The organism is Acidobacteriota bacterium (genome assembly GCA_020845575.1).
Lineage (GTDB): Bacteria > Acidobacteriota > Vicinamibacteria > Vicinamibacterales > Vicinamibacteraceae > Luteitalea.
Window position 1 is genome coordinate 57,672 of record JADLFL010000054.1, and the last position, 57,671, is coordinate 115,342.

The window sequence follows — 57,671 nt, forward strand, 5'->3', positions numbered from 1 at the left end:
CGCCGGTGGTCTCGCCTGCGCTCCGTGCCCGGCTCGGTGCGGCGGCCGTTGCGGCAGCCACAGCGTCGGGATACGTCAACGCGGGCACCATCGAGTTCCTGCTCGACGGCGATGGCGACGATGCGGCGTTCTACTTCCTGGAGATGAACACGCGCCTGCAGGTCGAACACCCGGTGACCGAGTGGGTCACCGGACTCGATCTCGTCCAGTTGCAGTTCGACGTGGCCGAAGGCCTTCCGCTGACGCTCGACCAGGCGTCACTCGGTCCCCGTGGCCACGCCATCGAATGCCGCATCTATGCCGAGTCTCCGGAACAGGGCTTCCTCCCGCAGGCAGGTCCTGTCCGTCGCTATGTCGAGCCGCAGGGCCCCGGCATCCGCGTTGACAGCGGGATCAGGGAAGGCGACACCGTCACGCCCGACTTCGATCCGCTGCTCGCCAAGCTTGCCGTCCACGCGCCGAGTCGACGGCAGGCAGTGGCGCGTCTGTCGCAGGCGCTGCGCGGCTACGTGGTCCTCGGTCTCCGGACGAACATCGCGTGGCTGCAGCGTGTGCTGGCGCATCCCGACGTTGCCAGCGGTGCGCTGCACACGGGCTGGCTCGATGACCATCACGCCGCGCTCGACGAACCAACGGACGGGCCGGCCGACGTCGGCCCCTCCCCCTACGGTACGGGAGAGGCCGACGTCATCGCCGCTGCGCACGCGGTGGCCGCCCAGGAGCGGCTCCGACTGACATCGTCTCGTGCGCACGGCGACGCGCGCGTGCGCTCGCCATGGGAGACGCTGGAGGGCTGGCGTGGCTGAGTGGCGCGCCGAGCCCAAGGGCGACGGCCGATGGGCGCTGTCTCGCGACGGTCGTCCGCGAGGTATCGCCTGGGCCGCCACCGATGCGGCGGGCCGCATCTGGGTTCACGTCGACGGTCAGGTCGCCCTCGTCGACGAGGACCGCGGCGAGCGCGTGCGCTCGCATGCCGCCGGGGTCGCCCCGCCCGAGGCGCCGATGCCCGCGCAGGTGGTCACCGTGCTGGTGGGGCCGGGCACGCTCGTCGCTGCCGGCGACACGCTCGTGGTCCTCGAAGCCATGAAGATGGAGTTGCCGATCAGGGCCGGCCAGGCTGGACGGGTTACCGCCGTGCATTGTGCCGCCGGCGACCGCGTGGCGCCGGGCCGCGCGCTGGTGGACATCGCTCCCATCGAGGCTGTCCCATGAACGTCACCATCGTCGAACTCGGTCCTCGCGACGGCCTGCAGAACGAGCCGATCGTGCTCCCGCCCGCCGAGCGCGTGGCGTTCGTGCGGCAACTCGCCGAGGCGGGGCTCACGCGCATCGAAGCCGGCGCGTTCGTGCATCCCACGCGCGTGCCGCAGATGGCCGGCAGCGACCAGGTGTGCGCCACACTCACGCGAGACGCGCACCTGACGCAGCGAGGCGTGCGGCTGTCGGCGCTCGTCCCGAACGAGAAGGGCCTCGAGCGAGCGCTCGCCGCCGGGCTGCGCGAAGTGGCCGTGTTCCCCGCCGCGTCCGAGACATTCAGTCTCCGCAATCTGAATCAGACCATCGCGCAGGCCCTGCACGCCTCCGGTGAGATGTGCGCGATGGCCAGGGCACAGGGCATCACCGTCCGCGGGTACGTCTCGACGGCATTCGGGTGTCCGTACGAAGGCGACGTGCCGATCGCCCGCGTCATCGCTGTCTGCGAGTCGCTGCTGGCGTCTGGCGTCGAGGAGCTTGCGATCAGCGACACGATTGGCGTGGCGCATCCCGGGCAGGTGCGCGCGGTGCTCGCGGAGCTTCGGCGGGCGATCCCGCTCGATCGCACGGCGCTGCACTTCCACGACACGCGCGGAACGGCGCTGGCCAACGTGCTGGCCGCGCTCGATGCGGGCGTCGCCACGTTCGACGCGTGCGCGGGGGGGCTCGGCGGATGTCCGTTCGCACCCGGCGCGTCGGGCAACCTCGCCACCGAGGATCTCGTGTACATGCTGCAAGGCCTCGGTCTGGCGCGTGAGGTCGATCTCGACGCCCTCGTGCGCGCGTCGCGCGACATCGAGATGGCGGTCGATCATCCCTTGCCGTCGAAGTACTACCGCGCCGCCCGCATCACCGCCAGGGGTTGATCATTCCGCGGCGTCGAGCGCCAGGCCCAGGCGGGTGCGTTCGAGCGTGGGGGCCGGACGTCCGGCGTGCGGCCGCCACGGGCCGTCGACAGTCGTGCCGACGCCAACGGCGTACACGACCGGCTGCGTTTCGCCATCGAGGTGCAGGTCGGCCTCGATGGTGCTGTCTGCGAGGGCTGCCGTACAGAACGGCGCGAGGCCGAGCGCGGCCGCCGTCAGACAGAACGTCTGCCCGAGATGACCGGCCTCGATCAGCAGCACGCGGTAGGCGCGCGCGTGTGCGTACCGCCACGCCACGCGCTCCAGCACCGAGGCCATGACGACCACGACGGAGGCCTCGTCATAGCCCGTCTGCGTCGGCAGCCAGCGAGTGACCGGCGCACGTCGCGCCGGCTCTCCGGGCGGCACGGCCGGCTCTCCGAGCCCGGCCCTCTCCGCCGGAACATCAGCGACGTGCGCGAGCACGTGGTCGTCAGGCCGATAGTGGTACAGCGCGGAGGGCACGCCCTCCACGCGACGCACCCAGACGTAGGCTTCAAGACTGTGGCGTGCGCCGCCTGACGGCGACGTCTTGAGGTGCAGCGACCCCTCGTCGGCGTGCGCCACCGCCTGTACGCCGAACGTCACGCCGAGCAGCGTGGCCAACGCATCGTGTCCGATCGCCTCGGGGCCGAAGCGCCGATGTGTCCGCCTCTCGCGAAGTGCACGCGCGAGCGACACGTCGTCGAGCGTCGGAAGTCGCAGCGCGATGGCCGGTCCATCGGTGGCCGGTAGTGCGATGGCAGGACGCGGCTGGTCGGGCGGACGTGGTGGCGTCCCCGGACGCGTGCCAAACGGGACGTCGCGCGTGGCCTCGTGAAACCATCGCGCAACCGGTGACCATCGCGTCCACGCAGAGGATGATGCCGGTGCCGCGTCAGGACCGATGTGCGCGTGCTCGCGTGCTGGCGGTACGACACCCGCCGGTGCCGTTTCGATCAATCCATGCGCGTCGAGACCGTCGAGGAGCATCTCGAGTGCAGCGGGCGGCAGTTCGAGATCGGCCGCCAGATCGGCGACCGCCACCCACGTGTCGAGGCGATCGAGCACATCCAGCATCAGTGCCGACGCAGGCACGCGCGTCCCGCGCCCGACAGCCATCACATGTCGCGCGCCACGTCCCCACGTCGCGATCACGTGCGCCGACCGCCGTACGTGGCGCGAAGAGCTGTTGGTCATGCGTGGGGCCTCACGGCCCACTCCCGAAGGGGTCAGGACGGGAATTCGTACACCGAATCGTTGGCGCCGTCGCTCCAGCACTCGGCGCGCAGCATCAGGGACGCGCCCTGCAACGTGGCTTTCAGCGCCTTGGTGCGATGGCGGCCCTTCGCGTCGGCTGGTTCGTCAGCGGCGTCCAGTTCCTTCAGCAGTTTCTCGATCTCCTCCACGACGGGACGGAGCGACACCTTCGGCTTCTTGACCATGCTCGGACTCCTTCACGCGGCGTCATGCCGCGACTCGACATGAGGATACGCCTCGTGCGCGTGTCCTCAGGGACGGGACTCGTACGTGGTGAGGATCTGCGCCCAGCGCGGATCCGATCGCGCCACCGCGAAACGCGGGTCCACGCGGAGATAGGCCAGGCGTGAACTGCCTCCACGGGCGGCCACTTCGAGCCACGGGAACACCTGGTCGACCTGCTCGAGGCCGGCGTACGCGGTGGCCAGGAAGAACGCGAGGTTCGGGCGTTCGTTGTCTGGCGCGGCGTCGTACGCGCCCCGCAGCAGCGCGAGTTGGCGCGCCGATTCCGGATGCCGGTCGAGGCGGCCGAGTGCCGCCGCGAGTTGCGCCTCCGAGAACGCGTCATGACCGCCGCGTCGCGTGAGCAACTGTCGACACGTGGAGAGCGCTTCCTCGAACTTGCCGACCACCACGAAGATGCGGCACTGTCCCACGAGCGCCGACTCCAGCGACATGTCCACGCCGCGCAACTGCTGGAACATGTCGAGCGCCTCCTCGTCGCGTCCGGCGTAGTGCAGGCTCATCGCCCGGTAGCCCTTCACCGTGGACGACAGAGGCGACGCGCGAAGCGCCTCGGTGAGTTGCTCCACCGATTCGGCCGTGCGGCCACGGCCGGCCAGGAGCATCGCGTAGCGCGATCGCGCGTAGACGTTGCTGCTGTCGCGCGCGAGTGCCTCGTGGAACTCGCTCTCGGCACGGACCCAGTCGTGCTCTTCCGCGTGCAGATCCGCGAGCACGGCACGCGCGTCGGCGCTGTCGGCATCGCGCGCCAGCGCCATCGACGCCGCCGTGCGCGCGTACTCGAACGCCGATCGCGCGGGCAGCACGCCGAAGCGGTACTGAGTGAGCAGGCACTGGGCCCACCGCGCGTGCGCGCCGGCGAACTCCGGATCGGCCGTCATCGCGGCCTTGAACGACTGACACGCCTGCGCCGTGCCGCCGGGACTCTCGGTGGCGCTCTGGCGCAGCCCGCGCGCGTAGAGTTCCAGCGCTTCGGGATTGGCGCGCGTGGACGCCGGCGACGCACCGTGCAAGGTCTCGGCATTGAGCCGCAGCGGCGCGGCCAGCGCACTGGCGAGCGCGTCGCTGAGCCCGTCGAGCGTGGCCGTGGGGCCGATGGTCGGCAGTGACACGGGCAGCGCGCCGGCCATGATCAGCCTGGCATTGGCCTGGTATCCGCCCGACACCTGACGCACCGGCAGCAACTCGATGAGCGCATCGCTCTGGAGCGTGGCCATGATCGACGCGCTGGCGGTGTCGGCGTCGTTCAGCGCGGCCACAGCGTCGGCGCTGGTGACGCGCACCTCGGGAGAGGCGCTCAGTCGCGCACCGAGGCTCGACGCCACGGCGAACGTGAGCGGATCGAAGGCTCCGCCAGCCGACACGAAGGGCCTGACGGCCACGATGGGCTTCACGGCCGTTGCCCGCTGGAGTATCGGGGCCGCCTCTCGCGGCAACAGCCACGCGAGCAACGCCACGAGCACGGCCCCGAGCGCAACGCCGACAAACGCCACGTGCCACCACCGGAACGTCCACCGCGCCGGCGCGTTCGCGACCGCGGGCACGGGCGCCTCCGCCGCCGACGCGGCCAGGGCCGCCGCGATGGCATCGCGATCCACGGTGATGGTGCTGTCGAGACCGAGCGAACGGGCCAGCGCCTCCTGGAGGGCACCGGCGCTCATGTGGCGGCGATCGGGATCCGGGTGGCACGCGCGCTCCACCACCCGCGCGAAGTCGTCGGCCAGATCGGGTCGCGCATCGTGCAGCCGGAGCCGGCGGCCCTCCCGGTGCGCCTGGCGCAAATCGTCGAGCGACGAGGCGCTGACCGGATACTGCGTCGTCACGAGGTGGAACAGCAGGACGCCGAGACCGTACATGTCCGAGCGCACCGTCGCCTCGCCGCCGCGCAGCAGTTCAGGGGCGAGATACAACGGCGTGCCCGTGAGCCGCCCCGTCGGCGCGGTCCCGCCGGCCTGGACGTACTCCCCCGCGCCGAAGTCCATCAGCACGAGACGCCCGCCCTCTTCGCGCATCACGTTCTGCGTCTTGATGTCGCGATGGACGAGGCCGGCCTTGTGCACCGCCGCAAGCGCCCGGCACAACTCCTGTCCGATCAGGGCCGCTTCGCGCGCGCCGAAAGGGCCCGTCGACCGCAGGAGCTGCTCGAGCGTCCGCCCGCGGATGTACTCCATCCACAGGCCGATACGTCCCTCCTGCTCCTCCACGCCGAACACGGTGACGACGTTGCGATGACGGACGCGCGCGAGGATCCGCCCTTCGTGCAACACCTTCTCGGCGAGCTCAGCGGTCTGCCGGCCCTTGCGCAGCAACTTGAGCGCCACGTCGCGGTCCAGGCGTGTGTCGCGGGCGCGATACACGTTGCCGAACGACCCCTGCCCGATCTGCTCGATCAGATCGAGGTGGCCCCACCGGCCCATCGGCGACAAGGACGGCGGCGGCAACACGCGCTCTTCCACGGTCGGCGCATCGGTGTCGGTGAGCACCGGCCCAATCCTGCCGACCACACGGCCACGCACGGTCCGTGATTCAGTGAGTCCTGACGCCGCAGCGGGATCCGAGCGGTGCAATTGCGCGACACCAGCCAGAACCCGCAGATCCTCCAGGAGCTGCCGATCCTCCTCGTCCTGTACCGAGGCATCGAGTTGCGTCCAGTCGATGTCCACCGTGCCGTCGGCAACGGAAGCAGCCAGTTCGAGGAGTCGAGTGCGTTGCGCGCTCATGGTACGAGGATGGCCAGCGTCACGCGACCGGCTCTGACAGGACAACGTCCGGCACTTCCGGAGCGAACCTCACGACCATCGCCGAGCCGCCGACGCGCAGACGAGCATGCCTTGACTTCGACGGACAAAGGATTCATTTTTGAGGAGTCAAAAAACGCGAACGATCGTTCCGATGCTCCCCTTCCATATCACCGAGACCCCGCTGGTGCCAACTGTCGGGCGGCGTGGCCAGCGCGGCGACATCCGACGGCAGAGGTTGCGATGAGCGCCTGGACCCACGACCTTCTCGCGCGCCTGCGCCGCAGGCGCGTCAAGCGCGAGCAGGAGCATGGCGACAACGCCCTCAAGCACCTGCTGAAGGAGTCGCACGCGGGTCGGGCGGGCACGCTGGCCTCTCTCAAGGGCACGCTGCGTCTCGGCGATCGCGCCGTGCTTCGTGTGCTCGATCGCTTACGCGTATCAGGACTGGCGGCCATGGAGGGTGACACGCACCGGTTGACGGCCGACGGCGAACAACGGGCTCGACACTTGATCCGCGCGCACCGGCTGCTCGAGCGCTACCTCGCAGACGAGGCGCGCATGCCCGTGACGGCCGTCCACGGCATGGCCGAACGCCTCGAACACCAGATGAGCGAGGCGGAGACGGATCGACTCTCTGCCGCACTCGGCCATCCGGAACGCGATCCGCACGGCGATCCCATTCCCTCGGCTGGTGAGGCCCCCGACGATCTCGGCGAACCGCTGGCCTCGCTCACGCCGGGAGAGGTCGCGTGCATCTCGCACCTCGAGGACGAGCCCGCGACGATCTTCCGCGCCCTCGTCGCGCACGGCCTCCGTCCCGGGCTGAGCGTCACCGTCGCACGGGCGTCCACCGAGTCACTCGAACTGCTCGCGGACGGTCGCAGCCTGACACTCCCCGTCGCACTGGCTGGCAACGTGTTCGTGACGCGCGAGCACGACGTGCTGGCCGGCGAGGATGACACCGTGCGGCTCTCCGACGTGGCGCACGAGGAAGAGGCGTCAGTCGTATCGCTGTCGCCCGCGTGTCAGGGCTTCACGCGGCGGCGGCTGCTCGACCTCGGGTTCACGCCGGGCACGCGCGTCAGGCCGGTGCTCGAGAGCTTCGCGGGCGATCCCCGCGCTTACCGCGTCCGCGGGACGACCGTCGCCCTCCGACACGACCAGGCGCGACACGTGACGGTCAGGAGTGCGGGCGCACACGGACACAGGACCGCAGGAACGCAGGACGTCGGGAATGCAGGCGCGGGAGTGTTCGGATCATGAGTCACGGCTCGGCGCACGACTGCGAGACGTGTCCGGTGGCCGTCGAACTGGCGCCGATGGGGTTCGACGTCGCCGCGACGGATCGGGTGATCGCGCTGGCGGGGAATCCGAACACCGGCAAGAGCACGCTGTTCAACGCGCTGACCGGACTGCGACAGCACACGGGGAACTGGCCCGGCAAGACGGTGACGCGTGCGGAAGGCGCGTTCTCCTACGGCGGCGTGCGCTACAAGATCGTCGATCTCCCGGGCACGTATTCCCTGCTCTCTGCGTCGCAGGACGAAGAAGTCGCGCGCGATTTCATCCTCTTCGGCCAGCCGCACTGCACCGTCGTGGTCACCGACGCGAGCGCACTCGAGCGCAACCTGAATCTCGTCCTCCAGGTGCTGGAGATCACCGATCGCGTGGTGGTGGCCGTGAACCTGATGGACGAGGCGCGCCGGAAGGGCATCGCGGTGGACACCCGCAGCCTGGCCCGCGACCTCGGCGTGCCCGCCATCCCCATCGTCGCGCGGACGGGTGAAGGGATGCACGCGCTGCTGACGGCGGTGGATGGCGTGGCAGGCGGTACGATCGCCACGACACCCCTGCGCGTGGTGGGTACTCCCGAGTTCGAGCACGCCGTCACCGAGTTGATGGCGCAGGTGGAGGCCGCGGCACCTGGCGTGCCCAACAGTCGGTGGCTCGCCATCCGTCTGCTCGATGGCGATGCGCGCGTGGAGGAGGCGCTGCGCAGCGGTGAACTGGTGCGCATGGTGGCGCGGCAGCAGCAGCGTGACGTGCGTTTCAGCCGACAGATCGCGCTGGAGGGTGCGCAGTGACCGCGTCGCACCACCCGACGGCCGACGAGGTGCTCGCACGCGCGCGAGACCTGCGACGTCAGCTCGGAGGCGGCTTCCGCGAGGAAGCGGTGAAGTCGCTCTACGCCGAGGCCGAGCGTGTGGCGCGCCGCGCTGTGGACGATGACAACGACGCGCGCGCGTTCCGCCTCGACGCACGTATCGATCGGCTGGTCACCTCACCGGTGCTGGGCCTGCCGATCATGCTCGTCCTCCTGTCGGTGGTGTTCTGGCTGACGATTGCCGGCGCCAACGTCCCGTCGGCGATGCTTGCGAGCGGCCTGTTCTGGATCGAGGACCAGGCGGTGGCGCTCTTCGACGCGCTGGGCGTGCCGTGGTGGATCACGGGCTTCGTGTGGCGCGGCGTGTATCGCGGGCTCGCGTGGGTGGTGAGCGTGATGCTGCCGCCGATGGCGATCTTCTTCCCGCTCTTCACGATCTTCGAGGATCTCGGCTACCTGCCGCGCGTGGCGTTCAACCTGGACTTCCTCTTCAGGCGCGCCGGCGCGCACGGCAAGCAGGCGCTGACGATGGCGATGGGGTTCGGCTGCAACGCGGCAGGCGTGATCGCCACGCGCATCATCGACTCGCCGCGCGAGCGGCTCGTGGCCATCCTCACCAACAACTTCGTGCCGTGCAACGGGCGCTTCCCCACGCTCATCATGCTCGGCACGATCTTCGTGGGCGCGTCCTTCTCGCCAGCCTTCGCGTCGATCGCCGCCGCGGCCTCGGTCGTCGGCGTCGTCGTGCTCGGCATCGGCTTCACGCTCCTCATGTCGTGGATCCTCTCGCGCACGATCCTGCGCGGCGAGGCGTCCACGTTCACGCTGGAATTGCCGCCGTATCGGCGGCCGAACGTCGGCCGCATCATCTACACGTCGATCATCGACAGGACGCTGTTCGTGCTGTGGCGTGCGATGTGGACCGCCGCGCCAGCCGGTGCGGTGATCTGGTTACTCGCGAACATCCACTGGGGCGATCGCACGCTCGTCGCGGTGATTGCCGGCTGGCTGGATCCGCTCGGTCACGCAATCGGACTCGACGGCGTGATCATGCTCACGTACATCATCGCCATCCCGGCCAACGAGATCGTCGTGCCCACGATGGTGATGGCGTACCTCGGCACGGGGATGATGACCGACATGACGAGCCTCGACGATCTGCGCCGCCTGCTCGTCGATCAGCAGGGCTGGACGCTGCTCACGGGCGTCAACCTGATGCTGTTCTCGCTGCTGCACAACCCGTGCGGCACGACCATCATCACGATCTACAAGGAGACCCTCAGCGCCCGCTGGGCCACCATCGGCGCCCTGATGCCTCTCAGCGTCGCCTTCCTCGTCTGCTTCCTCACCGCGACGATCGCGCGGTGGCTCTACTACTGAACGGCCTTGGGCCATCCGCCATCGGTCTTCGGTTCACGCTCCCGCGAAGGCGTGGACGAAGACGCGGCTGGGGTCGTCTTCCGGCATGAGGAGGAGCGTCTGGCCTGAGACGGTCATCCCTTCGTGGCTCAGCACCACGCCGCGATCCGTCGCGCCGACGACGATGCGTTCGAGGAGGTCGAGGGTGGGCCACTCCAGTCGATCGACAACGCCCTGATCACCGAGAAGTCCACCGGCCAGCAGGTGCTCGCCGGTCCAGTGCAGGTCCTGATAGCGCGCGGCGCCGTCGTGCTCCACGCGACGTGACTCGCGCCCCTCGAGCGTCCACTCGTAGAACACGCGCGCATCCCAGTTGCAGCCCACGAGCGTCCCCGTCGTGGCCGCAACCGCCCCGATGTGGTCCTGCACGGGGAAGCTGGAGCGCAACGCGAGCGTCGCGGCGTCGCGGCACTGGATCGCGCTGGTGGAGGCACGCCGATACTCCGCAACAGGCAGCCAGAGCGCGTCGCCGAATCGGCTCAGCCCGCCCGGGTGGTATCGCTCCCCTTCCTGCACCTCCACACGCTGCAGCATCCCCCCGTCGGAGGCGCGAAACGCCACGAGCAGCCCCTTCTTCTCCGTCCGCAACACCGACGACACGAACCACACCGCCCCGTCGGCGCTCGCCGCAATCCCCTGCGGATGGTCGAGCACCGCGTTGAGCGACACCACCCGCTGCCGGGCCCCGAGCCCCGCCGATCGCACCGACTGTTGCCGCGCCAACGCCGGCATCGGCGCCGCCAGGGCGGCAACTCCCAGAGCAAACGCCGAGAGAAACGCGCGACGAGATGCGTCTCCCGTATGAGTGCTTTTCGCGCTGAGGACGGGTGGGGCTCCGCCTTCGCCAAAGGCTCCGGCGTGACAGGTCGTCCGGTGACAGGACCCGCGCCCGAGGTGCAGTTCGTACCCTTGAGGCATGGGGAGATTTCACCCCTCGCGGCGACTTGACGCAAGCCCCTCGGATCGCCTTGCGCAACCCGCTGGCCGATGGCAGACTCACCGAACGTTGTCCTCCGCCAACCGGCCACGCACGGGGCGGGCGTCGCGTCAGCCAGAAGTCCCGGTGCCCTTCCGGTACCAGTTCAGCGAGGCCGACTGCGTCCCCACCACATTCCTGAACGGCATCGCCCGGCTCTTCGGCCGCGGCGAGATCCCGCCGCTCGTGATCCAGCGTGTCTACACGTACACCCTCAACGGCGTGAGCCGCAGCAACACGCTCGGCGACGGCACCGACGAATGGGGCATCCGTGTCACGGCGGAGTGGCTTGGCGCCTATCGCGAAGGCAGGTTCGCGCTGAAGACCGAGTACCTCCGCGGCGCGGAAGTGCACGTGAAGCGCGGCAACCAGCTCGTGGCGTGCCTCAACACAGGCGGCGTCGGGCTCTGCAACCTCCATATCGGTGGCAGCACCTGGCACTACGTCCTGGCGCTCAAGGCCGATCCCGAAGGCCTGTCGTTCTTCGATCCCTACTTCCAGCGCACGGTGAAGGGCCTCGGCGGCGCGGCGCAGCGGCTGCACGACGATCCCGACGGTGCCAATCTCTGGATCGAACGTGACTGGCTCGACACGTACAGCAACCGGAAGCGGTACTGCTTCGGCACGATTCGCAATCGCGAAGCGGTCCTCCTGTGGCGCGTGAAGCGCTAGCCCCCTCGCGCTTCGCGCAGCTCAGTGGCGTGACCCGCGACGAGCGGGCCGCGCTGGCGTGGAGCTTCGTCTATTTCTTCGCGCTCCTCTGCGCGTACGGCCTGCTCCGGCCGCTGCGTGAGGAGATGGGCGTTCGCCACGGCGTCGACAAACTCCAGTGGCTCTTCAGCGGCACGTTCGTCTGCATGCTGCTGGCGCAGCCGCTCTACGGCGCGATCGTCTCGCGGTATCAGCGCCGCATCTTCCTGCCCGCCGTCTACGGCTTCTTCGTCGCATGCCTGGTCGGCTTCTATCTGGTCTTCCGGGCCGACGTGGGCATGACCGTCGCCGTGCCCGCGTTCTTCATCTGGGTGAGCGTCTTCAACCTGTTCGTCGTGTCGGTGTTCTGGAGCTTCATGTCCGACATCTTCACGAGCGATCAGGCCAAGCGCCTCTACGGCATCATCGCCGCAGGCGGCACGTGCGGCGCGCTGGCGGGGCCAGGTCTCACGGCACTGCTCGTCGAGCGCGTGGGTGTGCCGCAACTCATGCTGATCTCCGCGCTGGTGCTCTCCGGCGCGCTCGTCGCCATCCTGCGCCTGCTGCCGTGGGCCACGGAGCGGCGCGGCGTCGATCGCCCCATCGGCGGGACCGTACTCGCGGGCGCGCGCCTGATGCTCGGCTCGCCGTTCCTGCGTCTGCTCGCCGGCCTCCTGCTCCTCTACGTCACCGTCAACACCATCCTCTACTACCAGCAGGCTGCCGTCGTGTCGCGCGCGTTCACGGATCCGGGCGCCCGGGCGGCCTACTTCGCACGCATCGACTTCTCAGTGAACGCGCTGACAGTGATCACGCAGGTGTGCGTGACGCGTGTGCTGCTGACGCGTGCCGGCGTGACGCCGCTCCTGATGCTGTCTCCGCTGCTCGTGGCGGCGGGCTTCGCGTGGCTGGCCGTCTCTCCGACACCGCTGCTGCTCGCGGCCATCCAGGTCGTGCACCGCGCGGGGAACTTCGCGCTGATCGCGCCGGCGCGCGAGAGCCTGTTCACACGCGTGGATCGCGAGACGCGCTACAAGGCCAAGGCGTTCATCGACACGGCCATCTATCGCGGTGGCGATCTCGTGAACGGCTGGATCATGGCCGGCATCGTCGCGATGCAGATGCCGCTCGCGGAGGTCGCCCTGATCGGCCTGGTCGTGGCCGGGACGTGGGCCCTCTTCGGCTGGCGTATCGGCCGTACGCACGACGCGCACCTGGCGGCGGCCGGGAGTCCCTCGTCTGGCCTTTCCTCCACCTCGTGACGCGCTGGCGGCGTCCGGTCACTGGCCTGTTGCCGATCGCCCCATTGCCGTGACAGCGTACACGCCGCGCGCATGCCGCGCGCGGCACGTCTCCCGGGAGTCGACAGTGTCCATCACGCGACGTACGTTCCTCGGTACCAGCCTTGCCACAGCGGCCGCTGTGACGCTGCCCGTGCGCTCGGCCTCGGCCGCGCCGCTGAAGGTCCTCGTCATCGGCGGGACGGGATTCCTCGGTCCGCACACCGTGCGCCGGCTGCGCGAGCGCGGCCACACGGTCACGCTGTTCAATCGCGGACGGACGAACCCCGGGCTCTTCCCCGACATCGAACAACTGCGCGGCGATCGCAAGACCGATCTCTCGGCGCTCGAAGGACGCAAGTGGGACGCGGTCATCGATCCGTCGGCCTACATTCCGGCGGACGTGACGCGCAGCGCCACGCTGCTCGCGCCCAACGTGGGGCACTACCTGCTCATCTCGACCATCTCCGTGTACGCGGCCATCGACACGCCGGGCATGGACGAAGGGGCTCCCCTCGCCACACTGAAGGATCCCACAGTGACCGAGGTGACGGGCGGGTCGTACGGTGGACTGAAGGTGCTGTGCGAGCAGGCGGCCGAGAAGGCGATGCCCGGCAAGACCACCGTCATCCGCCCCGGCCTCATCGTCGGGCCGGGCGATACGACGGACCGCTTCACGTACTGGCCCATGCGTGTGGCGCGCGGCGGTGAGGTGCTTGCGCCACATGCCGCGAGCGACTACGTGCAGTGCATCGACGTGCGCGACCTCGCGAACTTCATCGTGACGTGCGTGGAGAATCGCACGACGGGAATCTACAACGCCGACGCGCCCCAGGCGAGCCTCACGATGGGGCGCCTGCTGGAGACGTGCCGGGACGTGACGCGCGCGCAGGCCACGTTCGTCTGGCTTCCGCTCGATTTCATGGAGGCTCAGGAAGTACGCGCGTGGAGCGACATGCCCGTGTGGCTGCCGCCGCAGGGCGAGTACGCCGGGGCGGGTCAGATCAGCGTCAAGGCCGCGATGGCCAAGGGGCTGACGCACCGCCCTCTGGCCGAAACCGTACGCGACACGTTCGCGTACGTCGAGACGTGGCCCGCGGAGCGCAAGGCCGCGCTCAAGGCAGGCTTGTCACCCGACCGCGAGAAGGCCGTCCTCGCCGCCTGGAAAGCCAGAACACGCTGACTCCTCCGGGCGTAGGGGCCTGGCTTGCCCGGCCCGCCCACCGCGGCAAAAACCCCTTCGTCAGTGGCCAGGTGCGGTGAGGACGAGCGCGCCGTCTTTCATGACGACGATCGTGTGCTCCCAGTGCGCGGTCCATCCACCGTCGCGCGTGGCGATGGTCCAGCGATCCTTCAGCGTGCGAATCCGGCCCGAGTGCTCGGCGACGAGCGGCTCGACGGCCAGCACCAGCCCCTCGGTGAGCAGCGGCGAGCGACCGCCCGGATCGAAGTTCGGCACCTCGGGCGGCTCGTGGATGCTCCGGCCAACACCGTGTCCGGTGAGGTCGCGCACCACCGAGAACCCCTCGCGCCTGACATGGCCGTCGATGGCCGCGCCGAGTGCGTGGACCGGCAGTCCGGGACGCACGATCGCAAGCGCGGCGGCCAGCGCACGTTCCGCGGCCCGCGCGAGTCGCCTCCCCCGTGACGTGGATGGCTCGACGGCCACCGTGATGGCGCCATCGGCCACGTAACCATCGACCAGTGGCGTCACGTCGATCTTGACGAGATCGCCCGCGCGCAGCGGCGTGCGCGTCGGCAGGCCGTGGACAACGGCGTCGTTCACGCTCACGAATGCTGCGCACGGCGCGCCGTAGATGACGACCGGCGCGGCCTGCGCACCCTCCTGACGCAGGATCTCCGCACCGACGGCTTCGACGTCGGCGGGCGTCGCACCAGGCACCACTGCGTCACGCATGGCCGCCAGCGCCCGCGCCACGACCCGCCCCGCGCGCGCCATGCCCTGCAGTTCCTCGTCGCTCGTGATCGACATCCGTGGATCTTAGCGCGTGCCATGAGCGACCGGTGGCTTGCCATGAGCGAGCGTGGCGCCGCGCCGAAAGGCGTGGCGCCACGCGAGTCGAATGGGGTATATCGTGTCAGCCGTTCCCCGCGCGACGGCCAAGGAGAGAGCGTCAGTGCAAGGTGTGTATTCCGTGCTCGCCACGCCGTTCAGGCAGGGTGGCGATGTCGATGTCAAAAGCCTGCGTCGCTACGTCGAGCACTTCATCGGCGCAGGCGTGTCCGGATTCACCGCGCTCGGCGTCCTCGGTGAAGCCGCACGTCTTACCGAGCGCGAACGCGCGCTCGTGCTCGACACGGTGCTGACGCAGGTCGCTGGTCGTGTGCCTGTCGTGGTCGGCACGACCACCGAAGGCCTGCACACCTGCCTCGAGCTGAGTCGCGCCGCGCAGTCGGCAGGCGCTGCTGCCGTGATGGTGAGCCCGCCGCGCGCGCCGAAGCTCAATTCCGGCAGCGTGAAGGCCCACTTCGCCGCGCTCGCCGACGCGCTCACCATCCCCATCGTCATCCAGGATTTCCCTCCGGTTTCCGGCTTCGCGATGGAACCGTCGCTGCTCGTGCAGATCGCGCGCGACGTGCCTGCGGCACGCGTCATCAAGCTCGAAGACCCACCGACGCCGCTCAAGACCGCACGACTGCTCGACGCGGCAGGCGACATGCCGCTGACCATCTTCGGCGGCCTCGGCGGCGTCTACCTGCTCGAGGAACTGATGGCGGGTTCGGCAGGCGCCATGACGGGGTTCGCGTTCCCGGAAATCCTCGTCGACATCGTGGGCCGGTGGCACGCCGGCGATCGGGAAGGCGCCGCTGACGTGTTCTACAGGACCGTCCCGCTGATGCGCCTGGAGTTCCAGGAGGGCATCGGCATGGCCGTGCGCAAGGAGGTGCTCCGGCGGCGTGGACTCATCGCCGACGCGTCCACGCGCGCGCCAGGCGCCACGCTGGACGCCGGCACGAAGGCGGCACTCGACAGCCTCATCGCATGGACGGCAGCACAGGAAGGCTTCGCATGGATCTCGGCCTGACAGGCAAGGTAGCGATGGTGGGCGGGGCGAGCCGCGGGCTCGGCTTCGCCGTGGCGCGCGCGCTCGTGGCCGAAGGCGCGCAGGTGTCGATCGCCTCACGCGACGCGGTGCGCGTAGACGCAGCGGCACAGGCACTGCGCGAGGCCACGCCCGGTGCGCAGGTCCTCGCGGTGCCTGCCGACCTCCGCACCGCTGACGACATCGCCACGTGGCACCAGGCGACGATGGACCGGTTCGGCGGTGTAGACCTGCTGTTTGCCAACACCGGTGGTCCGCCGCCAGGCCCCGCGCTCGCGTTCGACGACCAGGCGTGGCAACAGGCAGTCGACCTGCTGCTGCTCAGCACCATCCGCATGGTGCGTCTGGCGGTCCCGGTCATGGCTGCGCGCGGCGGCGGCAGCATCCTGATGACGACATCGTCTGCGGTGCTGGAACCGATCCCGAACCTCGCGCTCTCGAACGTGGTGCGCGCGAGCGTGGCGGCGCTGGTCAAGACGCTGTCCAACGAACTGGCCGGCCAGAAGATCAGGGTCAACAATCTCGTCCCCGGCCGGATCGACACCGATCGCGTGCGCGAACTGGACGAAGGGCGGGCGCAGGCGTCCAACGTGACGCTGGACGAGCAGCGCCGGCGCATGGAGGCCACGATCCCGCTCGGGCGGTACGGGGCTCCCGACGAGTTCGGCAGGGCCGCGGCGTTCCTGCTCTCTGACGCCTCGGCCTACACGACCGGTGCATTCCTCCAGATCGACGGGGGTATGCTGAAGGGCGTCTGGTAACCGGAGACTCACGCATGAATCCCGTCCGCAGCCTGTTGCTCGCCGCCTCGGAGAACCGCTGGATGCGGGAGCACGCCACGAGCCTGCCCGTCTTCAGGCGGGCGGTGAAGCGCTTCATGCCAGGCGAACGCCTGGAGGATGCCCTCGATGCGGCGGCGGCACTGCGCGCCGAGGACGGCACACCCGTCCTTCTCACGCGTCTCGGCGAGAACGTCACGGACATGGCGGAAGCCGATGCCGTGGCCGCGCACTACCTCGACGCGTGCGACCAGATCGAACGACGGGGCATCGACGGGCAAGTCTCCATCAAGCTCACACAGCTCGGGCTCGATATCGATCCCGTGCGCTGCCGTGAGCACGTCAGGCAACTCGCCGCGCGCGCCGCACGACAGCACACGCTGCTCTGGATCGACATGGAGCAGCACACGTACGTGGACGCCACGCTCGCGATGTACCACGAGGTGCTCACCGAGTCCCGCAACGTGGGCGTGGCGCTGCAGTCGTACCTGTTCCGTACGCCGAAGGATCTCGACGCGATCATCGCGGCGGGTGGCGCGGTCCGTCTCGTGAAGGGGGCGTACAAGGAACCGGAGTCGGTGGCGTACCCGAAGAAACCCGACGTGGATGCCGCGTATCTCGCCCTTGCGCGCACGATGATTGGCGAGGAGGCGCGTGCGCGTGGATTCCGCGCCATCTTCGGTACGCACGACGTCACGATCATCGACGCCATCCAGCAGCACGCGAAGGCCACCGGCGTGGCGCCGAGCGAGTACGAGTTCGCGCTGCTCTACGGCATCCAGCGTGGTGTGCAGCGACAGCTCGCACGCGATGGCTACGTGCTGCGCGTGCTCATCAGCTACGGTGAGTACTGGTTCCCGTGGTACATGCGTCGCCTCGCCGAGCGCCCCGCGAACGTGTGGTTCGTGGCGCGGAGCATCTTCGCGAAGTGACGGACATCAGCGGCCCAGGGCTTACGGCTCAGGGCTTACGGAACAACCGTCTCGCACATCGCGCATCGTGATGGCTGGCATCGACGCGCATTGTCATCTCTGGCGGTTCGACGCCCGTGAATACGACTGGATTCCCGACGAGCCTGCCGTGCTGCGGCAGGATCATCTCGCTGCGGATCTCGTGCGCGAACTCGATGCGGCAGGCATAGATGGGGCGATAGCGGTACAGGCGCGTCAGTCGCTCGCGGAGAACGATTTCCTGCTCGAGCAGGCACGCGCCGGCGGCGGCCGGATCCGTGGAGTTGTCGGCTGGGTCGATCTGGCGGCAGACGATGTGAGCGACGTGCTGTCGTCGTACGCGTCGCGGCCCGGATTCGTTGGCGTGCGACACATCGTCCAGGCCGAACCGGATCCCGGCTTCCTCGCACGGCCTGCGTTCAATCGCGGCATCGCATTGCTGCGCGGTCACGGCCTCGTGTACGACGTTCTCGTCTACGCGCCGCAACTGCCCGCAGCAATTGCCTTCGTGGATGCGCATCCCGATCAGCCGTTCGTGCTCGATCACGTCGCCAAGCCGGCCATCGCGGCAGCCAGCTTCGACGACACATGGCTGCGCGATTTCCGTGAGATCGCACGCCGGCCGCACGTCACGTGCAAGCTCTCAGGCCTCGTCACCGAGGTGCGCGATGAGTCCTGGGACGCCGACCTGCTCCGCCGCTATCTCGACGCCGCGCTCGAGGCCTTCGGACCTGCGAGGCTCATGTTCGGCAGCGACTGGCCCGTGTGTCGCCTGCGCGCCGAGTACGGCGAGTGGGTGTCCGTCCTGCGCGCGTACACGGATGCGCTGAGTCCCGACGAACGCGCCGCCGTCTGGGGCACGACCGCCACGACCGTGTACGGGCTGCCGAAGGCCTAGGGTCCTGGGCCCAAGGCCTTCGTCCCAGTGCTATAAAGCGTCATGCCCCTGCTGACCCTGCCCCGTGCCACCCGTCGTCAGTTCCTTGCCGCTGCCGGTGCAACGGCGGCCAGCCTGACGTTCACTCGCTCGCTGACGGCGTCCGCGCAGGACGAGCCGCGCGTCCTGCGTGTGGCGCTGCTGTCGGACACGCACATCCCTGCCGATGCGTCGGAGCGTTATCGGGGGTTCTCACCTGTCGAGAACCTCGCGAAGGTCGTTCCCGCCGTCACCGGGTCCACCGTCGAGGGCACGCTGATCTGCGGCGACATCGCGCGGCTGCAGGGCCTGCCGGAGGACTACGCACGCGTGGCCGGATTGTTGGCGCCCATCACCGCGAAGATGCCGCTCGGCATGGTGCTCGGCAACCACGACCACCGCGCGAACTTCCTCGAGGCGTTCCCGCAGCAACGGGCAGCAGCGGCAGGCGTGGCCAACAGGCACACGCTGTCTCGCGAAGCGCGAGGTCTGCGCTTCATCCTCCTGGACTCGCTGCTGTCGCCAAACGTCACGCCCGGACAGCTTGGCAACGCACAGCGCACCTGGCTGGCGACGGAACTCGCCGCGTCATCGACGCCGACGATCGCCGTGGTCCACCACTCGCTCGGCACGAACGACGGCGAGCTCGTCGACGCCGATCGACTGTTCGACGTCCTCCGTCCGCATCGTCACGTGAAAGCGATTCTTTACGGACACTCGCACGAGTACAAGGTGACCGAACGCGACGGCATTCAGCTGATCAACATCCCCGCCGTCGGCTACAACTTCTCCGACAAGGAGCCCATCGGCTGGCTCGAATCGACGTGGACCACGGAAGGCGTCGACCTCACGCTGCACGCCATCGGCGGCAATCAGGCCGCAGACGGCCAGACGACGAACGTCCACTGGGCACGCTGACGAAGGGGCCACGTGTAGCTGCCGGCCTCCATTCGAGGAGCTGCCGGTACCACCAAGGTGTCGCTGCCGGACTTGTCCGGCAGTCAGCGATGCCGGTCCGCCGGATGAAATCCGGCGGCTACACCTTGGCTGAGTGCCGACGCCTTCCCGTCATCGATCCGCGCGGGCGAACCTGACGTGGCCTTGCTGGCCGACGACTCCCATCACGACGAATGGCCGGCGTTCGGCGATGCTGGTTGGCGCCGGTGCGCCGGGCGCCACGCGCCAGTGGACGACGACGCCGCCGGGTTCGGTTTCGACGCGCGTGATCTCGGGTGCACCCGCACGATCGTGCGTCTCGTCGAGCACGATTGCGAGCAGCGTCACGCGCGAGAAGTCGATGTCCGGCACCGGTTGTTTCGTGGGGAGCGCCGCCCAGAACGCTTCCCACTCCGGCTCAGCGCGAATCGCACGGGGACCCACCGCCGCATCGCGTGCAAGCGGTCCGTGCGCGACAGGCAGCGGACGCAGGGCCGCCTGTCGAGCGGCCGGCGCACTCGCGACGGCGGGAATTGCTTCCTCCAGCGTCACGGGGATCGCATGTGCCACCGGTCGCGCATCGGCGTTCGCACGCGCCTCGATCACGAGCGTGTATGCGCCGGGAACCAGCGCCTCGGTGCTCACGAGTCCTGTGGCGCGCAGGTGTGACGTCGCAGCGCCGTCTGCCTCGGTCGTCAGCGGCTGCACGCGTACTTCACGCCCCTGTGCGTCGAGCAGGCGCGCCTGCATCGTTGCCTTCCCCGCCGCGACAGCCGACCCGCCCAGTTCCACCTGAAATGCTAATGGGTGCCCCGACGGGAACGCGCGCGCCAGCGTCGGACGCACGCCCGTCTCGTCCTCGCCCAGCAGCGTGGGCACGCCCAGGACGAGGGCACCGGATGGCGGGCGCATGTCGAACGCATGCAGCAGCAGGCCGCTCTGCATCCCGTCAGGTGTCGCGGCCGCCACGCGCAGCTGATACGGCCCGCGCGGCAGCTCCAGCGTCACGCTGCCCTCCCAGAGACGCCCGGCCGGTGGACGCCGCATCGTGAGCCGCTGCACGGCTGCCGTCGCGCCCATGTCGTCGGCCGCGAGCAGGAGCACATCGACGGATTCCGCATCCGTCGTCTCTTCGTCCACCTGCACCGTGACGAGCGCGCGCGCTGGTCCCTCGCCGGTCAACTGCGGCGCCACATGTGCCTGCAGCGCCAGCGTGCCGGACGGCACGCCGCCCATGATGACCTCACGTAAGCGTTCAGTGACGTCATCATCGGACCGCGCAACGGCCGCGTTCGCCGACTCCGGCAACACGTGGAACGCCCGTCGTGCCGAGATGCGCGCCCCGCGCCGACGTACCTTCACTTCGATCGTGTGGCGTCCATCGGTCTCCGACGCCGCGGACTCGTAGGCGAGCACGTACGACGACAGGTTCTGCCTCACGATCTCGGCCCCGATCTTCTCCACGTTGTTGGCGTTCTGGACCCATCGACCGCCCGTCTCCCGTGTGAGCTGGCTCAACGGGACCGCCACCATGTCGTCAGCGTCGAGCACCATCGCCGAACCGCCTTGTCCCATGAATGTGGCGTCCGCGGGACCCACGCGATAGCGGCCACCAGTCCGGCGCGCGTTGTAGACCGGGTTGCCATCGTTCGGCGCAACGTTCTCGCGCGGATCGATCGCGTACACCGTCACGTCGCCACCGAGGAGACGCTGAAGGCCTGCAAACTGCGCCGCCTGGTTGCCTTTCGGATCGAGCGGAGACACCCCCATGTCCGTCACGAACCAGAACAGCACCTTGCGACGGGAACCCGTGCGCGAGAACAGATCGCCAACGGCGCGCAGCGCACCAGCCCTGCGACCAGCCCGGGTCGGATCGACGCAGTCTGGCGACGCACCGTCGGAACAGGGGGCGTCCCAACTGCTACTGATGCCGTGTGAGGGTCCCACGATGACGTACTGTCCGCGAAAGGCCTTGACCCGCTCGGAGTGATCCTGATTCGGGCGCGTCAACGTCAGCAGGCCACCGCCCGTCCCACTCGTATTCACGACGCTCACGAGGGCGTCGGCGGGGATCGTCTCCAGGACGCCGAGGGCCGCACGTATCGCACGATACGAATCGAGCGCGGCCACGTTCAAGTCGTCGAGCAGCAGCACGAACGCCGGCGCGTCGGCGAGATCGCGATTGGTCGCCACCTCGTCGAGGCGCGCGTCACCGATGAACGCTGGCGGTGCAGGCCGTGGCGCCGACGCGCGCGGCGCCAGGAATCGCGCCGACACGACGGGCCGGCGCTGGCCATCCTCGAGCACCTCGAAGTCAGCGGCGGTGAGATCCGTGATCGGCTTGTCGCCATCACCCGTGACCACGGCCGACACCTCGACGATGGAGATCCCGGAGCGGAAGGTCGGGACGTCCGTGCGCGTTTGCGCATCTGACGGCGCCGGCGCTTGAGCGTGTGTGACCGACGCCGCGACCATCAACAGCGCCGCGGCCAAACCAAGGTGTAGCTGCCGGACTTCCACCTTCGCCCTTCGGGCTACGGTGGACAGGTGTCCGGCAGTCAGTAGTCGCCGTCCGCCGGATGAAATCCGGCGGCTACACCTCCACACCTCGCGCCCGCCGGACAAAGTCCGGCGGCTACACCATGGCGATGCGAATTGCGCCCTGAGCCTCGAGCCGTAGGCCGTAAGCCACCACTTTCTCGTCACTGCGAGCCGGCCTCCATCAACGTCTTCACGTGCGGATCGATGAACGCCGTCGGGCGTGGCGTGGCGGCGAGCGCTCTCAGCGCACCTGTCGCGAGCGGGCGTCCCGCTTCCACAGCAACGTCGAGATACATCGACCCGCCGCGCCCAGACTGGCGATGCACGGTGGCGAGCCGAATCTGGTGCGACCCCGGCGTGAGCTCGACGCTCCAGATGGTGCGGACGCCAAGCTGGCCGAGCGTGCCGACCAGCGCCGGGCCGACCTTCAGTTCCACGTTCTTCTGTGTGGCATTCGCGATCTTCCCGTTCGCGTCCATGCTCAGAATCGCTTGCTCGATACCGACCGTGTCGCCGTCCAGGCCCGTCACCAGCGGTCCACCCGCCGTCTCGCTGACCACGGCATACCGGACCTTGCCGCCATGCTCGCCAATCGGGAACATCTGCACCACCATCGGCAACGCGTCGGCAGGCAGCACACCCGTCAATAGCGTGCGCATCTCCGGCGACAGCCCCGACGGCGCCGGTGCGCGCTCGGGATCGACAGGCGGCGGCATGTATCCACGACGCGCGTGCACGGTCACGCCCGGTCGTGTCACGCGCACGGAGATCGGACGGACGCGCCCGCCCTTCACTTCCTTGTCCGGCTCATATGCGAGCACGTAGTAGTCACTCGCGTCGCGCAGCACGCGTCCTACGGCCGACGCCAGATCGTTGTGATCGATGAGCGACGTCCCTCCCGTGAGGCTCGCCAGATCGCGCAGCTGGTTCTTCGACTGCATGTACTGCGTGATGACGTTCCCGAGATCCTCGTGCAGGATGTCCCGCCCGGTCCCGTGTACCTGCCGTGTGAAGCCTTCGATCAGGCGATCGGTCGGCAGATCGAGGCCCACGGGGTTCATCGGATAGACGGCGAGATCGGCAACGGAGGCCGCCGCGAGCGCGTTCACCATGGACGCGGCCGTGTCTCCCGTGAGCGCGCCCGCCGCTGCCGTCGACGACCCGATCGGCGACCCCTCCGTCAGGAAGATGAGCGACTTGCGCCGCCCCGTGACGCCGCGCACCGCGTGCGCGATGCGGCCGATGGCGTCGTAGGCGCTCTGGAGGCGCATGCTGCGCTGCTGCTCTGACGCGGCCAGCCCCGGCGTCATGTACGCGTCGAGCGCCGAGTCGGTGAAGACCTGCGGCGACTGCCGCATCTCGAGCGTCGGGTCGGGCAGACGCAGGCCGCCGAACGACGCCACGATCTCCGCGGCGCGACGCCTGTCGCGCACGAAGCCCACCGTGGAGATGGCAGGCGTACTGGTGAGACCGACGAACAGCAGGTCCGACGGAGACAGCCGGGCGAGCAGATGGCCAGCCACCTGACGCGCGCGCTCCGCATTCCGCGCGTCGATGTGCAGGTCGTCGATGAGCAACCCGATCACGCGCGACGAGGACGTCCACGCGTTGGTGACGAGCGCCGCCGCGGCTTCGGGATCGGTCGACGAGGCGATCGCGTCGAGGGGGATCGCGCCCCCATGGTAGGTGTACGCCGCGAACGACTGGATCGTCTGCGGCCTTCCATCGTCCAGAATCTCGAAGTCGCTCGCCGCGAGGTCGCGCACCGGCTGGCCGTTGGTGTCCAGCACGAGGGCACTCACCTCGACCCGCGTGACTTTCAGGCGGAAGGTCGGACGCTGCCCGCTCGACACGTTGGTATCGAGCGGGATCGTCTGAATCTCGCGTGGCGACGGCCGATTGCGCAGGCCGCTGAGGATCTGCGCGGACGACACTTCCGGCGCTCCCAGCAGGGCGCAGATCAGGAGCGGCACGACGCGAGCAGTCATCGGTGCGACCTCGTCACAGGGAATGGCAGGTCGCTCGATTATGCGCCCGAATCGACGCCGGCGCTACGACTCGCGCGGCAGGTACTCGCGCCGCGCGGGCAGGCGCGTGAGGATCCGTCGTGACGCCGGGTCGTAGCCGAGCGCGCGGCCTTCCTTGTAGGACTGCACCCCCAACTGGATCGCCACGGTGGCCTGATAGCCCTTGCGCACGTCGTAGATCGGTGTCTGTCGCGACCGCATGGCGTTGAGCCAGTTGTCGATCAGGTCTTCGGTCGGCTCGTCGGTGGAGATCTCCACCTCGGTCTTGCCCTCGTTGGCCTCCTTGAACTGATCCTGGAACGGCCGCTCGGCCTTGATGACGGCCTTTGCCAGCGGGCGTGGCATGTTCGGCATCGGTCTGCCGCCCGGGACGATCTCCAGCGTGCCCCAGTTGCCGTACACCGTGATCGGCGCGGATGCGGCGTTGGCCATCACCGACACCAGGTTGAAGCAGTATTCCTTCGGATACTCGATCGTCGTCATGTAGACGTCGGGCACTTCACGGTTCTTCTGCACGTAGATGCCGCCCGCACCGACCACGCGCGACGGGAAGTCCCAGCCGACGATCGCGTTGAGGGCGCCGAGGCGATGGAACAGGAGATCGGTGGCGTTGCCCCCGGAGTAGTCCCAGAACTTGCGCCAACGGAAGTAGCGCTCCTTGCTGAACGGACGCTTGGGCGCGTGTCCGAGCCACGCCTTCCAATCGAGGTTCTCGGTGGTGACCGGGGCGTCTGGCCAGGGCGTGCCTCCGATCCCGGGAATCGGGTAGTCCCACATGCCGGTCGACGTGTTGCGGTTGTAGCTGATGAGGCCCCAGACGACCTTGCCCATCCGCCCCGCCGCAACGTACTCGGCCGCTTTCTGGTGCAGCCGTTCGTTGAGTCCTGAACCGCCAACCTGCAGCACGCGCCCCGTCTGCTCCACAAGCGCGTCCAGCTTGGCCGCCTCGTCGATCGTGTACGTCATCGGCTTCTCGAGGTACACGTCCTTGCCCGCCAGCAGCGCCGCGCGCGCGATCGGATAGTGCAGGTGATCGGGCACGACGATGACCACGCCGTCGATGTCGGGGCGCGCCAGGAGCGCCGCATAGTCGCGTCCGCTGCGTTCGGCGCCCGTCTGCTTCTGCGCGTTGTCCACGCGCGGCTGCCACACGTCGCAGACCTCGACGAACTCGACGTCGTTGAGGCGATCGCGGCGCGGGAAGAAGCCGCGCCGGAGCAACACCTCGAACTGCATGCCACACCCGATGAACCCCAGGCGGATGCGGTCGTTGGCGCCGAGCACGCGCGCGGCCGATCGCGCCGGTTGTGCCGCGAACAGGTGGTCGGCCCTGCCCACGAGAGACGCGCCGGCGACGGTGGCCGCCGTCTGCCCGAGGAACTGCCGCCGGGTGGTAACGCTACGGGAATCGGAACTCACAGGTCGTGCTCCTCGGGGAGGCCCACGCCTCCCGATCGTCGGCGAACCGCACCCCACGTGGCGGTCGCTCCTTCGACCTATACGGTGCGGCAGGCGCCCGCGTGTACCCGGCGCGGTATGCTGAAGCCGCCCATGGCTCCCTATCAGGATCTCGTCGCGCAGTTGCGGACGGCGTTCCCGGCGCCGGTGTCCGACCGCCTGCACGACGCCTACTTCGTCTTCTCGTTCCTGCGGGCGCTCGATCAGGTCGACGCGCTGAAGTCGGCCGCGCCCATGCTCGGCACGCCCGTGACGCTCGACTACGCCGCCGCACGACGGCAGCGACTCGACGGGGCGCCGCGCACGCTCGAATCCGTGACCAGTGACCTGGTCGGCTACCTCTCCGGCATGTTCCTGTGGGGCCATCCGCGCGCGCAGATCAACGTGGTGCCCGCGCCGACGATTCCGAGCATCATCGGCGGCCTGCTGCCGTCCATCTACAACCCGAACCTCGTGAGCGAGGAGTCGTCGCGACAGGTCGGACGCGCCGAGGTCGAGGCCGTGGCCATGACGGCGGCGCTCGTCGGCTACGACGCGGAACGGGCCGATGGCGTGTTCACGTTCGGCGGAACAGGCACGCTGCTCTACGCGGCCAAGATCGGACTCGAGAAGGCCATCCCCGGTGCGCGACGCGAGGGCGTGCGCGATCGTCCGGTGATTGTGTGCAGCGACAGCGCGCACTACGCCTGCCAAACGGTGACCAACTGGCTCGGGCTCGGCGAGAACAATCTCGTCGAAGTGCCCACGACGGACGACAACCAGATCCGGCTCGATGCCTTCGAGCAGACGCTGACCCAACTCCTCGACGAGCGTCGTCCCATCGCCTGCATCGTTGCCACGATGGGGACGACGGATGCGTTCGGCCTCGACGATCTCGAAGGCATGGTGCGCGTGCGGGATCGACTGGTGCGAGAGCGCGGGCTCGACTACGTGCCGCACATCCACGCCGACGCGGTGATCGGATGGGCGTGGAGCGTGTTCACCGACTACGACTGGAACGCCAACCCGCTCGGCTTCCGCCATCGCACCGTGCGCGCGCTCGCAGGCACGTCACGGCGCATCAGGCATCTCGGGCTCGCCGACTCGGTGGGTATCGACTACCACAAGACGGGATTCGCACCGTACGTGTCGAGCGCGATCCTGCTGAAGGATGGGAGCGACCTCGCGCAGCTGGTGCGACGACAGGAAGACACGCCGTACATCTTCCAGTCAGGCGAACGGCATCCGGGTCGTTACACGCTCGAGACGACGAGGCCGGGCAATGGTCCGCTGGCGGCGCTGGCCAACCTGCGTCTGTTCGGACGCACAGGGCTTCAGTCACTCCTCGGTCACGTCGTTGCGATGGCGGAGGAACTGCGCGAGCAACTCGAAGGACACTCCGCCACCACGGTGCTCAACGCTGACAACTTCGGTCCCGTGACACTGTTCCGCGTCTACCCCGATGGCGTCGACACGTTCAGCATACCGGAGCAGGAGCGGACCGATCCCGCGCGGCGCGCGGACCTGCTCGCGCACAACGCGTACAACAGGCGCATCTTCGAACATATTCAGTCGGACGCGCTCGAAGGCCGTGGCGTCGTCATCTCGATGACCGACGCGTATCGCCACACGAACTACGGCGAGCCCATCGCCGCGCTCAAGTCGTACATCCTGAGCCCGTTCTCCGACAGCGTGCACGTAGCGGCGGTACTGGAGTCGATCTGGAAAGCCCGCGCAGCCATCGCCGCCGAAGACGCCGCCGCGCGCGCCTGACAACGAGAGCAGGGGCGAACCCGGCTTCCTCAATCGCGCAGACGCCGGGCTGCGGCGGCCATCAGGACGATCGCCGCCGCGGTCAGCGCGCCGACGCGCCACGACAGGCCTGCCAGCACCTGCGAGACGCCCGGTGCCTCGTACCGGAAGCGCGGAAGCGCGGCGTAGTCGGCCCGCCCAAGGGGCGTGACCTCGAAGAGTCGAGACAGGAAGAACGTACGCCACGTGTGATGGAACTGCTCGACGGCACGCCGGTAGGCGGCGACTGCGTGATCGTCGGTGCCCGCGGCACTCGTCAACAGCGCGTGCGCGAGCAGCGTCGGCGAGGCGATCGACGTCCGGCGAGCGAGCACCTCCTGTTCCCGCTTCGCCGCGGCGATCCGTTCGAGCGTCGGGAGAACAGCGCGTTCAGTCGCGTAGTCGCGCGCTTCTCCCACGAGATAGTAGGGTCCTGAGGCGAAGTCGACGCGCGCCGCGCGTCCGACGATGGAACCGTAGCGCTCGGCCAGCCCCGGCTCTTCCTTCAGGAACGCCGCAAGCACGTCGTCTGCTGGACGTTCATCGGCATCTGCTTTCGCCTCACGCTCTGCCCGAATCTGAAGCGCTCGGCTCGGAACCGGAACCTGCCACTCCAGCCAGAGGCGCACCGTCGTGGGTACGATCAGCACGGCGCACATCCAGCAGGTCATCAGCACCACGAGCGCGCGAGCCGTCGTCGATCTCGCGGCAGTGCCATATAGAGTTGCTCCCCACCAGAAGGCGACGTACGCGAGCGCGCCACCCGTCCACGCCACGATTCGCGGAGCGATCTCCGCACGCGACTCGTGCGCTGACAGCAGCCATGCGCCAGCTCCTGCCGCGACGACAGGCGCCACGGTCAAGACGATCCGCGGCGCGGCCCGCACGAGGACCACGGACGTGAGCCGCACGGGTTGTGATCGCACGAGCATCCACGTCCCACGTTCGCGATCACCAGCGACGAGATCGGCGCCGAGCGCGATGACGAGCAGCGGCAGGAAGACCAGCACCACCATCGTCGCGTCGAGCGTGCCGCTCGCCAGCACGAGCGGATGCGCCGTCTGCTCGCCCTGGCGAAAGGGATCGATCAGTCGATTGGTGCGGATGCGATAGACAGTCGGCGTGACATCCAATCGGCCCACGGCGAGCACCGACAGCGGGGGCGGCGGCAGCGCGGCCACCCTGAACGACCAGCTCGCACCCACCCACTGCGGATGCGTGGGACCGTGCTGAACGTAGCGGTCCACCGACCCGATTGTCTGGCCTGCCAACTGCTGTTCGGCAGCCGCGGCCTGGCTGGCCGCCTCATGTTCCGTGTCGTGCTCCTGGCGGACGACAGCGTCGTACGCGCGAACGTCCGCTGTCAGTCTCGCGTGCGCGTTCCACAGCGCGTAGGCGAGCAGGACCGCGAACAGCCCCAGCGCCAACAAGGCGGTGCCATCCCGCCCGAGCATGCGGCATTCCATCCGCAGGACGTGGCGCAGCGGAAGGGACGGCCGGATCGCGGTGCTCATGACACGCGTACGCGGCCCGTGGTGAACCACAGCACGCCGACCATCGCCACCGTCCATGTGGCAACCACGACAACGTGAGCGCGATTGCGTTCCAGCACCGTCATCAATCGCGGCGGAGCGTCCTCGAACACGGGAATGCGGCTCCAGAGGCGAGCGTCGCCTTCATGGCGCACGCCGGTCTTCAGGAAATCCCCGACGTTGTGGCGAACGCTGTCCTCGTTCAGGATGCGCACGGCCGTACGCCGATACTGCTCGGCACGTGCGGCGAACGCACGTGTGTGCCACGCGTCGGTGCCCGCGATGGCCGAGGACAGTTCACGGACCGACACGAGCGGCGTGGCCCAGGCGAGCATCGTCAACCATCGTTCCTGCGCCCGGTGACTCGCGGCGAGGGTCTCGAACACGCTGCCGACACGCGCGGTGTCGTCGTCCTCCTGATCGAGTTGAGCCACCGACGCCGGTGAAACAGGCAGATCGTCGGCATGGCTCACGCCGTACTGGACGAGGAGCCGCGCCGTTGCTGCGGGCACGAGGTCTTCCCAATAGGAGGGACGGTCCTTCTCGGCCTCCCGCAGTGCCGCGAGAAACGCCTGCGGTGTCGGCGACGGTGCGACGTGCGTGGCGATCTCGACCGCGGCACGGGGTCCGAGCACGGTCATGCCGAGCCAGAGTGCGACCGATGCGACCAATGCCGTCCGTGTCGTTGCCGCCCGGACCGATATCGAGAGGATGGCGCAGGCAAAGAGCGTGAGCCATGCGACGTGGACCGCCGCAGCAGCGCACACGCGCGTCCAGACGTCACGCCACGGCCCCCAGCCCGTCGCCGCCAACGACACCGCCAGTGCCCCGATCGTAACGGCCGTGCCCAACCAGACGGGCGCCGATCCGCCGAGCAGCTTGCCAATGCCGAGCAGACGTGGGCTGACGCCCTGGCTGAGCAGCAGACCGAGCCGTCCTGACTCTCGCTCGTCGGAGACCGCACCGTGCAGCAGCACGACCAGCAGCAGCGGCAGGACGATCTGAAGCGTCGAGGCCGGCGTCAGCGTCGCAAGCTGGCGTATCGACGCTTCGTCCTCGGCAGGCATGAAACGAGGAAGCTGTTCGCCATGTGCTTCGAGATGGCGTATCTGCCCCACGTAGTCCAGCGTGCCAGGATCGAACATCGCGAGCGGCGACACGGCGCGGAACACGAAGAAGCCGTGATGCGCCGCGCTGTGCGGACTCTTCGGCGTCTGCGCCACCCACACGGCACGCTCGCTCTCGGCGGCAGCCTGCTGCTCTTCACGCACCTGCTGCAACTGGCGGGCACCCGCACCCAGTCCCGTCAGCACGAGCAACAGCACGAGTGACGCCATCCACCACGCGCGACCGTCTCGTTGCGCATCCCGCCATTCCCGGCCCGCTATCGACAGGAGGCGCGCCATCGCTACCCTCAGAACGAATACCGCAACGCGACTTCGACCTCCCGAGCGCCTCCTCGCGGCCCCGCCGTAGCCGTGATGGTCCCGTACGTGTCGGCTGTCGCGAAGAAGCCCATGTTGTTCGAACCAGACACCCAGAAGTTCGCGGTGTTGAACGCGTTGAAGGCACTGATGCGCGCATCCATGCGCTGGCCGCGCCACGGAAGCGGAATCGCCTTGTTGATGCTGAGATCCACGACCGAGTACGAGGGCCCTCGCAGCACGTTGCGCGATCCCGCGCCACCGGGCCTGGTCTGCTGGAGTTGCGCGCGCGCGGCCGCCGGATCGGCGAACAGGTTCGGTCGCCCGTTCGGACCCGTGCGCGTGAGATCCGTCCGCAGCTCACCCTCGACCGTCGCCGGCCCGCTGAGGATGAAGGCGGTGGAGCGTGGCGCCCCGTTGGCGATGATCACCGGAAGACCCGAGCGCCACCGCCAGATGCCGGACACGCTCCAGCCGCCAAGGAGGCCGCGGAGCGGGCCTCCGGGGCTGGGCAGTTCGATCGACGCGTTGGCGTTCACGTTGTGGCGAACGTCGTAGTCCGCGTACGCCCAATGGAGATCCGGTTCGAGGGAGTTGTGAAGCTGGCCCTCGCTGCCCAGGCTTCCACCCACCAGGGGCGATCCTCCGGACGCGTTCTCTGCCGCCGACACCAGATCCCGAGCGACGCCGAAGACGTAGTTCACCGCGAATGACGTGCCTCGCGCCTGACGCCGCACCGTGAGCTGCAGACTGTCGTACTCCGAGCGTCCTCCCCCGGACCATGTCGGCAGCCACTGGAACTGCGGCACGAACAGCACGAAGCCGTCGCGTTCCGGGTCCACCGTCGTGTTCCAGGGACTGTTCCCGCCAGTGCTGGTATCCAGCGTCGAGAGCGATCGCGCCCAGTTCGGCGCGTTCGTCGCCATGAACGCGTAGAACGCCTGACTCGGTGTCATCGAGGCGAACGCCTGGTTGTTCAGCCGTGCCGCGAGGTACGCCGGCAAGCCGGGCATCATGTTCTCGACGAACGGGATCACCGGCACGCCGGAGGGTGCAGCCGGGTTGATGGCCGGCCGCGTGATGTCCGGACCGATGAGATCGGCCGCCACGTTCTGCGCCTGCCAGAACGTCTGTCCGGACGAGGGATCGGTCAGCAGCCCGGACAGCTGCGCGTAGTCCTTCTTCAGCAGCAGGTCCTTGCCGCGTGTTCCGACATACGCGACGTCGATCACCACGCCGCGGCCGAGATCACGCTGGAACGACACGCTGGTGCTCAGTGAGTAGGGCGTGCGGACCGCATCATCGACGGCGAATCCGAACGCGGTGAAGTTGGCCGGGACCGTCGCCGGGAAGCTCCCACTCGACGGGATGGCGAAGTACGCGCCGAGATCCGGCAGTCCCGTGCATCCGGACGAACCGCAGGTGCCGCTCATGCGGCTGCACGCCCAGGACGTCGAACACCGTGGACGAGGGTATCGTGCAGGTGAGGGCCTGCGGCGGGCCGTCTCCTGTCAGGTTGTACTGCGTCAGGTAGTAGGCACCGACGCGCGAGAAGATCGCCTGCTCGCGCTCCAACTCCCTGTACTCACGAAGCGCGAGGCGCCCTGCCCCACCGTCGATATCAGCATGGAGCGCAACGATGCGATCGGAGTCCGGGTACGGCAGGGGCCGCCACAGGAGTGCATCGGCAATGCTCAGGATCGCGGTGACGGCGCCAAGGCCGATGGCAAGCGTCAGGACGACGGCTGCCGCGAGGGAGGGGTGGCTGGTGAACGTGCGTGTGCCCAGACGGAACCAGCGCATCGTGCCAGTGTCCGGATTCTGCCCTGACCACGCAGCCGACACCGCACGAGCGGTCGCTATCGCCCAACCGGCGGCTCACGCGAACGGCCTGCCCGCATCACAGGCTTCAGAGTGGCCCTACCGATGTCCTGCTCGAGCATGGCCTACACAGCCACGATGTCGAGCAATTTGCCGAGCCCGGCGAAGTCGTCGGGATTCCTCGTGTAGAGCGGAAGGCCTGCTGCCACGGCTGTCGCGGCGATCAACAGATCCATCGCACGCGCACCACGTGCCTTGCGGCCGCCTGCCAGGACAGCTGCATAGACACGCCCATAGGCTCTGGCCACAGCCGCGTCCATCGGAAGCGGGTCGAAGGTGGCCTCCACACGCTGGAGACGTTCCTGTCGGCGCGCTCGCTCCACAGGGTCTTTCGTCGCATGCGGGCCTGCGGTCAACTCGGCGAGCGTCACCGCCGAGATGCTGATCTCGAGAGGCAGTTGCGCCGGAGCAAGTTCGGCGAGATCGATGACGACCGACGTGTCGAGCAAACCGCGTGGATCGCGGGGCTCACGCGCGCGGGGTGGGGTCCTGGTCGATGAAGGCATCGACATCCTTCCGGAACCGCCGCCGGTCGATTCGCGGGGATCCGCTGAGTGCGGCAATGGCTGTCGCCGCGGAGACGAACACGCGCTGACGAACGGGCTGCAATTCGCCGACAGGCACGCCGTTTCGGGTCACGACGAAGGCGTGTCCCTTGTCCAGGTCGCGCATGATGCGTCCGCTGTCGTTGCGGAGCTCGCGCTGTGTGATGTGTCTGGACATGACAGCCAAGTGTAGCACGTGCGCTACATCCACGACGCTCCCACGCATCCGACACCACACGAGCAGTCGCTCTCCACAAACAGGTGGCTCGCGCGCGTGAATGGCCAGTTTCCTAAGCCTGCTGTACGCCTCGGCAGATTCTCCTCACTTGACACGCCGTTCGACGGCTACCCTGTTGCGTCTACACCTCATCGGGAATCCGGCGAGGAGAGCGTGCAACCCACGAGCCCCCATGACCATCAAAGCCTACGGCGCCCATGCCGGCGACCAGCCTCTTGTCTCCCTGGACATCACACGGCGCGCTCCTGGCGCGCATGACGTCCAGATCGCCATCGCCTACTGCGGCATCTGCCATTCGGACGTCCACCAGGTGCGCTCGGAGTGGGCGGGCACGCTGTACCCGTGCGTACCGGGACACGAGATCGTCGGGCGTGTGGCGGCGGTGGGCGCGCATGTGTCGGGCTTCGCACCGGGCGATCTCGTCGGCGTGGGCTGCATCGTCGACAGCTGCCAGCAGTGCGACGACTGCGCGGCAGGTCTCGAGAACTATTGCGACGGCATGATTGGCACGTACAACGGCCCGACGCCAGACGCTCCCGGGCATACGCTCGGCGGCTACTCGCAGCAGATCGTCGTCCACGAGCGCTACGTGCTTCGCATCAGACACGCCGAGGCGCAGCTGGCTGCCGTGGCACCGCTGCTCTGTGCGGGCATCACCACGTACTCGCCGCTGCGCCACTGGAACGTCGGACCGGGGCACAGAGTGGGCGTGGTCGGCATCGGCGGCCTGGGCCACATGGGTGTCAAGCTCGCGCACGCGATGGGTGCACACGTCGTCGCCTTCACCACGTCCGAGTCCAAGCGTGAAGCCGCCAGGACACTGGGGGCCGACGAGGTCGTGGTGTCCCGCAACGCCGACGAGATGGCCGCGCAGACCAAGCGCCTGGACTTCATTCTGAACACCGTTGCCGCGCCACACGATCTCGACGCATTCCTCGCGCTGCTGAAGCGCGACGGCACGATGGCGCTGGTGGGCGCGCCGGCCACGCCGCATCCGTCGCCCAACGTCTTCGGCCTCATCATGAAACGCCGCAGCCTGGCCGGCTCGCTGATCGGCGGCATCCCGGAGACGCAGGAGATGCTCGACTTCTGCGCCGAGCGCGGCATCGTCGCCGACATCGAGCTGATCCGCGCCGAGGGTATAAACGACGCCTACGAGCGGATGCTCGCAGGTGACATCAAGTATCGGTTCGTGATCGATAACGCATCGCTCTCGGCGTGACCGTCCGAGGAACCCGTTGCATCGCGGTCAGCGCCGCTATCCGGCCGGCGCTGGCTGCATCCAGCGGCACGACGTGCTCGCGAGACTCGCGTTGGGCGGTCCGGTCGGGGCCGCGAAGGAGCGGTTCTCCGGCCCGCTAGTACGATACCCGCAGGCCCACGTGTGCGGCCCGCGGCGAGCCCGGGTACAGCACACGCGCATCGGCACCCGCGACATTGAGCACACCAAGCGTGGCGACATAGTGCCGATCGAACACATTGCGCACCTCGCCGAACAGTTCCCACCGTCGACTCGAGAGGCCGGCGCGCACCCCCATGAGACCGTAGGCGTCGACGCCATACGTGCTGGCGAAGTCGGCCGTTCGCTGCCCGACGAGATCGAAGGTCGGACCAGCGTAGAAGCCACCCGCGTGCCGATAGATGATCTCCCCGCGCGCAGCGTACCGCGGCGCCGCCGGCAGGCGGTTGTCCCCGTAGATCGGATCTCCATCGAAACGGAATCGATTGATCGTCAGGCTGACGAGCGGATCGATGCGGTGGCGATCGCCCACGGGCATGCTGACGCTGCCGAGCGCTTCGATACCAGCGTGAACGGTCCTGTCGATGTTCGTCGTCAGGCTGTTGCCCGGCGCACCAGGATCGTCAACGGAGAGGATCTCGTCGTCGATGCGCGCGTAGTAGGCCGTGACGTCCCATGACCAGCGCGGACCGGACGCCTGGCTTGCTGTCGATCGGAGTCCGATCTCGCCCACCGTCCCCGACATCGGTTCGAGCGTCGCACCGCCGCCGGCGACGTTGTCTTCCATCTGGAACGTCGTCGGTGCTTCGTAGAGACGGCTGACGTTCCCGTAGACCTCGACCGCCGGTGACAGTGACGCAATCGCACCGGCACGCGGGCTGAACGCCGTGTAGCGTCGCCTCGGATTGTTGACGTCGCCATTCCGTGCGTCGGTCGTGCGAACATCACGCGCGCCAGTCGACACCTGCGCGCCAGCGACGACGGTCCATCGACTGGAGGCGTGCCAACGATTCATGAGGTACGCCTCCGTGCTGTCTGCGCGGTTGTCGACGTACTGATTGATCCCGTTCTTGCGCCCACCGTCGTTGAAGTAGTTGCCGCCCTCGACCGAGCCCCGGCCGTAGGTCACGCCCATCACCAGGTCGTGCGCGCCGACCTTGTGGTTGTAGCGCACCACGCCGCCAAGATCGCGATGGTCCGTGTCGATCAGCAGGCTGAAGACCTCGACCGGGGGCGTCGGCCCGGGGCCATCGAAGTCAATCATGACCTTGTCGACGATCGGGTGGTAGAGCGACTGGGCCTCGTAGGACAGCCCGACCATGAGCGACCGGTTCGGCGCGGGGGTCCACATCGCGCGCGCCGCCACACGCGCGGTGGTGAGGTCCTTTCCGTAGTTGCCACCGAGCGCCTGTCCGCTGGCCTGATTCGGATCGACGGCACTCTCGTCGCGCGTGAGCGCACCCGGCAGGTGCTGCCGGTTGTTGACGTATGTGCCGAACACGCGCACCTCGACCGTGTCGGACGCCTGCCACCCGGCGTTCGTATAGACGCCCCAGCGCCGCTGACGACTGTGCTCGCGATACCCGTCGAACTGCCGGCCCTCGAACGTTACCAGGCCGTCGAGCGCGCCACGTGTACTGCCGATGGTGGCGCGACCGTTGAACGGCCCATAGCTGCCACTGTCGAGGGATACCGACACCGGCGAGCTGTTGCGCGCTGTCGGTGAGACGAAGTCGATCGCCCCTCCCAGGGTGCTCGCACCGTAGGTCAGCGCGTTGGCACCACGCGCGATGGCGGCGTACCGGATACTGAGCGGATCGACGACGCGGTTGTGATTGTTGCCGTCGGCCGACGTGACGGGTAGCCCGTCCTGGAACATCTTGATCCCGTTCCGATCGTAGTCCACCGAATCCAGATTGGACCCGCGACTCGAGAAGAAGATCTCGTCGCCACCGGCACTGCTCTCGGCCCACACGCCGGGCACATAGCGCAACGCATCGGCCATGCCGGTGATCGAACGGCGGAAGAGTTCGTCGCCGTCCACGACCGTCACGCCGCCTGGCGTCAGGGCCCGCTGCCGCTCGATCGCGGTACGCTCGCGGGCACCAGTGACGACCACACTCTCGGCGAGCGTCGACACCCCGAGTCGCACATCGACGGTGGCGGCGGCATCCGAGACGGCGCTGACGTGTCGTTCGGCCGGCTCGAATCCTGATGCCGCAACGCGGAGCGTGTACGCGCCGGGCGGAACGTCTTCGAAGTGATAGCGCCCCTGGTCGTCGGCGATGGTCGCCCGACGGGCGATGCGGGTGCCAACGAGTTCGACCGTCGCCCCGGGGACCGCCGCCCCTGTCTGATCCGCGATGCGTCCGCCGATGACAGCCGCCTGCTGCGCCGAGATCGCGGTCGTTGTTGCCAACAGCATCGCGAACAGCGCGAGCGTCACGCGATGACCAAGCACGTTCATGTCTTCACACTCCCGAGCGGATTGTACGGACGACCTGCAACAGCGAGGGTGTGGCGTTTCGTCGCAGGGCGGTGCGTCACGCAGCGCGGAGACGCCGAGCATCCATGAGGCTCGCCAGTACCGCGCAGTGTCTGCCGCGGTGCTGGCGGGCGTGACGTCCCCCGCGACAACATGACGCACCCCTCTGGCCCTCGTGGCGTGCACACAATGGCGCGGTGAGAGGATGTCGCGTCAGCATCGTCGGTGTCGCGCTCGTCATCGGTACGGTGAGTGCGGGCTGCCAGCAGACCGACACACCTGCCACGGGTGAGCCGCGCGTTACTGCACGTCACGCCATCGCGAGTCCGGCGCGCGCGAACGCCGTGCACCTCGTGTCGCTCGACACGGCCATCGAACTGCGCTGGACATCGTCGGGCTCGTCACGCGTGGCGAGGAGTGCAGATGGTGGCATGACGTTCGGATCGCCGAGTACCGACGAGACACGCATGACTCCCACCGGCGCCCTTCGCGTGTCGCCGACAGCCGATGCGGGCGTGTGGCACATCGAAGATCCCGGTGGCGACGCCAGCGCACCGTGGGCGGTCGCACTCCCGTCGCTGATCCCTCTTGCGCGACCTGTCGCTGTCAGCGAGCCGACGGGGACAACCGTGCTCGTCACCGTCGAGACGCGTCAGACAAGTGCGGTGGTGATGCTGCAGCGCTACGTCCGCGCGCCGCGCATCGCTCCCGGCGCGCCAGCCATGCGCGTCGCGTGGCCCATCGAGATAGGCCGCCCGACGGGTGCGCCGGGCCAACCCGCCGTCACGGTGGTGCCGGGTGCCGCTGTCGTCGCGTGGGCCGAGTCGGATGCCGTCCGCGTGGTCCGCGTCGACCTGCCCCCCGTCCTCTGCCGACACCCACTCGGGTCCGTGCTGTGAGACGTCGCCGCGTGCACGCCATCGCTGTCTGGGTCGCACTCGTCTGCCCGCTGGTCGCGGCCGCGCAAGTCGTGTCGGCGCAGGAGCCGGCGCGTGGGGATGTCGGCACGCGCGCGGGCGTGCTCGCCGCACGCCTCATGAGCCCGTACTGCCCGGGCCTCACCCTGGCAGCGTGTCCGTCCGGCGCGGCGACGACGCTGCGCATGGACATTGCAAGGCGCCTGTCCGACGGAGAGACGCCGGAGGCGATTGTCGACGACCTCGTGGCACGCTTCGGCGACGAGATTCGCGGCATGCCGAGCACGCGTGGTATCGGCCTCGGTCTCTGGCTCGCCGTGCCGGCCAGTGGAGTCCTCGTCCTCGCCGCCCTGCGTGCGGCCGCACGGCGCGGACCGTCGACGACGCGCGAAACCGACACGCCGCTGATCGTCACGCCGAGCGCGCGCCTGCTGGAGCGACTCGACGAAGAACTCGAGCAGATGGAATGACGCGGGCCGCCACGCTCGGCCTCCTCTTGCTGGTGACGGCCGCGTGCGATGCGCCGGCTCACCGCGATTCCCCCGCGCGCCCCGCGACTTTCGCCGTCCCGACACCGTCACCGTGGCTCGCACGGTCGAAGCGATGGCCGAGGTGATCGCTCGCGGTGGGCCGCCTTCCTCCTCACCCTCGGCGACGCGTCGCCGTCAACCAGCAGAGAAAAGGAGCCGTGACATGTGTCGTTCGCTCAGATGGAGTCTCCCGTTCGTGCTCATCGCCATGGGGGTCGCCATCCCGTGCGCCGCTCAGGACGCGGGTATCCGCGGCGAGGGGGCCTGGATTCGCCAGCCTGCGCCGTCGCGCGACGTGACGGCCGCGTACGTGGTGCTCGTCAACGACGGCGATACGCCGGTGTCCATCGTCTCCGGCACGAGCACCGCCGCCACGACGATCGAACTCCATGAGATGGCGATGAAGGACGGCATGATGCGGATGCGGCGCGTGCAGGAGATCGTCGTTCCACCACGGGGGCGGATCACCCTCGCGCCTGGCGGCCTGCACCTGATGCTCTTCGGCCTGACGTCGCCCCTGCAGGTCGGCGCGCGCGTCGAGCTCGTACTCGGCACGGCCGATGGCAAGACGATACCCGTGCAGGCCGACGTCAGGACCGCGGACGCGCTCCGATGATCCGCCTCGCGACGCTACTGAGCCTCTGCCTCGCGCTGGCCGCGTGTCGCCAGCCACAGCCGTTGCCCGTGCTGTCCGTCGGCGGCGACTTCACGCTCACCGATCAGAACGGGCAGCCCTTCCAGTCATCGTCGCTGCGTGGCCAGGTCGTCCTGGTGTTCTTCGGCTACACGTTTTGTCCCGACGTCTGTCCGACGACGCTCTCGAAACTGAGTGCCGTCACGCGCCGCCTGGGCACTGATGCCGCGCGCGTCAAGACGGTGTACATCACTGTGGATCCGGCACGTGACACCCCCGCGGTCATGCGCGAGCATCTCGGCCTGTTCCGGGTGGATGCCGTGGGGCTCACCGGCTCCGATGCCGCGATCGCGCAGGTGGCGCAGCAGTTCGGTGCGGCGTACGAGATCGAGCCGACCGATTCGGAGGCGGGCTATCTCGTGGCACACACGACCATGCTGTACGGCATCGATCCCGAAGGACGGACCCGTATCCTCTTCAGGTACGAGGCGCCCGTCGACGAGATCGTCGACGGGATTCGCGCCATGCTCTGAGCAAGGCGAGCACTCGACGCCAGGCTCCGCGAAGCGCCGACGCCGCCGCCGGCTAGTGGTGGACAGCACGCAGTGCCAGGGGCGTCAGCGTGACGGCGACGTGCCCGGACTCGTTCCACGTCCACGTCCATCGATGCGTTTCCCTGGAGCGATGCGCATCGCCCATCGAACGTCCAGTGACGCTCGCGACGGCGGGTGTCGCTTCGAGCACGACTTCGCTGGCCGCGCTGGCCGCAAGGATCTGCGCCAGCGTCGCCACCAGTCTCGTCATGGCCTGAGTCACGGCCCAGGCAAGCAGGCCGCCCAGTACGACGAAGGCGCCGCTTGCCGGCAGCATCCCCTTCAGGAAGCCCAGCGCGGGCGCCAGCGCGACCGACTCCGGCACCTCGATCCATACGGACCACGGAATGCCCGCGAGCGCGATCTCCGTGCCGCGCCATTCTGACCCGTCCGCACGCCGATAGCGCACGATCTCGGTTTCAGTGGCCGGCGGCGGCGCGTCGACCCGGTCCTGCAGGTCCGTCCAGACGCCGGATTGCCGAGACCCGACGCGGATCGCTCCGCCGTCGCTCAGCAGCCGGTTGATCAAGTCGGCGGCCGCCGGCGTCGCCATACGACGGCGAAGCACCAACAGTCCCGGCTCGCTCCGTTCCTCGTCGCTTGCCTGAACCTCGATTGCCAGCTCGGAGTACACCAAGGGCCCACTGGCAAGAACCGGTCGCAATCCCGCGGCGGCCGGAGGCTCGGAGACGTGCGAGACAGGCAGGCCGGGGCCGTCGGAGCCCGAAGGCGCGATGGCGCTGGCTATCCGTGTCTTCGACGCCGTCCACAGCTCGACGCTCAACAGCTGGGACGTCGAGTGCAGTACGGTCTCGACCTGCCGTTGGGCGGCGGCCATCGCCGCAGGATCGGACGGTCGAAGGCCGCCCCGGATCGCAGGATGTGCTGCCGCGCGGCGGGCCTCTTCATGGCGCTGCGCGGTCGACTGCGCCAGCACCCGGCCCCATTGTCTGGCCGCGCTCTGTAGGCGCTCGTCCGCGGCAACGACAACGGCCTTCCTGACCGCCAGATACGCCGCAAGCCCCCCAGCGGCGACAGTGAGCAGCAGAAACACCGCGAGGATGAGCGGCAGTCGCCTGCGCAACGAACCCCAACGGCGCGCAACGCCAGGTTGAGGCCTGTCCGCCGCCTTCGCGTTCAGGTCGGGCGGCAGGGTCGGAGCAGAGTCACCCATTGGTGGTCCCTCGTGCGTCAGTGTTCTTCAAGCCATTCGCTGGCGCCGAAGAATCATATGACTCCTCTATCGGCGATCAGCGACGAAGCGTGAGCTGGCTGCAACCGGACGATCGTGTCCTTGCAGAAGTCCTCCGGCGCGGCCGTCTCTGTCGAGAGGACCGCTCCGGCAGAGTGCGCCTGACTTCCTTCTGGTAGAGTCTTGGCCGTCGATGCACCGCGGACGCCGTCATCCCGAACATCGCCGCGCACGCTGCACGCGCGTGCGCCTGCACTGATTGTCCGTGCCTGCAGACGACGCCATTCCACCGTTCGTCGGTCGAGAGGCCGAACTCGCGTGGCTTCGTGAGCTGTGGAACGAAGCCACACCCCCCGGACGTACAGGGCCGCGCCTCGCCGTACTCATCGCGGAGACCGGCCTCGGCAAGTCGCGCATCGTCCAGGAGTTCTATAGGCAACTCGTCGCCGATCCCGTCTGGAACGATAGCGGCTATTGGCCCGACGCTTTCACGGACGCGACATCGGTCGCGCACGTGAACCCGGACCTGACGACGCATGCGCCGCCGGGACCACCTCGCTTCCTCTGGCTCGGCACGCGGTGGCTCGACGTGGACGCGCGCAATGCCGAGGCGCGCCGGCTCGCCATTCCCGATCTGCGCGAACGACTGGCGTCCCACGTTCGCACGGCCATCCATCACGCCCCGCTGTGGAACCGTCTGCGCGGCACGTACGCGCGCGTGCTGAAGGATCACGGTCTCGCGGGCGGACTCGAACAGGTCGTGCAGGAAGGCACAGGCAAGCTGTTCGAGGCGGCGACGGGCGGGCTGCCGTTCGGCGGACTGCTCGTGACGCTGGCCAAAGCGGCGCCGAGCGTCTTTGCCGGCCCCGATCGCCCTGTCGATCACGCGGCGGGCGTTCGCGCTGACGCGATGGATGCCTTCCTCGACGAGTTGCACGAGGTGTTCGGCGGCTTCGGTGGTGGCGGTCTCGTGCTGCCCACCGTGCTGTGGCTGGACGATGCGCAATGGGCGGATGAGGATACGGTGTCCGTGCTGCGCCGGGTGTGGGAACGCGGCGTCGAACGCAACTGGCCGCTGCTCATCGTCGTCACGCATTGGGAACGCGAGTGGCGCGTGCTGGGCACACTCGACGGGCAGTCGCGCGCCGCCTCGCTGCGCCGCTTCGATGATGAGCCCGGTGCGCACACGCGCATCCTGGAAGCCGCGTCGGAGGCCGATCTCGATGCCGTGCTGCGCGCACGCCTGCCCGGCCTCACGGTCCTGCAGCGGCAACTCGTGCTGTCGCGGGCCGGTGGCAACTTCCTCACGCTGGTGGAGAACATCGGCGAACTCGTGTCGCAAGCAGCCAACTTCATCGGGCGGGACGTGGGGGGCCCGCTCGCAAAGGCTGGCGAGCGGCGCGTGGCCGACTGGGAGTCCGATCGTGAGCGCCGCGTGCGACAGCGATTCGCCGCGCTGGACGAACAGGTCCGCGATCTCCTTGGCTGGTCGAGCCACGGCGGGCAGCGCTTCCTGCACGAAGTGATGGCGCGCTTCCTCGCCGCACGACACGGGCGGACAGACGACAGCGTCGATGCGCAGGCGGCGCTCGACCCATGCGTCGATCCGCTCGCCATCCTGTCGAAGCCCTCGTCGATGTTCTTCGAGTTCCGCGACGTGACCCTCCACCGCTGCGCGCGCGAGTACTTCGACCTCTATCTCGCCGAGCAGGATGAACCCGCCCTCGTGTCGGCATTGCGGGACACGCTGGCAGGCTGGATCAACGCCTGCTACGACGCATCGGGCGAGTTCGCGCAGTGGGGATGGACGGAGGACGGTGAGTACGACGAGTCGACGCCACTGCTGATGCGGCTGGACGTGACGGCACGCCGCGAGATCATCACGCGCGCGGCACGCGATCTCCCGATCGATGAAGAGGGATGGGACTCGCCCGTGCGTCAGGCCGGGTTGAGGGCACGCCTGTGGCTGATGGACGTATGTGCCGGCGAGCACCTGTGGCGCGAAGTGGCGCGGGTGGCTGACTCACTCTCCACGCTCGATGGCCATACGCTGACGCCCGGTGTCGTCGCGCCGTGGATGCTCGTCAGGGCCGCGGCATATGCCCGCCTGGCGGGTGCCGGGAACGCGGAGCGCCTTCAGGACACGGCCATCGCCTTCGCACGGGAGGTGGCTGGAAGCGATTCGGGAGCCTATGCGGATGCGCTGATCGCGCGCGGCAGGGCGATCGCCGAACGCGCGCCGCAGGACGGTGTGCGGCTGCTCGAGCAGGCACTGGACGTGTACGACGCACTCGAAGGACCGACAGGCCACAACGTGCTTCGCGTGAAGGGTGCACTGGCACTCGCCTGCGTCCAGACCGGCGACGTGGCGCGCGAAGAACAGCTGCTCCGTAACATCGTCGAGACCGAACGCATCCGGATGCTGCCCGAGGACTCGCGCCGCTCGCGCGCGCTGGAGATGCTCGGCTGGCTCTACACACGCACGAGGCGCCTGGATGACGCGGAGCCGCTCCTCGAAGAGTCGCTGGCCATCCAGCGGAAGTGGGAGGCGTATGACGAGGACATGCCGGCAAGCCGCCAGGTGGACGTCGTGTCATCGCTCGTCAGCCTCGCCGAACTCCGGCAGGCCCAGCATCGCCTGTCGGACGCGGACACACTCCTCCAGGAGGCCCTGACGAAGGCGCGCCGCCGCGGCGACGATCCCGGCCAACTACTGCCCATGTGGGCCTTGAGCCTGTTGTGGGGCGAACAACGGCGTCTCGACGACGCGATCACCCTCGTCGACGAGGCCCTCGAGTTTGGTCGGCGTGTGCTCGGACCAACACACGCGCAGCTCACCAAGTTCGAAGAACTGCGAGCGGAGTTGATCGAGCTGCGAAGCGACGACTCCACCTCGTCGTCCGGCTCTGCCTAGGTCACGGACTTTGCACCGGTTGGCATTGGAGGCGCCGCCCGGATTCGAACCGGGGATGGAGGTTTTGCAGACCTCTGCCTTACCACTTGGCTACGGCGCCGACGTCGAGGACCTGGACTGGCCGACCGTCGCACGGAGGGCGCCAGCACGAACAATCTTCGCCGGGAGGTGCGGTGCGGAGATTGGAGCGGGAAACGGGATTCGAACCCGCGACTTCGACCTTGGCAAGGTCGCACTCTACCACTGAGTTATTCCCGCTCATGGCCGAGCGACTGCGACCCCGAAGTGTAGCACGACGCCCCGACGTCGGCGCAACCCCTGCGGCATGCGTCGCGGGTCACTGCGTGAGCTTGAGTCCTGCCACGCCGAGCAGGATCAGCGACAGGCTCACCACGCGCCAGAACGCGGCGGGTTCGCCGAGCGCGACGATCCCGAGCACGGCGGTGCCCACGGCGCCGATGCCCGTCCAGACGGCGTAGGCGGTGCCGATCGGCAGCGTGCGCGCGGCCACGCCGAGCCCGTACATGCTGCCGGCCAGCAGCACCAGCGTGACGAGCGACGGCCCGAGCCGCGTCCAGCCCGCCGTGGACTTCAGCGTCAACGCCCAGCCGACTTCGAGTACGCCCGCCACGACCAGCCACGCCCATGCGTTCATCGGGGCATTGTGCATTAGCCGGGCACCGGGCACCGTTGCGCCTACGGCGCTTCCGGTATTCGTCATTCGTCATTCGTCATTGGGCATTCCTTACGCGTCGAAGGCCCCCGCGATGATCTCCGCGCGCGCGCTGTCTCCTGCAGGCCAGTCCACGACAACGACATCGAAGCGGCAGGGTACGTCGTGGAGACGACTGCGCGCGAGGAACGCCTGCGCCACGCGGACGATCTTCCGTTGCTTGCGCCACGTGATGGCTGCCGAGCCTCCGCCGAAGCGCGCGTCGCGCCGCGTCTTCACCTCGACGAACACGAGCGTCTCGCCATGACGCGCAACGACGTCGATCTCGCCATGCGACACACGGAAGCGCTCGGCGAGGATGACGTAGCCGCGTGCGAGCAGCGCCGCGCGCGCCGCCGCCTCGCCATCGCGCCCGAGTTGCTGGCGTGGATCAGGATTCGAGAGAATCTGGACGGCATCCTGCATACGACAAGCGATGCAGGTTCCTTACCAGTCAGGCAATCGCGCCGATCGCGGGAATCCCCTGTGATTCAGACGATGGCGCTGCCGCGCATCGCAGAATCCGCGATCGACGACCTGTGAGATGTTGCGGAAACCGCCACGTCAACCACTACGACCGTGCCAGGGGTTGACCTGTCCGCCGTAGCCCGCAGGGCGAAGGTGGAAACCCCTGGCCTCCATTCGAATGACGCCCTCGAACTCGATGCCCCTACGACGGGGATTCCGGTGTCTCGCGGAGTGCATCAAGGTTCAGCAGCGTTCTGAGCTTGCTGGCGACCAGCACGCGCTGAACCGCTTCCAGGACGCCAAGACGGCGGGCCAGACTCGAGGCGTGAATCGTCGCCAGCTTGTGGAGCCGCAAGGCCGACCGCACTTTGAGGTGCGTCGATCGAAACGCGGGCTGTGCCGGATCGAGAATGAGATCCGACGACAGGGGCTGTGTGGGCAGTACCGAGAAAATGTACGCGACCAGCACTTCAGGAACCGGCCCGACGGTCCCCGTGAGCAACAGGGCCGGACGCAGCTTCATCCCGGGTACGTCGCCAAAGGGAAAGCGCGCGAGGTAGATCTGACCGGATTGCATGCGCCGGCTGACCGTCTTCGAGCGTGTAGATGTCTTCCCGAGAGTCCGACAGTTCGGCCGCCCACTCGGACGCAACGCCTTCCGCCCAGAGCCCGCCCGCGTCGTCCTCCCCAGGCAGCAACACGATTACGCGCGCCTGACCGGCAGGGATCTCCGTGGGCACTCGTGCGTGCAGCCGATGCTGCTCGTCGACGTCGGCGACCAGTTCTATGGCTTTCATGAAGAGCACCTGTTCGGATCGAGTCTAGCAGAGCGACACACGCAGGCACGTCTCCCCCGCTGTAGGGGCGACGCATGCATCGCCCCTACGCGTGCCAGGGGTTGAAACCCCTGGCCCCCATCTCTGACAAGGTGAGGCGGCCCTTGCACCGTTCAGGTCATGGAAGGGACCGCTCAGGGCGGGCGAGGCTGGCGTATGGGGCGGCCCATAGGGCCACCAGCGCGCCGGCGCTGCCGGCGGCGAGTTTCTCGCCATCCGGTGAGAAGCGCACGTGCCGCCAGGCTGTCGGTCCACGAAGCGACACGAGCTCGCGGCCGGTGGACACACTCCAGATCTTCACCGTCCCGTCGCTGCTGGCCGACGCGATGCGACGACCGTCGGGCGAGATGTCCACCGACCAAACGCGGTCGGCGTGTCCGGTCAGCACACTGATCGTACTGAGCGTCTTGCGGTCCCATACGCGCACCGTGTTGTCGCCGCTGCCGGTGACGATCAGCGTCCCGTCGGCCGAGAAGACGACTTCGTAGACGGTATGGTGATGCCCAAAGCGCACCAGTCGCTCGAGCGTCCGGCGAGCGTCTGCGTTCATGTCCACGCGCCCTCCCGGCAGGCCCAAGGGTCACGACTCGCCGACGGACAGCCGGCGAGTGTCCGTGCGGTCGAGCCAATTCCTGCCCATCTCGACAGGACATTGACGGTCGAAGCAGACCTACGCCGCGACAAGGCGCCTTTTGTCTCCCACGACGAAGACTTGCGACTACAACACCCGCTTGTGTGCGTGCTCACACATGCAGAAGCGTAAGTCGCAGGCGGAATGCGACATGGAAATTTCAGAATTTCGCGATTACGGGAATTTCACCGGCAGATGTAGGGGTACGCCTTGTGAGTGCCAGATCCGGCGAGCTTGTTCGGCAGCTACACCGTGGTGGCGCTGAGCGGGCCGGGCAAGCCCGGCCCCTGCGTCGTGGGAGATTGTGCACGTGTGTAGGGGCCGGCCTTGGCCGGCCCGTTCGTGTGTCCCGGTGCGGTCTGTTTCCCACGGGCCAATCCACACGGCCCTCACGTTGCACGTCGACACAAGTAGTGAACTCCACTACTATTGAGCTTCCACTTCAGGAGGCTGCCATGAGCTACATAACCGCCGCGAACGCGAATCGGACGTTCTCCACGATGCTGCGGGAGGTGCGCGAGGGGCGGAGCTACGTCATCACGTCGCACGGGCGTCCCGTGGCGCGGATGGTGCCTTTCGGCGACGATGCCGCCACGACGGGTGTGGCGCGCGCGGCGCTGTTCGATCGGTTGGGACGCCGGCGGGTGCAGAACCTGGCGCGCGTGACGCGCGACGAACTCCACGAGCGCTGACATGAACGTCGCGATCGATACCAACGTGCTCGTCTACGCCGAAGGCGTCAACGACAGGCCGCGCCGCGATGCGGCGCACGCGCTGCTTCGCGCGCTGCCGCCGGAGTCGACGCTCATCCCGGTGCAGGCACTCGGCGAGTTGTACACGACGCTCGTGAAGAAGGCGCACCGACCGCGGGAGGTCGCGGCGGAGGCGGTCCTGAGCTGGGGCGATGCGTTCCCGCTGATCGAGTCGTCCAACGACATCCTGCTCGCCGCGCTCGACCTCGCGCGCGTTCGCGACCTATCGCTGTGGGACGCGCTCATGATGTCTGCCGCTGCAGACGCGCACTGCCGGCTGCTGCTCTCCGAGGATCTCCAGGACGGCTTCACCTGGCGCGGCGTGACGGTCGCCAACCCGTTCGCCACACCCCGCAATCCCCTGCTCGCGGCGATAGCCGGCAAGTCCGGTCTTCAGTCGTAGGCCGGGCTCGGAGAGCCGGCCCGTCCACCCACCGTGGCGAGCGATCTGCCGACAGGCCTACCCTTCGGGGTACCAGGCCTTGACGGCGTCGTAGCTGACACCGATGTGGTCCAGGGCTTCCTTCGGGGCGCCGGTCCACGTCATCACGAAGGTGTTGCCCTTGTAGTCGAGGTCGGCGATGCCGATCTTGCTCGTGAAGAAGCCCGTGGCGGTGAGGTCGCGCACCGCGCTGAAGAAGCGCGCGCCGTTGGCGTGAGCGGGGCTCGCCTTCGCGGGGTACGCGAGCGCGTCGCAGATCTGCGTCTGCTGCGCGGCCGTGCACTTCACGAACGCCTGGTCGAACTGCTTGCGGCATTCGTTGTCGAGCCACCTGATGCCGCCGCGCATCAGCAGCTGACGTTCGGGCTGGTCGATCATCATGTAGTCGATGAACTCCGGCACGCCGGCGTCGCTGGCGTTGCCCGATCGATCGTCGGCCGGGATGATCAGGTTCGCGAGCGTGGTGATCGTTGCGTACTCGTGCGCCGTGAAGTACTTCGGCTTGAACGCCGTCTTCGCGGCCGTCGCCGCGCGGCGAGCCTGTTGCGCGTGCTGGTGCGCCTGCTGCGCCTCCGCGTCGGACCAGGCGATCGTCGCCATGGCCGGGGCCGCGCCAAGCACCTGCAGCATCCTGCGTCGATTCACGTTCTCCATCATCGTGCCCCGTGTCGCACGGGCTGAAGCCCGTGCGCTCCATACAAAAAAGATCTCAAGACGCGGGTGGCGCCGGACGGGGCGCCCCGCCCGCCCGCAAGCGCGTCTCCCGTACAAGTGCCTTTCGCGCTGAGGACGGGTGGGGCTGTCCGGCGACAGGACCCGCGCCTCGGCCTCCGCTTCTTTCCCCCATGCCCGAAACTCGTGCGCTCCATGCGAAACCCGTCAGATGTTCAGCTTCGTGCGCTGGTCGGCGATGTAGTCGCACGTGCGCCAGGCGAGCGCCATGATCGTCCACGTGAGGTTCTTGTCGGCCTGCGAGACGAACGGTCCGGCGTCGGCCACGAACAGGTTCTTCACCTCGTGCGCCTGGCAGTGGGCGTTGAGCGCCGACGAGTTCGGGTCGCTACCCATGCGCACGACGCCCGCCTCGTGGATGATGCGCCCGCCGGCCGCGAGGCCATAGTCCTCCTCGGGTCCCGGAATCCTGCCGAGCACCGTGCCGCCCATCTCCTCGATGAGCGCCTTGAAGGTCTCCATCATGTGCCTGGCCTGGAACCGCTCCGCATCGCCGAACTTCCAGTGGAAGCGCGGCACCGGGATGCCCCACTTGTCCACCACGTTCGGATCGATGTCCATGTACGTGTCCTTGTTGGGCACCATCTCACCGCGGCCGGCAAAGCCGATCGTCGCGCCCCACAAGCGGCGGTATTCGTCCTTCAATCCCCTCCCGTACCCCCCGCCTGACGCACCGGGATGCCGTTCGATGCCACCCATGAACCCGAAGCCGGGCATGCGGCGGCCGCCGCCGGGCTCGATGTGATACCCGCGCGGGAACGGCAGCTTGTCCTTCACGTTGTGCAGCCACCACGGCATGTAGAGGTGCATGCCGCCCGTGCCGTCCTCGTTGTGCGCGGGCATCCCCACCATCTTCGGAATGAATCCGGAGAGGCTCGCGCCCGTCGAGTCCGTCAGATACTGCCCCACCACCCCGCTGCCGTTCGCGAGTCCCTTCGGGAAGCGCGCGGACTTGGAATTGAGCAGCAGGCGCGCCGATTCGCACGCACTCGCCGCGAGCACGACGATGCGGCCCTGGACCGTCTTCTCCTCACCGCTCTTCGTGTCGACGTAGGACACGCCCGTCGCCCGGCCCTCGTCGTTGCTCAACACCTCTCGCGCCATCGCGTCGGTGACGATGGTGAGCTTGCCGGTCTTCATCGCGGGCGGCAGCAACACCGTCGGCGACTGGAAGTTCGAATGCGTCGAACAGCCGCGGCCGCATTGCGCGCAGTAGTGGCACGCGGCACGGCCGTTGAGCGGACGCGTCAGGATCGACAGCCGCGACGGCACGCACGCGATCTTCAGGCGATCGGCGGCCTGCTTGAAATACAGCTCGTACGCGCGCGGCAGCGGCGCCGGCTGGAACTTGCCGTCGGGCTCGTTGTGCAGGCCCGTCTCGGCCGCGTGGTTCGATCCGAAGATGCCGACGTACTCATCGAGCTTGTCGTAGTACGGCTTCATCTCGTCGTAGGTGATCGGCCAGTCGTCGCCGAGACCGTCGATGCTCTTGCGGCGGAAGTCGTCCGGACCCCAGCGCAGGGAGATGCGTCCCCAGTGGTTCGTGCGGCCGCCGAGCATGCGCGCGCGGAACCAGTCGAACTTCGAACCGGGCGCCGACGTGTACGGCTCCCCCGCCAGTTCCCAGCCGCCCCAGGCGGCGTCGAACTCGCCGAAGGGCCGCTCGGTCGACGCGCCGCGTCTTGGCGAGTCGTACGGCCACCCGAGCATCTTGCCGTCGCGCGCCTGGTCCCAGACGGGACCGGCCTCCAGCATGCAGACCTCTGCACCGGCCTCGGTGAGCACCTTGGCGGCGATCCCGCCGCCGGCACCCGAGCCGACCACCACTACGTCGTACACCTTCGGAGAACGGATGACTTGCATCTGCGGTCGCCCCTCGCGGCTGACTGGACGGGGGAAGTGTACACCGCTCCGGCATCCGGCATCCGGCATCCGGCAACCGGCAACCGGCAACCGGCAACCGGCAACCGGCACGACGAGGGTCGGGCTCGGACGGTATGCATGGGCACCCGTTGTGGGTGCCCGCGCGATGGCGCCTCGTCGAGACGAACGACGTGACAGGCGGCCACCCTCTCCGCTGCTGCGCAGCTACGGAAGGCAGTCAAGGGCCGTCGCTACGATCGACCTGTTGCCGATTGCCGGTTGCCGGTTGCCGGCCTGTGCGCCGGCTGTTGCTGGGTGACGCAGTGAATCGAGCCCATGCCCCACACGAGGGGTTCGCACTGGATCGGCACGATGCGACGGGTCGGGAACAGGTCCCGGAGGACACGCTCGGCAACGACGTCGTTCGCGTGCGCGTACATCGGGGCGAGAACCACGCTGTTGGCGATGTAGAAGTTGGCGTAGCTGGCCGGGAGGCGGTCGCCTTCGGCCATCACGTGCCCGGGCATCGGCAGCGTGACGATGCGCCAGGGCGTCCCGTCTGGCCGTCGAGCGGCCTGGAGGCGCGCGAGGTTGTCGCGCAGCGGGCCATGGTTGGCGTCGGCCGGGTCGTCCTCGATCGCCGTGACGATGGTGTCCTCGTCGACAAAGCGCGTGATGTCGTCGACGTGGCCGTCCGTGTCGTCGCCTTCGATGCCGTCGCCCAGCCAGATCACCTGCCGCACGCCGAGGTACACGCGCAGGTATGCCTCGATGTCTGATTTCGAAAGCCGCGGGTTACGGTTCTCGTGCAGCAGGCACTGCTCCGTCGTGAGCACGGTGCCGGCCCCGTCGACGTCGATCGATCCACCTTCGAGCACGATCCCCGGTTCGAAGCGCGCGAGGTCCGCGAGCGCACCGAGGCGCGACGGCACCGACGCGTCGCGCATCAGCGTCTCGTACTTCTCGCCCCACGCGTTGAAGCGCCAGTGGTTGTACCCGAGTTCACCCTGCGGCCCGAGCAGGAAGTTCGGGCCGTAGTCGCGGATCCACGAGTCCACCGTCTCGACCTCGATCAGATCGAGGTTGTCGACGACAGCGGCGCGGCCACGACAGCGCGCGCGCACGTCATCGGCGACCTCCGCGTTGTCCACGAGCAGGCACACGCGCTCGTGCGGCGTGAGCGCGTCGACGAACTGCAGGAAGATCTCCTGCACGGCCGGCACGCGCTCGGGCCAGGTGACGGGATCCTTCGGCCACGTGAGCCAGGTGGCGGCGTGCGGATGCCACTCGGCGGGCATCCGGTAGCCGAGCGACGCCGGTGTGCGTACGGGCGTCACGGCTCGATCAGCCGCTGCGTGATGCCGCCGTACGCGTCGATGCGACGGTCGCGCAGGAAGGGCCAGTTCTGTCGCGTCTGCTCGATGAGCGACAGATCGCACTCGACGAGCAGGATCTCCTCCTTGTCGGCCGACGCCTTCGCGAGGATGCGGCCGAACGGATCGGCAACGAACGACTGCCCCCAGAACTGGAGCTCGCCTTCGCGGCCCACGCGATTGACCGACACGACGAAGACGCCGTTGGCGATCGCGTGCGCGCGCTGCGACGTCTCCCACGCCGAGTGCTGCGCGAGGTTCATCGCCTCGGCCTCGCCAGGCAGCCAGCCGATCGCCGTCGGATAGAAGAGGAAATCCGCGCCCTGGAGGGCCGTCAGGCGCGCCGCCTCCGGATACCACTGGTCCCAGCACACCAGCACGCCGCAATTGCCCTGCGTCGTCTTGTGCACCCTGAAGCCGAGATCGCCGGGCGTGAAGTAGAACTTCTCGTAGTACAGCGGGTCGTCGGGGATGTGCATCTTCCGGTACTTGCCGACGATGGAGCCGTCGCGATCGAAGATGACGGCCGTGTTGTGGTACACGCCCGCCGCGCGCCGCTCGAAAAGCGACGACACGAGCACCACCTTGTGGCGTCGCGCCGCCTTCGCGAGCGCGTCAGTCGTCTCGCCCGGGATGGGTTCGGCGAGCTTGAAGAGCGCGGTGTCCTCGGTCTGACAGAAATACTGCGAGCGGAACAGCTCCTGCAGACACACGACCGTCGCGCCCTGCCTGGCCGCATCGCCGATGCGGCCGAGGGCCTTCTTCAGGTTCTTTGCCGGGTCGGTCGCGCAGGTCATCTGCACGAGTCCGACCACGGGATGGGTTGTCGCCTTCTTCTTCGCCATGGCCAGCGAACAGGGTACAGGGAAACAGCCGGCAACCGGCAACCGGCAAACCGGCAACGGCAACGGCAACCGGCAACAGGCAACCGGTCGGCGCTGGGCGGTGGCCGTCGGCGGTGTGGGGCGCGATGTACACTGCGGCATGGGCTTGCGTGACGAGTACAATCTGCCGCCCGATCCCGTCATCGAGTACTACAAGAAGGACGTGGACCGCACGCTGCTCCGTGAGCACCTGAAGCTCACGCCGCAGCAGCGACTCGAGCGGCTCGTCGCGCACATGCGGGCCCTCGACGCGCTGCGCGCAGCGCGCCGGGACGTGCGATGACGCCCGATCTCCTCGGCCTGGTCCGCGTCCTTTCTGCCGGCCGCGTTCGCTACATCATCGTCGGGGGCGTGGCCGCGGGGATTCACGGTGCGCTCCGGACGACACTCGACCTCGACATCGTCTACGCGCGCGACACGGAGAACGTCGCACGGTTGGTGGCGGCACTCGCGCCGTACGAGCCGTACCTGCGTGGTGCGCCGCCCGGACTCCCCTTCGTCATGGACGAGGGGACCATCGCGCGCGGCATCAACTTCGCACTGTCCACGACCATCGGCGATCTCGACATCCTCGGCGACGTCACGGGAGGGGGTGGCTACGAACACCTGAGCCCCGCAGCCGAGTCCGTCGACATCGAAGGTTTCGCGTGCCAGGTCGTGACATTGCCCACGCTCATCCGATTGAAGCGTGCCGCCGGACGCGCGAAGGATCGCGAGGCGCTGGCGGAGCTCGAAGCGCTGCTCGACGAACGCGACAGCGGCCTGCAGGGCTGACAGCCGCCGGAATCGGGCCATGGAAGAACGCGCTCGCTTTACTCAACACAATGAGTATTTCGCCTGACACCGGATTCGAGCGGCGACAGGGGCTGACGCTGGAGACGCGACTTCGCGAGCGGCGACGGTTCATGCAGGTCGTTGCCGGACCGCACGCGGCATTCGGCTTGTCGCTCGACGAGTACCTGTACTTCGGTGGCTATCCCGGCGCTGCGTCGCTCATCGGCGATCCCGCCCGGTGGCGGCGCTACCTGCTGGACTCGTTGATCGAAACGGCGATCGCACGCGACGTCCTGTTGATGACGCGCGTCGACAAGCCGGCGCTCCTGCGCAGGCTGTTCGAACTGGGGTGTCGTGCCTCGGGACAGGTGCTCTCCTCCACCAAGATGCTTGGACAGTTGCAGGATGCGGGTAACACGACGACACTCGCACACTACCTCGGGTTGCTCGGTGGAGCGGGCATACTGGTCGGGCTGGAGAAGTACGGCCATCACGCGATTCGACAGCGGGCGTCGAGTCCGAAGCTCCAGGTGCTCAACACGGCACTCATGACCGCGCAGTCGGATCTGTCACCCGACGACGTGCGCCATGACTCCGCGTTCAGGGGGCGTCTCGTCGAGTCGGCTGTCGGCGCGCACCTCGCCAACGCCGCCGCGGCCGGCATATGCGAGGTCTTCTACTGGCGCGAGCGCAACAAGGAGGTCGACTTCGTCCTGCGGGCCGGCCGGCGCCTCGTGGCCATCGAGGTGAAGAGCGGTCGTGCGCCCGAGACGCTGCCCGGCCTTGCCACGTTCGCCGACGCATGCCGCCCAACGCGGACCTTGCTCGTCGGCGGCGACGGCATCTCTCTCGAAGAGTTCCTCACGCGCCCGGTCACACACTGGGTACAGAACTAGAACAAGAGTTCAGGAAGACACGGAGAATCCGCTCATGCCACGCGATCGCCGCGCGTTCCTGCGCCTGGCCGCCCAGACGGCCGGTGCCGCTTCACTCACCGCCGCCTGGCCCGACCCCATCCTGCGTGCCCTCTCGGTGCCCGCCGCCGTCAGGACGGGCACCATCGGCGATGTGGCCCACGTGGTCATCCTGATGCAGGAGAACCGGTCGTTCGACCACTACTTCGGCACGCTGCGCGGCGTGCGCGGCTTCGGCGATCGCCATCCCATTCCCGTGGCGGGCGGACGCACGGTGTGGCAGCAGTCGGACGGTACGCGTGACGTGCCGCCCTACCATCTCGACACCGAGACGACGAGCGCGCTGCGCGTGCCGGTGACGCCACACGCGTTCGCCGACGCGCAGGCCGCGTGGGATCAGGGCCGCTTCGGATCGTGGCCGAAGTTCAAAACGCCGTTCTCGATGGGGTACTACACCCGCCACGACATCCCGTTCCAGTTCGCGCTCGCCGAGGCCTTCACCATCTGCGACGCCTACTACTGCTCCATCACCACCGGAACCGACCCGAATCGCATCGTCTTCTGGTCGGGTTCGAACTACAACCCCGACGTCCGCGCGCGCGGCGAGAACTGCACCGAAGACGACTCGGAGCCCAACAACCTGCGGTGCTGGATCAAGGGCGCGCTGCCAGATCCCGGGTACACCTACGCCGGGTCGGCGTTCCGCTGGCCGACGATTCCCGACGTCCTCGAACAGCACGGCATCACGTGGCGCATCTACCAGAACCCGAACGACAACTGGACCGGGGCGATGCACGGCTGCCTCGCGTTCGACAGCTTCCGCAGGAGCACGCCCGGCTCGCCCATCTACGAACGCGGGATGCGGCACTGGTCGATCGACCATCTGACCGCCGACGTCAAGGCCGGCACGCTCCCGCAGGTGTCGTGGATCCTGCCGTCGCAGGCGTGGTCGGAACATCCGAGTCCGTCGACACCGGCGCATGGCGCTGAGTTCACCACGCTCGTCCTCGACGCGCTCACGTCGAATCCCGAGGTGTGGGCCAAGACCGTGCTCTTCCTGACGTTCGACGAGAACGACGGGCAGTTCGACCACCTGCCGCCGCCCGCCGTCCCGTCGTACAACCCCGACGGCTCACTGGCCGGCGCGTCCACGCTCGATCTCGCGGGCGAGTACTTCCTCGATCCCGCACGCAAGTACCGCCATCCGGACGATGTGAAGGATGGTCCGCTGCGTCCGTGGGGCCTGGGACCACGCGTGCCGATGTACGTCATCTCGCCGTGGAGCAGGGGCGGGTGGGTGAACTCGCAGGTCTTCGATCACACCTCTGTCGGCCGATTCATCGAACACCGCTTCGGCGTCACGGTGCCGGCGATCAGCCCGTGGCATCGTGCCGTGTGCGGCGATCTCGTGTCGGCATTCGACTTCGCCGCGCCCAACGATCCCGTGGTACCGGCGCTGCCCGACGCGCGTGGCGCGTCGGCGATCGTGCTGGCGCACATCCAGCGGCCGATGCCCGTACCGCCGGCGCTGCCTGTGCCCGCGCGGCAGGAGCCCGGCGTACGTCCGTCACGCGCGCTGCCGTACGCACTCCGCGTCGACACGCGTCTCATTGACGATGGGAAGACGATCGCGCTGACGTTCGGCAACAAGGGCGGCGCGGGTGCGGTGTTCCACGTCTACGACAGACAGCACCTCGAACGCATTCCGCGTCGGTACACCGTCGAGGCCGGCAAGTCGCTCGACGACACGTGGCCAGCGGTGGAAGGCTGCGACCTCGACGTACACGGTCCGAACGGCTTCCTGCGCCGCGTACGCATGCCCGCGGCTGCGGCTGCGGCACGGTCCGGCGCGACGCCCGTTGTCACGGTGCACGAACGTCCCACGGTTCCCGACCTCGACATCGTGGTGCACAACGCCGGCAAGACGCCGCTCGATCTGACGGTGCGCGACAACGCGTACGGGGCTCAGGACGTCGCGCTGCGCGTACCTGCCGGACGCGACGTGCGCCACGCGTGGCCCACCGCCGACAGCGGTCAGTGGTACGACGTCAGTGTCGTGAGCGGGCAAGTCGAGTGGCGCTTCGCCGGCCGCATCGAAACCGGCGCCCCCGGCATCAGCGATCCCGCGATCGGAACGTAGGGGCGACGCATGCGTCGCCCCTACACGTAGTACTGCGTGCGTTTGGCTTTCAGGAAGTCCGCCGACCGTGCGAGTTCGTCGAGCCCGTTCATGCCGTCCTCGATGGAGATCCAGCCGCTGTACCCAACGCTGGCCAGAATGCGGAAGATCGTGTCGTAGTCGTTGAGGCCCTTGCCCGTCTCGCCGTGCAGCAGGGCGGCGCTGTAGCCCGTGCTGCCGTCGGCCTGCTTCAAATCATCGAGCGTGGCCCCTTCGGCCAGATACCGATCCGACGCGTGCATGCTGACCACGCGGTGCTTCACCTTCTCGAGGAACGTCAGCGGATCGTACCCGCCGACCAGCGCGTTGGACGGGTCGTACTGCACGCCGAAGTACGGGTGATCGATCTGCTCGACGATCTCGAGGAACACGTCCTCGGCCTGCGCGAACTCGGGGTACGTCCAGTTGCCGTCCTTGTAATGGTTCTCCATGCAGAGCACCACGTCGCGTTCGGCGGCGTAGTCGAGCGACGCGCGAATCCCTTCCAGCGTGCGCGCCACGCCCTCGTTCCGGCTCATGCCCGGCAACCGCTGTCCGCTCAACGTGCGGCAATGCCGCAGGCCAAGTGTCACGGACATGTCGATCGCGTGGCGCTGCCGCTGCACCTGCCGCGCGCGTTCAGCCGCATCCGGATGCGTGAAGTCCGGCGAGAAGCAGAGGAGCGACGACACCTGCCCCGTCTCCTCCATCACGCCGCGCACGCGCGCCGCCGCGTCGGGTCCGAGCGGCGTCAGGAACCCGTCGTAGTGCTCGATGCCCTCCCCGCCGAGCGCCTTCGCATCGCGCAGCCACTGGAGGTAGTCCATGCGCCCGGCGCACAGATCGTCGAAATAGCACTTGGGGAAAACAGAAATGCTGGGAGTCATATCACGACCGGCAACGGGCAACCGGCAATCGCCAACCGGCCCCCACATCCCTACCGCCCCTCACCACGCCGGGGGCGCGCCTACGGGGAATTGTTCGAGGTCCATGACGGAACCCGTGACGCAGGCGCCGGCGTTGCTCACGAAGTAGGCGACGGCGTAGGCGATGTCGGCGGGCAGGAGCAGGCGACCGAACGGGCGCGTGCGGACCGCTTCGGCGACCCACTCGTCGCCCTTCCCTTCCTGCTCGCGCTTCACCCGCTCTTCACCCTCGGTGAGCGTCCAGCCGACGTTGATCGCGTTGACACGGATGCGCACCGCGTTGAGCTGCGCGGCGACGTTCCTGGTGAGCGTCATCAGTCCGCCCTTGGCCGACGAATACGCCGTGAGCTTCGGTTCGCCGATGTACGCGTTGATCGACCCGACGTTCAGGACCGCGCCACCGCCGCGGCGCTCCATGTGCGGCACCGCGGCCTGCAGCAGGAAGAACGGCGCGCGCAGCGTGATCGCGTGGATGCGGTCCCAGTCCTCTACCGTGGTGGTCCGCACGTCGCCCCGCGACGTGTCAGCCGCGTTGTTCACCAGGATGTCGAGCCCGCCGAAGTGCGCGGCCGATCGCTCCACGAGCTGCATGCACTGCCTCGCATCGGTGAGGTCCGCCGTCTCGAACGCCGCGCGTCCGCCCGCGGCCACGATCGCGTCCACCACCGCCTGACCGCGCGACACCGATCGACCGTGCACGACCACCGCCGCGCCAAGCGCCGCGAGCTGCAGCGCCACGCCCTTGCCGATACCCGACGTCGATCCCGTCACGAGCGCCACGCGGCCCG

General features: G+C 68.3%; 50 protein-coding genes, 2 tRNA genes and 1 pseudogene (2 of these 53 cut by a window edge). 26 read left to right on the forward strand and 27 right to left on the reverse strand.

All coding sequences use genetic code 11. From position 1 onward, the window contains the following. Positions 1 to 1,212, forward strand: a pseudogene (locus IT182_15810) (hypothetical protein); it begins 736 nt to the left of the window's first position. Then, entirely contained in the window at positions 1,209 to 2,120 is a 912-nt protein-coding gene (locus IT182_15815) for a hydroxymethylglutaryl-CoA lyase (GenBank protein MCC6164816.1), read from the forward strand. Before IT182_15810 ends, IT182_15815 begins: the two are co-directional and overlap by 4 nt. On the opposite strand, the gene IT182_15820 is transcribed toward IT182_15815, so the two are convergent. The 3 genes from IT182_15820 to IT182_15830 all read right to left on the reverse strand — a co-directional run bounded on the left by IT182_15820 (position 2,121) and on the right by IT182_15830 (position 6,361). Continuing rightward, complete coding sequence (locus IT182_15820; GenBank protein MCC6164817.1) at positions 2,121 to 3,338, reverse strand: nitroreductase family protein; 1,218 nt, start codon at positions 3,336 to 3,338, stop codon at positions 2,121 to 2,123. It lies immediately after the preceding gene. Positions 3,339 to 3,370: 32 nt separating this feature from the next. Next, positions 3,371 to 3,583, reverse strand: a complete 213-nt coding sequence (locus tag IT182_15825) for a hypothetical protein (GenBank protein MCC6164818.1) — start codon at positions 3,581 to 3,583, stop codon at positions 3,371 to 3,373. A gap of 66 nt (positions 3,584 to 3,649) precedes the next feature. After that, positions 3,650 to 6,361 (reverse strand): protein kinase, encoded by a 2,712-nt coding sequence (locus IT182_15830; protein MCC6164819.1) that lies wholly within the window; start codon positions 6,359 to 6,361, stop codon positions 3,650 to 3,652. A gap of 261 nt (positions 6,362 to 6,622) precedes the next feature. Here IT182_15830 and IT182_15835 point away from each other — a divergent pair, with 261 nt between their 5' ends. Genes IT182_15835 through IT182_15845 form a run of 3 tightly spaced genes read left to right on the forward strand, consistent with a single transcriptional unit; the run spans position 6,623 to position 9,866 of the window. Next, positions 6,623 to 7,645 carry a metal-dependent transcriptional regulator gene (locus IT182_15835; protein MCC6164820.1) on the forward strand — a complete coding sequence of 341 codons (1,023 nt, stop codon included), beginning with the start codon at positions 6,623 to 6,625 and terminating at the stop codon, positions 7,643 to 7,645. Next, on the forward strand, positions 7,642 to 8,466 hold the full coding sequence (locus IT182_15840) for a 50S ribosome-binding GTPase (protein ID MCC6164821.1): 825 nt from the start codon (positions 7,642 to 7,644) through the stop codon (positions 8,464 to 8,466). Before IT182_15835 ends, IT182_15840 begins: the two co-directional genes overlap by 4 nt. Then, complete coding sequence (locus IT182_15845) at positions 8,463 to 9,866, forward strand: ferrous iron transporter B (protein ID MCC6164822.1); 1,404 nt, start codon at positions 8,463 to 8,465, stop codon at positions 9,864 to 9,866. The genes IT182_15840 and IT182_15845 overlap by 4 nt, the downstream gene beginning before the upstream one ends. 33 nt (positions 9,867 to 9,899) lie before the next feature. On the opposite strand, the gene IT182_15850 is transcribed toward IT182_15845, so the two are convergent. Then, positions 9,900 to 10,637, reverse strand: a complete 738-nt coding sequence (locus IT182_15850; GenBank protein MCC6164823.1) for a hypothetical protein — start codon at positions 10,635 to 10,637, stop codon at positions 9,900 to 9,902. A gap of 331 nt (positions 10,638 to 10,968) precedes the next feature. Between IT182_15850 and IT182_15855 the strand changes: the two genes are divergently transcribed. The 3 genes from IT182_15855 (at position 10,969) to IT182_15865 (ending at position 14,034) form a co-directional block, all read left to right on the forward strand. Further along, positions 10,969 to 11,553: a hypothetical protein gene (locus IT182_15855; protein MCC6164824.1), complete on the forward strand. Its 585-nt coding sequence runs from the start codon at positions 10,969 to 10,971 to the stop codon at positions 11,551 to 11,553. 29 nt (positions 11,554 to 11,582) lie between these two features. Then, positions 11,583 to 12,833, forward strand: coding sequence for an MFS transporter (locus IT182_15860; GenBank protein MCC6164825.1), 1,251 nt, complete (start codon positions 11,583 to 11,585; stop codon positions 12,831 to 12,833). A gap of 196 nt (positions 12,834 to 13,029) precedes the next feature. Further along, complete coding sequence (locus IT182_15865; GenBank protein ID MCC6164826.1) at positions 13,030 to 14,034, forward strand: NAD-dependent epimerase/dehydratase family protein; 1,005 nt, start codon at positions 13,030 to 13,032, stop codon at positions 14,032 to 14,034. Positions 14,035 to 14,094: 60 nt separating this feature from the next. On the opposite strand, the gene map is transcribed toward IT182_15865, so the two are convergent. After that, positions 14,095 to 14,844, reverse strand: coding sequence for a type I methionyl aminopeptidase (map, locus tag IT182_15870; protein ID MCC6164827.1), 750 nt, complete (start codon positions 14,842 to 14,844; stop codon positions 14,095 to 14,097). Between the two features lie 103 nt (positions 14,845 to 14,947). Here map and IT182_15875 point away from each other — a divergent pair, with 103 nt between their 5' ends. The 5 genes from IT182_15875 to IT182_15895 all read left to right on the forward strand — a co-directional run bounded on the left by IT182_15875 (position 14,948) and on the right by IT182_15895 (position 19,479). Next, a complete protein-coding gene (locus tag IT182_15875) occupies positions 14,948 to 15,898 on the forward strand; it encodes a dihydrodipicolinate synthase family protein (protein MCC6164828.1) in 951 nt (316 codons plus the stop codon). Beyond that, positions 15,883 to 16,677: an SDR family oxidoreductase gene (locus tag IT182_15880; GenBank protein ID MCC6164829.1), complete on the forward strand. Its 795-nt coding sequence runs from the start codon at positions 15,883 to 15,885 to the stop codon at positions 16,675 to 16,677. The genes IT182_15875 and IT182_15880 overlap by 16 nt, the downstream gene beginning before the upstream one ends. Positions 16,678 to 16,691: 14 nt before the next feature. After that, entirely contained in the window at positions 16,692 to 17,627 is a 936-nt protein-coding gene (locus tag IT182_15885) for a proline dehydrogenase family protein (protein ID MCC6164830.1), read from the forward strand. Positions 17,628 to 17,697: 70 nt separating this feature from the next. Further along, the gene (locus IT182_15890; protein ID MCC6164831.1) at positions 17,698 to 18,543 is read left to right on the forward strand and encodes an amidohydrolase family protein; all 846 of its coding nucleotides are present in this window, start codon (positions 17,698 to 17,700) and stop codon (positions 18,541 to 18,543) included. A 42-nt stretch (positions 18,544 to 18,585) separates the two neighbouring features. After that, on the forward strand, positions 18,586 to 19,479 hold the full coding sequence (locus IT182_15895; protein ID MCC6164832.1) for a metallophosphoesterase: 894 nt from the start codon (positions 18,586 to 18,588) through the stop codon (positions 19,477 to 19,479). A gap of 150 nt (positions 19,480 to 19,629) precedes the next feature. Here IT182_15895 and IT182_15900 read toward each other — a convergent pair whose 3' ends face one another. The 3 genes from IT182_15900 to IT182_15910 all read right to left on the reverse strand — a co-directional run bounded on the left by IT182_15900 (position 19,630) and on the right by IT182_15910 (position 25,484). Then, on the reverse strand, positions 19,630 to 21,972 hold the full coding sequence (locus IT182_15900; protein MCC6164833.1) for a VWA domain-containing protein: 2,343 nt from the start codon (positions 21,970 to 21,972) through the stop codon (positions 19,630 to 19,632). 227 nt (positions 21,973 to 22,199) lie between these two features. Continuing rightward, complete coding sequence (locus IT182_15905) at positions 22,200 to 24,026, reverse strand: VWA domain-containing protein (protein ID MCC6164834.1); 1,827 nt, start codon at positions 24,024 to 24,026, stop codon at positions 22,200 to 22,202. Positions 24,027 to 24,089: 63 nt separating this feature from the next. Next, positions 24,090 to 25,484 (reverse strand): Gfo/Idh/MocA family oxidoreductase, encoded by a 1,395-nt coding sequence (locus IT182_15910; protein MCC6164835.1) that lies wholly within the window; start codon positions 25,482 to 25,484, stop codon positions 24,090 to 24,092. Between the two features lie 132 nt (positions 25,485 to 25,616). Here IT182_15910 and IT182_15915 point away from each other — a divergent pair, with 132 nt between their 5' ends. After that, the gene (locus tag IT182_15915; GenBank protein ID MCC6164836.1) at positions 25,617 to 27,275 is read left to right on the forward strand and encodes an aspartate aminotransferase family protein; all 1,659 of its coding nucleotides are present in this window, start codon (positions 25,617 to 25,619) and stop codon (positions 27,273 to 27,275) included. Positions 27,276 to 27,304: 29 nt separating this feature from the next. Here the strand turns inward: IT182_15915 and IT182_15920 are convergent, their stop codons facing one another. From IT182_15920 to IT182_15940, 5 genes are all read right to left on the reverse strand, one after another. After that, positions 27,305 to 28,807 carry a DUF3526 domain-containing protein gene (locus IT182_15920; GenBank protein MCC6164837.1) on the reverse strand — a complete coding sequence of 501 codons (1,503 nt, stop codon included), beginning with the start codon at positions 28,805 to 28,807 and terminating at the stop codon, positions 27,305 to 27,307. Next, the gene (locus tag IT182_15925; GenBank protein MCC6164838.1) at positions 28,804 to 30,231 is read right to left on the reverse strand and encodes a DUF3526 domain-containing protein; all 1,428 of its coding nucleotides are present in this window, start codon (positions 30,229 to 30,231) and stop codon (positions 28,804 to 28,806) included. The genes IT182_15920 and IT182_15925 overlap by 4 nt, the downstream gene beginning before the upstream one ends. Before the next feature lie 8 nt (positions 30,232 to 30,239). Beyond that, positions 30,240 to 31,682 (reverse strand): hypothetical protein, encoded by a 1,443-nt coding sequence (locus tag IT182_15930; GenBank protein ID MCC6164839.1) that lies wholly within the window; start codon positions 31,680 to 31,682, stop codon positions 30,240 to 30,242. Positions 31,683 to 32,195: 513 nt separating this feature from the next. Beyond that, positions 32,196 to 32,636, reverse strand: a complete 441-nt coding sequence (locus tag IT182_15935; GenBank protein MCC6164840.1) for a type II toxin-antitoxin system VapC family toxin — start codon at positions 32,634 to 32,636, stop codon at positions 32,196 to 32,198. After that, complete coding sequence (locus tag IT182_15940; protein ID MCC6164841.1) at positions 32,599 to 32,853, reverse strand: type II toxin-antitoxin system Phd/YefM family antitoxin; 255 nt, start codon at positions 32,851 to 32,853, stop codon at positions 32,599 to 32,601. Before IT182_15940 ends, IT182_15935 begins: the two co-directional genes overlap by 38 nt. A 232-nt stretch (positions 32,854 to 33,085) precedes the next feature. Between IT182_15940 and IT182_15945 the strand changes: the two genes are divergently transcribed. Then, positions 33,086 to 34,135, forward strand: coding sequence for an NAD(P)-dependent alcohol dehydrogenase (locus tag IT182_15945; protein ID MCC6164842.1), 1,050 nt, complete (start codon positions 33,086 to 33,088; stop codon positions 34,133 to 34,135). A gap of 136 nt (positions 34,136 to 34,271) precedes the next feature. Here IT182_15945 and IT182_15950 read toward each other — a convergent pair whose 3' ends face one another. After that, on the reverse strand, positions 34,272 to 36,620 hold the full coding sequence (locus IT182_15950; GenBank protein MCC6164843.1) for a TonB-dependent receptor: 2,349 nt from the start codon (positions 36,618 to 36,620) through the stop codon (positions 34,272 to 34,274). A gap of 215 nt (positions 36,621 to 36,835) precedes the next feature. On the opposite strand from IT182_15950, the gene IT182_15955 reads away from it, so the two are divergent. The 4 genes from IT182_15955 (at position 36,836) to IT182_15970 (ending at position 39,252) form a co-directional block, all read left to right on the forward strand. Further along, positions 36,836 to 37,537, forward strand: a complete 702-nt coding sequence (locus IT182_15955; protein MCC6164844.1) for a hypothetical protein — start codon at positions 36,836 to 36,838, stop codon at positions 37,535 to 37,537. An 11-nt stretch (positions 37,538 to 37,548) separates the two neighbouring features. Further along, positions 37,549 to 38,025, forward strand: a complete 477-nt coding sequence (locus IT182_15960) for a cytochrome c-type biogenesis protein CcmH (GenBank protein MCC6164845.1) — start codon at positions 37,549 to 37,551, stop codon at positions 38,023 to 38,025. A gap of 223 nt (positions 38,026 to 38,248) precedes the next feature. Further along, positions 38,249 to 38,701 (forward strand): copper chaperone PCu(A)C, encoded by a 453-nt coding sequence (locus IT182_15965; GenBank protein ID MCC6164846.1) that lies wholly within the window; start codon positions 38,249 to 38,251, stop codon positions 38,699 to 38,701. Continuing rightward, positions 38,698 to 39,252, forward strand: a complete 555-nt coding sequence (locus tag IT182_15970; protein ID MCC6164847.1) for an SCO family protein — start codon at positions 38,698 to 38,700, stop codon at positions 39,250 to 39,252. The genes IT182_15965 and IT182_15970 overlap by 4 nt, the downstream gene beginning before the upstream one ends. A 52-nt stretch (positions 39,253 to 39,304) precedes the next feature. On the opposite strand, the gene IT182_15975 is transcribed toward IT182_15970, so the two are convergent. After that, positions 39,305 to 40,366 carry a hypothetical protein gene (locus IT182_15975; GenBank protein ID MCC6164848.1) on the reverse strand — a complete coding sequence of 354 codons (1,062 nt, stop codon included), beginning with the start codon at positions 40,364 to 40,366 and terminating at the stop codon, positions 39,305 to 39,307. Between the two features lie 403 nt (positions 40,367 to 40,769). Between IT182_15975 and IT182_15980 the strand changes: the two genes are divergently transcribed. Further along, the gene (locus IT182_15980) at positions 40,770 to 43,418 is read left to right on the forward strand and encodes an ATP-binding protein (protein ID MCC6164849.1); all 2,649 of its coding nucleotides are present in this window, start codon (positions 40,770 to 40,772) and stop codon (positions 43,416 to 43,418) included. A 26-nt stretch (positions 43,419 to 43,444) separates the two neighbouring features. On the opposite strand, the gene IT182_15985 is transcribed toward IT182_15980, so the two are convergent. From IT182_15985 to IT182_16010, 6 genes are all read right to left on the reverse strand, one after another. Beyond that, positions 43,445 to 43,518, reverse strand: a tRNA-Cys gene (locus tag IT182_15985). Between the two features lie 83 nt (positions 43,519 to 43,601). Further along, positions 43,602 to 43,676, reverse strand: a tRNA-Gly gene (locus IT182_15990). A gap of 79 nt (positions 43,677 to 43,755) precedes the next feature. Then, positions 43,756 to 44,073 (reverse strand): multidrug efflux SMR transporter, encoded by a 318-nt coding sequence (locus tag IT182_15995; GenBank protein ID MCC6164850.1) that lies wholly within the window; start codon positions 44,071 to 44,073, stop codon positions 43,756 to 43,758. Between the two features lie 90 nt (positions 44,074 to 44,163). After that, entirely contained in the window at positions 44,164 to 44,556 is a 393-nt protein-coding gene (locus IT182_16000; protein MCC6164851.1) for a YraN family protein, read from the reverse strand. A gap of 244 nt (positions 44,557 to 44,800) precedes the next feature. After that, a complete protein-coding gene (locus IT182_16005) occupies positions 44,801 to 45,121 on the reverse strand; it encodes a type II toxin-antitoxin system PemK/MazF family toxin (protein ID MCC6164852.1) in 321 nt (106 codons plus the stop codon). A 431-nt stretch (positions 45,122 to 45,552) separates the two neighbouring features. Then, entirely contained in the window at positions 45,553 to 45,984 is a 432-nt protein-coding gene (locus tag IT182_16010) for a hypothetical protein (GenBank protein MCC6164853.1), read from the reverse strand. 536 nt (positions 45,985 to 46,520) lie between these two features. Between IT182_16010 and IT182_16015 the strand changes: the two genes are divergently transcribed. Further along, the gene (locus IT182_16015; GenBank protein ID MCC6164854.1) at positions 46,521 to 46,757 is read left to right on the forward strand and encodes a type II toxin-antitoxin system prevent-host-death family antitoxin; all 237 of its coding nucleotides are present in this window, start codon (positions 46,521 to 46,523) and stop codon (positions 46,755 to 46,757) included. 1 nt (position 46,758) lies between these two features. Next, positions 46,759 to 47,220, forward strand: coding sequence for a PIN domain-containing protein (locus IT182_16020; GenBank protein MCC6164855.1), 462 nt, complete (start codon positions 46,759 to 46,761; stop codon positions 47,218 to 47,220). A gap of 57 nt (positions 47,221 to 47,277) precedes the next feature. Here the strand turns inward: IT182_16020 and IT182_16025 are convergent, their stop codons facing one another. The 4 genes from IT182_16025 to IT182_16040 form a co-directional block, all read right to left on the reverse strand. Next, positions 47,278 to 47,916: a gluconate 2-dehydrogenase subunit 3 family protein gene (locus IT182_16025; protein ID MCC6164856.1), complete on the reverse strand. Its 639-nt coding sequence runs from the start codon at positions 47,914 to 47,916 to the stop codon at positions 47,278 to 47,280. A 222-nt stretch (positions 47,917 to 48,138) separates the two neighbouring features. Next, entirely contained in the window at positions 48,139 to 49,854 is a 1,716-nt protein-coding gene (locus tag IT182_16030; GenBank protein MCC6164857.1) for a GMC family oxidoreductase, read from the reverse strand. 251 nt (positions 49,855 to 50,105) lie between these two features. Further along, positions 50,106 to 51,152, reverse strand: a complete 1,047-nt coding sequence (locus IT182_16035; GenBank protein ID MCC6164858.1) for an agmatine deiminase family protein — start codon at positions 51,150 to 51,152, stop codon at positions 50,106 to 50,108. A 35-nt stretch (positions 51,153 to 51,187) separates the two neighbouring features. Beyond that, complete coding sequence (locus IT182_16040; protein MCC6164859.1) at positions 51,188 to 52,072, reverse strand: carbon-nitrogen hydrolase; 885 nt, start codon at positions 52,070 to 52,072, stop codon at positions 51,188 to 51,190. Positions 52,073 to 52,211: 139 nt separating this feature from the next. Here IT182_16040 and IT182_16045 point away from each other — a divergent pair, with 139 nt between their 5' ends. From IT182_16045 to IT182_16060, 4 genes are read left to right on the forward strand one after another with little or no spacing between them, the layout of a single operon-like run. Continuing rightward, positions 52,212 to 52,394 (forward strand): hypothetical protein, encoded by a 183-nt coding sequence (locus tag IT182_16045; GenBank protein ID MCC6164860.1) that lies wholly within the window; start codon positions 52,212 to 52,214, stop codon positions 52,392 to 52,394. Further along, the gene (locus IT182_16050) at positions 52,391 to 52,885 is read left to right on the forward strand and encodes a hypothetical protein (GenBank protein MCC6164861.1); all 495 of its coding nucleotides are present in this window, start codon (positions 52,391 to 52,393) and stop codon (positions 52,883 to 52,885) included. Before IT182_16045 ends, IT182_16050 begins: the two co-directional genes overlap by 4 nt. Positions 52,886 to 52,935: 50 nt before the next feature. Beyond that, entirely contained in the window at positions 52,936 to 53,781 is an 846-nt protein-coding gene (locus tag IT182_16055) for a DUF4143 domain-containing protein (protein ID MCC6164862.1), read from the forward strand. Between the two features lie 34 nt (positions 53,782 to 53,815). Further along, on the forward strand, positions 53,816 to 55,939 hold the full coding sequence (locus IT182_16060) for a phospholipase C, phosphocholine-specific (protein ID MCC6164863.1): 2,124 nt from the start codon (positions 53,816 to 53,818) through the stop codon (positions 55,937 to 55,939). Positions 55,940 to 55,959: 20 nt separating this feature from the next. On the opposite strand, the gene IT182_16065 is transcribed toward IT182_16060, so the two are convergent. Next, positions 55,960 to 56,844, reverse strand: coding sequence for a TIM barrel protein (locus IT182_16065; protein ID MCC6164864.1), 885 nt, complete (start codon positions 56,842 to 56,844; stop codon positions 55,960 to 55,962). Positions 56,845 to 56,904: 60 nt separating this feature from the next. Next, a protein-coding gene (locus IT182_16070) for an SDR family oxidoreductase (protein ID MCC6164865.1) crosses the window boundary here: on the reverse strand, positions 56,905 to 57,671 show its 3' portion. The gene runs 46 nt beyond the window's last position; the window shows 767 of its 813 coding nt (coding positions 47-813); the start codon falls outside the window, past its right edge; the stop codon is at positions 56,905 to 56,907.

Bases quoted from the DNA above. Each gene is read 5' to 3' on its own strand.
- IT182_15815 (MCC6164816.1), top strand. From the start codon at position 1,209: ATGAACGTCACCATCGTCGAACTCGGTCCTCGCGACGGCCTGCAGAAC.
- IT182_15820 (MCC6164817.1), bottom strand. From the start codon at position 3,338: ATGACCAACAGCTCTTCGCGCCACGTACGGCGGTCGGCGCACGTGATC.
- IT182_15825 (MCC6164818.1), bottom strand. From the start codon at position 3,583: ATGGTCAAGAAGCCGAAGGTGTCGCTCCGTCCCGTCGTGGAGGAGATC.
- IT182_15830 (MCC6164819.1), bottom strand. From the start codon at position 6,361: ATGAGCGCGCAACGCACTCGACTCCTCGAACTGGCTGCTTCCGTTGCC.
- IT182_15835 (MCC6164820.1), top strand. From the start codon at position 6,623: ATGAGCGCCTGGACCCACGACCTTCTCGCGCGCCTGCGCCGCAGGCGC.
- IT182_15840 (MCC6164821.1), top strand. From the start codon at position 7,642: ATGAGTCACGGCTCGGCGCACGACTGCGAGACGTGTCCGGTGGCCGTC.
- IT182_15850 (MCC6164823.1), bottom strand. From the start codon at position 10,637: ATGCCGGCGTTGGCGCGGCAACAGTCGGTGCGATCGGCGGGGCTCGGG.
- map (MCC6164827.1), bottom strand. From the start codon at position 14,844: ATGTCGATCACGAGCGACGAGGAACTGCAGGGCATGGCGCGCGCGGGG.
- IT182_15880 (MCC6164829.1), top strand. From the start codon at position 15,883: ATGGATCTCGGCCTGACAGGCAAGGTAGCGATGGTGGGCGGGGCGAGC.
- IT182_15885 (MCC6164830.1), top strand. From the start codon at position 16,692: ATGAATCCCGTCCGCAGCCTGTTGCTCGCCGCCTCGGAGAACCGCTGG.
- IT182_15890 (MCC6164831.1), top strand. From the start codon at position 17,698: ATGGCTGGCATCGACGCGCATTGTCATCTCTGGCGGTTCGACGCCCGT.
- IT182_15895 (MCC6164832.1), top strand. From the start codon at position 18,586: ATGCCCCTGCTGACCCTGCCCCGTGCCACCCGTCGTCAGTTCCTTGCC.
- IT182_15900 (MCC6164833.1), bottom strand. From the start codon at position 21,972: ATGGTCGCGGCGTCGGTCACACACGCTCAAGCGCCGGCGCCGTCAGAT.
- IT182_15905 (MCC6164834.1), bottom strand. From the start codon at position 24,026: ATGACTGCTCGCGTCGTGCCGCTCCTGATCTGCGCCCTGCTGGGAGCG.
- IT182_15915 (MCC6164836.1), top strand. From the start codon at position 25,617: ATGGCTCCCTATCAGGATCTCGTCGCGCAGTTGCGGACGGCGTTCCCG.
- IT182_15920 (MCC6164837.1), bottom strand. From the start codon at position 28,807: ATGAGCACCGCGATCCGGCCGTCCCTTCCGCTGCGCCACGTCCTGCGG.
- IT182_15925 (MCC6164838.1), bottom strand. From the start codon at position 30,231: ATGGCGCGCCTCCTGTCGATAGCGGGCCGGGAATGGCGGGATGCGCAA.
- IT182_15930 (MCC6164839.1), bottom strand. From the start codon at position 31,682: ATGAGCGGCACCTGCGGTTCGTCCGGATGCACGGGACTGCCGGATCTC.
- IT182_15935 (MCC6164840.1), bottom strand. From the start codon at position 32,636: ATGCCTTCATCGACCAGGACCCCACCCCGCGCGCGTGAGCCCCGCGAT.
- IT182_15940 (MCC6164841.1), bottom strand. From the start codon at position 32,853: ATGTCCAGACACATCACACAGCGCGAGCTCCGCAACGACAGCGGACGC.
- IT182_15945 (MCC6164842.1), top strand. From the start codon at position 33,086: ATGACCATCAAAGCCTACGGCGCCCATGCCGGCGACCAGCCTCTTGTC.
- IT182_15950 (MCC6164843.1), bottom strand. From the start codon at position 36,620: ATGAACGTGCTTGGTCATCGCGTGACGCTCGCGCTGTTCGCGATGCTG.
- IT182_15965 (MCC6164846.1), top strand. From the start codon at position 38,249: ATGTGTCGTTCGCTCAGATGGAGTCTCCCGTTCGTGCTCATCGCCATG.
- IT182_15970 (MCC6164847.1), top strand. From the start codon at position 38,698: ATGATCCGCCTCGCGACGCTACTGAGCCTCTGCCTCGCGCTGGCCGCG.
- IT182_15995 (MCC6164850.1), bottom strand. From the start codon at position 44,073: ATGAACGCATGGGCGTGGCTGGTCGTGGCGGGCGTACTCGAAGTCGGC.
- IT182_16000 (MCC6164851.1), bottom strand. From the start codon at position 44,556: ATGCAGGATGCCGTCCAGATTCTCTCGAATCCTGATCCACGCCAGCAA.
- IT182_16005 (MCC6164852.1), bottom strand. From the start codon at position 45,121: ATGAAGCTGCGTCCGGCCCTGTTGCTCACGGGGACCGTCGGGCCGGTT.
- IT182_16010 (MCC6164853.1), bottom strand. From the start codon at position 45,984: ATGAACGCAGACGCTCGCCGGACGCTCGAGCGACTGGTGCGCTTTGGG.
- IT182_16015 (MCC6164854.1), top strand. From the start codon at position 46,521: ATGAGCTACATAACCGCCGCGAACGCGAATCGGACGTTCTCCACGATG.
- IT182_16020 (MCC6164855.1), top strand. From the start codon at position 46,759: ATGAACGTCGCGATCGATACCAACGTGCTCGTCTACGCCGAAGGCGTC.
- IT182_16025 (MCC6164856.1), bottom strand. From the start codon at position 47,916: ATGATGGAGAACGTGAATCGACGCAGGATGCTGCAGGTGCTTGGCGCG.
- IT182_16030 (MCC6164857.1), bottom strand. From the start codon at position 49,854: ATGCAAGTCATCCGTTCTCCGAAGGTGTACGACGTAGTGGTGGTCGGC.
- IT182_16035 (MCC6164858.1), bottom strand. From the start codon at position 51,152: ATGCCCGCCGAGTGGCATCCGCACGCCGCCACCTGGCTCACGTGGCCG.
- IT182_16040 (MCC6164859.1), bottom strand. From the start codon at position 52,072: ATGGCGAAGAAGAAGGCGACAACCCATCCCGTGGTCGGACTCGTGCAG.
- IT182_16045 (MCC6164860.1), top strand. From the start codon at position 52,212: ATGGGCTTGCGTGACGAGTACAATCTGCCGCCCGATCCCGTCATCGAG.
- IT182_16050 (MCC6164861.1), top strand. From the start codon at position 52,391: ATGACGCCCGATCTCCTCGGCCTGGTCCGCGTCCTTTCTGCCGGCCGC.
- IT182_16055 (MCC6164862.1), top strand. From the start codon at position 52,936: ATGAGTATTTCGCCTGACACCGGATTCGAGCGGCGACAGGGGCTGACG.
- IT182_16060 (MCC6164863.1), top strand. From the start codon at position 53,816: ATGCCACGCGATCGCCGCGCGTTCCTGCGCCTGGCCGCCCAGACGGCC.
- IT182_16065 (MCC6164864.1), bottom strand. From the start codon at position 56,844: ATGACTCCCAGCATTTCTGTTTTCCCCAAGTGCTATTTCGACGATCTG.